Here is a 57,671-nt window from a genome sequence, read left to right on the forward strand (position 1 = left end):
TGTCGAGGCAGGTTTCAGTACCCGGAATGTAGAAATAACCCTTGCCGAAAGCGTCGCAAACTTCGACATAGTTGGTAGCAACCGGCTCTACAACAACGACCGGATCGGCAGCGTAAGCGCCGGAAGCTGCTGCAACAGCGGCAGCGGAGCCAAGAAGAAGGCTCTTAACGTTCATAATGACCTCCAAAAAAGGTTTTAAGCGGGTCTGGGATTTTCGCCGAGGCGTTCCCTGCCCCATCCCCTGGTTGAAAGAAGATTGGGCATATCCGCCCTCGCTTCCGAAGATGAACATACAAGACAGGATCATGTTCGCAATCACGAAACGCGTTTGTGGCGGCCAACCAAAGCACCTTCCTGCCCCCCTGTTGCCAATCGGCAACAAAATCACGCATGGACCGGCCAAATCTTTACAAAAGGTAAACAATTCCGGGCCTATGGCGTCACATCCCGCGTGTCAGAAACACCTCAAATTCCGGAATTTTGCCTGATTTCGCGCCCCTGCACCGTCATGACACTGGCACCGATGGTGAAATCTTGCCGCTCGAAATGCTGTGAAACCACGAATCTGCACAGCAAAAAACTGGCCATGATTCGGTAATAAAGTGGAAACAAACGGCAGATCGGCAAACAGCTGACCTGCCGTAGAAGTGACATACAGGCCCTCACACTGTGACCGCCCCCGGATGCTCACATACAAAGTCCGGAAAGCGCATCACAAGCCACTGCTGCGCAACTTACGTGAATGAAACATCCCAAACGATATCCTGAAGGGAAGCAGCCCCTAGAATCGCTACAACAACGTCCAGATCCGCTTCTGCTGCCGAAACGACGCACACAGCCACCGTCTGTGCGCAGTCACCTTTAGTAAAGGCCGCCGCGCGGACATCAAGTCTGAAAAAGGAGCCAGGCATCTCGCCTGCAGCTCTGCTAAGGCAATGCTAGACCAACTCAACATCGACAACGCCGTTCACGGTGCGCATAGCCGATGCGACCTCGGGCGAAAGACGATAGGTACCCGGTAGCTCGATCTCGATCTCACGCCGTCCTTCGGCCTGGATGAGAACGAAAGAAACAAGCCCATCGCCATTGTCATTAAGATAACGCGCGAATGAAGCGATCGGGGAGTCCCCCCGGATAAAGACACGCATGGCCTTTTGTTGACGAACAGATTCTTCCTCGAGCGATTGAACAGTCTGAATGCGCAGACCAATACCCTCAGGCCTCATCTCAGCGGCCACTGTTATGACAACAGACACGCCAGGCTCAAGAAGATCGCGATACTGATAAAGCGCCTCGGAAAAGAGCACCCCCTCGAACTGGCCCGTGGAATCGGAAAAGGCCACGATACCCATCCGGTTGCCTGTCTTGGTCTTACGCTCCTGACGCCCGACAACGGTACCGGCAAGCCTCCCCCTGTCAGCTCCATTTTTTACAGACTGCGAAAAATCCGAAAAACTCTGAACACGCATTTTCGCCAACAGGTCCTTATAGGCATCAAGCGGATGTGCTGTCTGATAATAGCCCAGAACCTGAAATTCCCGCATCAAACGTTCAGAATCCGGCAGCGGTGTGAACTCCGGCAATATGATCTGCTCATCAGCAACCAGATTGCCGAAGATATCGGCCTGTCCGCTGCGCTTGTCATCCTGGCTACGCTGCGCGAAACCAAGCAACCGGTCCATCCCCGCCAGCAAGGCAGCGCGCGGCTGTCCAAAACAATCGAGCGCACCAGCACAGATCAGACTTTCGAGAACCCTGCGATTGACCATTTTCGGATCAATACGTCGGCAGAAATCCTCAAGAGAAGCAAAAGGTCGGTCGCCGCGCATCTCAACGATATGCTCAACCGCAGCATCGCCCACCCCCTTAATGGCCGCCAGAGCATAAAAAATGCAGTTACCACCGGTCTCGAAGCGACGAAAGCTGGTTTGCACCGATGGCGCCACCACCTCTATGCCCAACCGTCGGGCGTCATGGCGGAAATCGTTCAGCTTCTCACTGTTCGCCATATCGAATGTCATGGTTGCAGCAAGGAATTCACAAGGATAATGCGCTTTCAGAAATGCCGTGTGATAGGAAACAATGGCATAGGCGGCGGCGTGCGATTTGTTGAAGCCATAATTGGCGAATTTGGCCAGCAGGTCGAAGATTTCATCAGCCCGTTTCTTCTGGACACCGCGTTCCACCGCTCCCTCGACAAAACGAACACGCTGCTTGTCCATCTGCTCCTTGATCTTCTTGCCCATCGCGCGGCGCAGAAGGTCAGCTTCGCCCAGCGAATAGCCGGATAGCACCTGCGCGACCTGCATCACCTGCTCCTGGTAGATGATAACGCCTTGCGTTTCTGCCAGGAGGTGGTCGATCAGAGGGTGAATGGACTCAATCTCTTCCTCACCATGCTTACGCGCATTATAGACAGGAATATTCTCCATTGGCCCTGGGCGATAGAGTGCCACCAGCGCGATCAGGTCCTCAATCCGGTCCGGCTGCATGCCGATCAGAGCCTTGCGCATACCCGCGCTTTCAACCTGAAACACACCAACCGTTTCACCACGCGCAAGCATCTCATAGGTTTCGCGGTCGTCGAGCGGAACGGTTGCAAGATCGATCCGCGTCCCACTTTTGGCGATATAATCCACGGCCGTTTTCAAAACGGTCAGCGTTTTCAAGCCGAGAAAGTCGAACTTCACCAGCCCCGCCTGCTCAACCCACTTCATATTAAACTGAGTGACCGGCATGTCAGAGCGCGGATCGCGATACATCGGAACAAGACGGGAAAGCGGCCGATCACCAATCACGATACCTGCAGCATGGGTGGAAGCATGTCGATAAAGCCCTTCGATCTTCTGGGCAATAGCGAGCAGACGAGCCACAACTGGCTCCTCCTCAGCGGCCTCCTGCAACTTGGGTTCATCTTCAATTGCCTTGGAGAGCGGCACGGGCGCTGCGGGATTGTTCGGCACCAATTTACAGATACGATCCACCTGCCCATAAGGCATTTCCAGCACGCGACCGACATCGCGCAAGGCCGCACGCGCCTGCAGCGAACCGAAAGTGATGATCTGCGCAACCTGCTCGCGGCCATATTTGCGCTGAACATAATGAATAACCTCTTCCCGACGCTCTTGGCAGAAGTCGATATCAAAGTCCGGCATCGAGACACGCTCAGGATTGAGGAAGCGCTCGAACAGAAGTGAAAAGCGCAGCGGATCGACATCCGTAATGGTCAGCGCATAGGCAACCAGCGAGCCAGCACCGGATCCGCGCCCCGGACCGACCGGAATATCGTGCTCCTTTGCCCATTTGATAAAGTCAGAAACGATCAGGAAGTACCCTGGAAACTTCATCCCCTCGATGATGTCGAGTTCATATTCCAGTCGCTCAAGATAATCTTCGTGACTATGCCCCTTCGACAAGCCGATATGCGCAATCCGGTTCTCAAGCCCCTCACGCGCCTGTCGCCGCAATTCAGCCGCTTCGGCCTTTTCCGCCTCATCAGGATGTTCGGAAGCGCCGGTAAATCGCGGAAGGATCGGGCCGCGCGTATCGAGAACGAAGCTGCAGCGCCTGGCGATCTCAACAGTATTGTCCACCGCCTCGGGCAGATCTTCGAAGAGCGCCACCATCTCCTTCTGGCTCTTCACATAATGATCCGGCGTCAGGCGGAAACGTGTATCGTCAGAGACAATGGCGTTATGAGCCACCGCCATCAGTGCGTCATGCGCTTCGAAATCATCCCGCGTTGGAAAAAACGCCTCATTGGTTGCCACCACCGGCAATTCATAACGATAAGCCAGTTCCAGCATATGCCGCTCATGAGCGCGATCATAATTCCCATGGCGCTGTAATTCGACATAAAGCCGATCGCCGAAAATCCGCTTCAACCGCAAAAGGCGCTCTTCCGCCCGATCGGCAGCCCCCCCTGCTATCGCCTCATCGACCGGACCACCTGAAGCACCGGTCAAAACGATCAGCCCCTCGCAGAATTCCTCAACCCAGCTGATTTTCACCGACAGGGCTTCATGTCCAGATCCCGTCAGATAAGCCCGGCTGACAAGCGCCATCAAATTGGCGTAGCCGGCGTCATTGCTGACCAGAAGCACTATCGACGGCAGCTTGGCGACGATATGGGGTGCCTTGCGTTCGCCTGCCTCCCCATCCTCCATATCAATCGAAAGCTGGCAACCAAGGATCGGCTGCAGCCCTTCACCGATTGCCTTTTGCGAAAATTCGAGCGCAGAAAACAGATTATTCGTATCAGTGATGGCAATAGCCGGCTGCTCATCCTTAAGCGCAAGTTTAAGAACAGACTTAAGAGGCAGCGCCCCCTCTAGCAGCGAATAGGCTGAATGCGTCCGAAGATGGATGAACTGAACCTTGCCGGGTCTTTCAGATTTACTCACCAGCTCACTCGTCATTTCCGCCACCATTCATCGCCCGACCAATCCACACCAGATTCCTTGCTCGTTATTTAGCCCAGTCGACAAACGGCCCGCAATGACGCCGCTGAAAAATCCAGAACAAATTTAGAACGATGCCAGGACAATAGAGACACTCGCAACGAGCAGGGCGATTGAAGTGAAAGCGGCGACATCACGTAGTAAATCGGTCATCGGACCCTCCTGTTTTGGCTATGTATTATTTATGTTCCCTTTATGTTCTACCGTCAATATATTTTTTGGCGATTCCATCCCGGAGAATGACAGGATTCTCGATAATGCCGCCGCGTTTCGGATGCAGCTTGCGGGAGAAAAAATATTATCTAACTGTTTTTGTTCCATAATATCAATTCAATCCCAACATGAGCACACGCCGGACAGAGGCTAAGAAAATTCGAACGGCGGCAAACGTCACCGCGACATAGGCGGGCGGCACGCGGACGGACGCAACACATCGAAGCCCGTATCTCTCGCCCTGGCACGCACTTGGGCACACTGCCCGCCCCGGAGCAGCTTGCGACATGAAAAGGCAGTTCATGGTGTATGGATGAGTAGCTGCCGCCTCATGCGCACCACCGGAACGGCACCAAAGGGCGCGCCGTCGACAACGGCATTGAATAGGCTCTTATGCACCTCCTAAGCGCGCCAGCCATTCCCTCACCGGCCCAGCGAACCCATACAACACCACTGTCCTTCCCTGCAGCTTTCCAGGCTGAAACCTTTATGCGCTCTAAAACGCCACGGCAGCACCGTTAGCCAACCCGCAGTCATGCCGATATGATAAGGTTACAACCCGGATCTGACATGAAACAGGTCAAGTATTCAACTAGAAAGCCGAACAAGCCGCCACGCCAGCACACCCTCCGTCTGGCGGCTACATTACTGCTCTGACCAGCTTAGTACACCCCGCTCAACCAATCGAAATCAATGCTAGGAATAATCACCCCACAACCTTGGAGAGGCGGTCGGCACTGAAGCCGTGCAGCATCTTTTTGTCATCATACGCGCGGAAACTTCGTCAAAATATTACAAGTTTATATCCAATATATATTATCAGCCAACACTCCAGACGGAAAAACCTGCCCCGGACACGCGGAGCAGGCTTCTTAAAACAGGAGTCTATACCTCAGACATGCTTTTTGGCCCCGTCCTGCCCCTCATACTGATCGCGAAAACGATCAATGATGGTCATCAGGGCCTCACGCTTGGATTGGCATGCTGTCTCACGCCCGTATTTCTCGATAAAATCGGCCTGATCGGTCGTAATGACCGTCGAAAGACTGGTCAGCCCACGTTCCTTGAAAGACCTTCTGAAGTTCCGCATGTAGCGGTTCCATGCGGCACGCTCTTCATCAGAACGCTCGATTTTTCTCGATCTGCTATCCAGTTCACTATGGCTCATTCGATACCCCCTATCTAGTTTGAGCGAAATTTCGTCGTTCAACACAGTCCTGTTGCCCGCGACGCCTCAACTATATTACAATATTCTACAATTTAAAGCAAAAATGGTGACTTTTTTGGGGCGATGTTTACATCATAAACCCAAAATTAACTTATTTATGCTGAGTAATTACAAGCAAATATAGCTTAGACTATAAATAATACAAAAAAACATTACCTATCGACCGGCAAGCTATCAGCATGCCTCCCCCCGTTTAATCGTAAGTAAATATTCCTATAAGACGTGTCTTCACTACCAGAAAAACAATTTTGGGTTGATTTCAGCTTGCGCGTCGAGAGACCACACCTTTTCCGTGCTTCATTTAGAACAATAACACCTATGGTCGTCTAAACTCTAGCTTTGAGCTTGGGAATTGTTTCCGATCTGGAGAGCCGTACACCAAGGTAGGGTTGCAAAATATGGGGGCATAAAGCGGTCAGATTGCATCCTGTCGACAGTCAGACGTCGGCGAGCACAGCACCTCGACCGTCTTGACGACGGACTAACACTCGGATGCAAGTAAATTAGGTCAACAGTCGGTGATTGGCCTGCTCAAGCGGCGGCGACAGTGCCATCCTGTAACGTGACGCGTCGGTCCATACGCGCGGCAAGGTCCAGATTGTGGGTCGCAATCAAGGCGGCAAGACCCGACTGCCGCACCAATGCTTCCAATGCCTCGAACACATATCCGGCCGTACCAGGGTCAAGATTCCCGGTTGGCTCATCTGCAAGAAGCAGACTCGGTGCATTGGCGACGGCACGCGCAATAGCAACCCGCTGCTGCTCACCGCCTGAAAGTTCCGCCGGACGATGATCGGCGCGATGACTGATTTTTAGATAATCGAGCATCTGTTCAGCCCGTTCGCTTGCGTCTTTACGTGAAAGACCGGCAATCAACTGAGGCAGCATGATATTCTCAAGTGCGGAGAATTCCGGCAGCAGATGATGAAACTGATAAACAAAGCCAATGTCATTGCGCCGAAGCGCAGTTCGGCTGTCATCAGAAAGGTCCGCCGCATTGCGCCCGTTGATGATCACTTCGCCCGCCGTTGGCTGCTCCAACAGCCCGGCGATCTGCAACAAGGTCGACTTGCCTGTACCAGACGGCGCCACCAGCGCCACCATTTCGCCAGGCTGCAGGGTAAAATCAGCGCCCTTGAGCACATGAAGCAGGGATTCCCCCTGCCCGTAATCCTGCCGAATGCCCTTCAGGACAAGTGCCGGTCTGGCCATCACGCCTACCTCTTTTTGGTTATTCATAACGCAGCGCCTGTACCGGATCGAGGCGCGAGGCCCGCCATGCCGGGAAGATCGTCGCAATGAAGGACAGGGTCAGCGCCATGACAACCACGGTCACGGTTTCGCCCCAGCTCATTTCAGCCGGCAGCGTGCTCAGGAAATAGAGCTGCGGATCAAACAGCACGGTTCCGGAAATCCAGGAGAAAAACTCGCGGATCGATTCGATATTCAGGCAGACCACCACGCCAAGGATCACACCGGCAAACGTGCCGACCACACCGATTGCCGCGCCAGTCATAAAGAAGATCCGCATAATAGCCCCGGACGTCGCCCCCATGGTGCGCAAAATGGCGATGTCTGGCCCTTTATCCTTCACCAGCATGATCAGACCGGAAATGATGTTGAGCGCGGCCACGATCACGATGAGCGTCAGGATCATGAACATCACATTCCGCTCGACCTCAAGCGCAGTGAAGAAGGTCCTGTTGTTCTGACGCCAGTCCGACATCAAAACCTCTTCTCCGGCAGCACTGCGGAGATCGGGAATGACCTGATCGACCTCATCAGGATTTGTCAGAAAAACCTCGATACTCTGCACTGTGTCGCCAGCGTTGAAATAGGCCTGCGCCTGCTCCAGCGGCATGAACACGATGGAAGCATCATATTCCGACATGCCGATTTCGAAAATACCGGAGATCGTATAGGCCTTGACCCGCGGATTGACCCCCATGGGCGTCACATCGCCTTCCGGCGAGATCAGCGTGATCTTGTCCCCGACATAAAGGCCGAGGCTTGCCGCCATGCGCGAGCCGATCAGAACGCCGCTGCCGGCGGCGTAACCGACCATATCGCCTTCAATGATGTGATCGGAAACCGTGGTGAGCTTGGTCAGATCCTCCGGCCGGACACCGCGCACCAGCGCGCCCGAACCGGCACCCTGTCTGCCGGAAACCAGCGCCTGCCCTTCGACCAGCGGAAAGGCAAGCTTCACCCCCTTCACAGCCTCAAGCCGTTTCGACAGGGCATCATAGTCCTTGAAGGGATCACCCGCCGGCAGCACAACCACATGGCCATTGATCCCGAGAATACGGGTCACAAGCTCGGAGCGGAACCCGTTCATCACCGCCATGACGATGATAAGCGTGGCAACACCCAACATGATGCCGATGAAGGAAAAGCCTGCAATCACCGAAATGAACGCTTCCTTGCGGCGCGAACGCAGATAGCGCCAGGCCACCATGCGCTCGAACACGGAGAAGGGCCGCGCGGTCGGCGGAAGGTCAGGCATTGCCTCTTGCGTCTCGGTCGCGGCCATTCAGTATGTCTCCCTGTCAGCTCTGGGTCAGCTTGGCAATCGCCGCCTCAAGCGTCATTGTCTCACGTTCGCCGGTCTTGCGGTCCTTGATCTCGACCTCACCATTGGCAACGCCACGCGGCCCGACGACCACCTGAACCGGCACGCCAATAAGATCGGCAGTGGCGAATTTTCCACCAGCCCGCTCGTCAGTGTCATCCAGGAGCACGTCCTTGCCGGCATTTCCAAGTGTTTCGTAAAGCCTGTCGGCCACACCGTCACAGGCGCCGTCACCAGCCTTCATGTTGATGATCACGACATCGAAAGGCGCGACCGACTGAGGCCAGATGATTCCGGCATCGTCATGTGATGCTTCGACAATGGCGGGAACAAGGCGGGTCGGCCCGATACCATATGACCCCATATGGACAGCATGTTCCTTGCCATCAGGCCCCTGAACCTTCGCCCCCATCGGCTCGGAATATTTCGTGCCGAAATAGAAGATGTGGCCAACTTCGATACCGCGCGCCGACAGGCGCTCAGCTTCGGGGATCGCATTGAAAGCGTCTGCATCATGCATTTCATCGGTCGCAGCATAAAGCGAAGTCCACTGGTCGAACACGCCCTGCAGCGTTTCAACGCTGTCGAAATCAATATCAGCCGACGGAATGTTGAAATTGACGAAATCGCGATGGCAGAACACTTCCGATTCACCGGTGTCGGCCAGGATAATGAATTCATGGCTGAGATTACCACCGATGGGGCCTGTATCAGCGCGCATCGGAATGGCACGCAGACCAAGCCGGTCAAAGGTGCGCAGATAGGCGGTGAACATCTTGCGATAGGAATGCTCGGCTCCCTCACGCGTCAGATCGAAGGAATAGGCATCCTTCATCATGAATTCGCGTGAGCGCATCGTGCCGAAACGCGGGCGGATCTCGTCACGGAACTTCCACTGGATATGGTAGAGGTTGAGCGGGATCTGCTTGTAGGACTTCACATAGGAGCGAAAGATCTCGGTGATCATTTCCTCATTGGTCGGTCCGTAGAGCATGGGGCGCTCCTGCCGGTCGACGATACGCAGCATTTCCTTGCCATAGGCCTCATAGCGGCCGCTTTCCATCCACAGATCGGCGGACTGCATGGTCGGCATCAACAACTCTACAGCGCCGGAGCGGTTCTGCTCCTCGCGGATGATGTTGTTGACCTTGTCCAGCACGCGCTTGCCCAGCGGCAGCCAGGAATAAATGCCCTGGGAATGCTGGCGGATCATGCCGGCCCTGAGCATGAAGCGATGAGAGACGATTTCGGCTTCCTTGGGCGTTTCCTTCAGGATCGGCAGGAAATAACGGGAAAGGCGCATGGATACTGCTTTCATTGGCTGACACCCGCCTCACGCGGGAATCGTTTGACACCGGTAAAATCCGGGCTTCCTTGTAGCGACTTCCACAGCAAAATTAAAGCAGAAGCGACGCTGATCGACAGATCGTTCAAGCCCTTTGACGCCCCGCTTGACAAAGCACGGTTTCAAGAAACGTTTCAGAAACACGCCCCCTGCTTGTCAATGAAAAAAACTTCTCGACTGTCGCATTTTTGCAAAAAAACCGGGTGACAAGGCTTAAATCGTAGGCTAGTTTAAGCCCATAAAACAGGCAGGGAGCTTAAATTCTTGCCTTTTATTCGCGGTCAAGTCTTGGGAGGATGGATCTAGGCGCGCTCGTTCGCAGCCCCGGTAACGGTACGGATCACGCGATACTTGTAAAACAAGGCCTTTAGGGCCTTGTTTTTTTTTGTACGACCGCAAAAGCCAGCCTGCAGGTTATGTGCCAGTTCCGTGACACGGCGATGACAGCCATCGGCTACCAGAACAGACCGGCAAATCTATCGAAGTCGTAGCCGAATTTGACAGTGACCATCCACCAAACAACAAAAATCACAAAAGCGATTGCCGAGGTCCAGCCAAGAACCCGCAGCGGCCGGAAGCGATGCGGCGCACTTTCGGCCGTTCCGGGCACCACCTCGCCGGCCTCATCCTGGGTTTTCAGGCCGAAAGGCAGAACCGCAAATAAAACCACCCACCAGATAATGAAATAGACGGCAAAGGCCGAAAACAGCGACATCTCTCCTCCCGGTTTGGTGAGGATTATGCCAGCCCGGCAAGCCCCTGTCACATCATGCTTTATCGTCCCGACAAATGGAAAAGCCCGACGCGGATGCGCCGGGCTCAGGTTACTGACAAACCTTACCGCTTTTTCTGACGTCATGCCTGTGCTTGGTCCACAGGCATCCAGCCGACGCGCGTCCGCGCGGCGAAAAGACTTGTCTACTCGATGCCTTTTGAAGCTGGATCCCCGTGGACCAAGCACGGGGATGACGACGGAGGGAGGGGCTGTGCCACCTCAAACATGCAAAATGAATGGCCTGGTCAGCAATCTGGGCCCGACGCGGATGCGCCGGGCTTGTCGATCTCACATAGAATGCGACTGCACGTCCGGGGATCAGACTTTGACCACAAAGACGGTCACCACCGGCTTCTTGCCCCAGCACTCATTGGCAGCGGCGCGGACCGACCGGCGCACGGCCTCCTTGACCATGGCAAGATCCTTGCGCCGCGAGCGTGGAATGCTTTCAACCGCACCAAGCACGGCATCAAACAGTACGTCTTCCATCTTCTCGTCTTCATCGTCGAAGGCAGGAAGGCCGATCGGCACGACCTCCGGGTCACCGCGAAACTCGAATTTCTGATCCAGCACGAGATTGACCGCGACATGACCGACAAAGGAGAGCTTGCGGCGATCACCGACGCCGATCGTGTCATAATCGGCAATCAGCTTGCCATCCTTGAAAATCCGGCCGGCCTCGACATGGTCGATCACCTCCGGGTCGCCGGGCGCGAGGCGTAACATATCTCCGTTACGCACACGCGGCACCTTGGCAATGCCGCACTGCGCAGCAAGCTCGGCCTGCGCACTCAGATGCGCAGCCTCACCATGCACCGGCACCAGAATTTCGGGCCGCACCCAGTCATACATCTGCTTCAGTTCACTGCGGCGCGGATGGCCCGACACATGAACGAGCGCTTCAGCATCGGTCAGAATATGCACGCCCTGCTCGATCAGGCCGTTCTTGATATCCTGAATGGCCTTTTCATTGCCGGGAATAGCGCGCGAGGAAAACACCACCAGATCACCGGCGGCAAGCGAGATATTGCGCATCTCATCACGGGAAAGCTTGGCAAGTGCAGCGCGGCTTTCGCCCTGCGAACCCGTCAGGATCGCAACCACTTTCTCACGCGGCATATAGCCGAACTCATCCTCATCAACGAAGGGCTTGATGCCCTCCATCAAACCGATATCACGCGCAACCTCGACAGCCCGCTTCAGCGAAGAGCCGAGCAGCAGAACCTCGCGTCCCGCCTCTTCGGCCGCACGTGCGATCGAGCGGATACGGCCGATATTGGAGGAAAATGTGGTCAGCGCCACCCGGCCCTCGGCATTTTCGATCACCTGACGCAGGCTTGCCGAAACTTCCATCTCCGTCGGCGAAACACCGTCACGCATGGCATTGGTGCTGTCGCACATCAGCGCCAGCACGCCTTCATCACCAAGCGCACGGAAACGCGCTTCATCCGTCATAGGCCCGAGCGAGGGCGCAAGATCAATCTTCCAGTCGCCGGTATGGATCACGGCGCCCAGCGGCGTTCGGATACACAGCGACATCGGCTCAGGGATCGAATGGTTGACGGCGACCGCCTCGACTTCGAACGGTCCGGCATTGATCGTGTCACCGGCCTTGAAGATCGTCACCGGCAATTCACCGCGTGTCCCTTCATAAGCGCGCTTGGATTCCAGCAGCCCGGCCGTAAACGGCGAAGCATAGATCGGAACATTGAGACCCGGCCAGAGATCATTGATCGCGCCGAAATGATCCTCATGCGCATGCGTAATGATCATGGCCTTCAGCCGGGAACGATTTTCGCGCACGAATTCGATATCCGGCAGCACCAGATCGACACCGGGCAGGTCGGGACCGGGGAAGGTCACACCGCAATCAACCATGATCCACTGGCGATCCTTCGCCGGGCCGTAGCCATAAAGCGCGAGGTTCATACCGATCTCGCCCAGGCCGCCCAGCGGCAGGAAAACCAGTTCTGCGTTATTGTCTGCCATCAGGCATTTATTCCAATTCAGGTTCCAAAGAAGACATCGCCGGCCGCGAAGACGCGCATACCTTCCTGTGTTTCGAGCATCAGCATGCCGCTGTCATCAATGCCGGCGAAGCGGCCGGACACGCGGTCATGCAATAAATTGACGGTGATTGCCTCACCAATGCCGCAGGCATGCCTGCGCCAGCTTTCGACCGTTTCCCTTATACCCTTTCCGCAATTCCAGACAGTCAATTCGATCGACATGGCGGCGAACAGGTGGGCAAACAGCATTTCCGGATCTGCGCCAGGCGCATAATCACGCAATCTTGCGGTGGGATAGGCACTCATTTCGGGAGCAAAACCGACATTGATGCCGATACCGATGACGATCGCATTGCGCCCATCCGGCAACTGCTCCGCTTCCAGCAGAATGCCCGCAATCTTGTTGCGGGCGATCAATACATCATTTGGCCACTTGATTTCAACTGGTCCGGAAATTCCCGTGGCGGCGGCCAGCACCGCCTGGCGCACGGCAAGCGCCACGGCAAGCGGCAGCGAAGCAATATCTTCAAAAGGTGCCGGATCAATTAAAAGAAGCGAGGCATAAAGATTGCCCCGCTCCGAAATCCATTGCCGTCCGCGCCGTCCGCGTCCGCCCGTCTGACGGGCAGCGGTAATCCACAAACCGCCCGGGTCTCCGGCCCGCGCCCGGCGCATGGCTTCGCTATTGGTCGAATCCACCTCGTCCAGCGCTTCGTGACGCATGGCCTCGAAGGCTGGCATTGCATGTTGCTGCATCTAGAACAGCGCCGCAGCAGCAGCCGAAGCAGCCGCATCAAGCGAACCACCGAAGACCAGATAACCAATCGCGAACAGACCGGACAGGCCGTAGACGAAGCGCAGTTCACCGGCAACGCGGGCAAACTCGACCGTCGGCTCATCGAACCACATGACCTTGACCACCCGAAGATAGTAAAAGGCTGCAACGACTGAAGCCAGAATACCGATGATGGCGAAGACGTAGAGCTGGGCTTCCATCGCCGCCAGGAAGACGAAATACTTGGCGAAGAAACCAGCCAGCGGCGGAATGCCCGCAAGCGAGAACATCAGCGTCGTCAGGACCACCGCCATGACTGGCTTGGTCGAGGCAAGACCGGCGAGATCATCGATATTCTCGACATTGCCGCCTTCCTTGAGCCGCATCGCCATGATGATGGCAAAGGTGCCGAGTGTCATGAAGATGTAGATCGCCATGTAAAGGACGACGCTGCGAACGCCCAGTTCCGAACCACCGGCAAGACCGAGAAGCGCGTAACCCATATGAGTGATCGAGGAATAGGCCATCATCCGCTTGATATTGCGCTGGCCAATGGCGGCAAAGGCGCCGAGCAGCATCGAGCAGAGCGAGATAAAGATGATGATCTGACGCCATTCGAAAAAGGCCGGTGCAAAGGCTTCCATCAAAATGCGGATGATGATCGCCATTGCGGCAACCTTCGGCGCGGAGGCAAAGAAGGCCGTGACCGGCGTCGGCGCACCTTCATAGACGTCAGGCGTCCACATGTGGAACGGAACGGCGGAAATCTTGAACGAGATACCCGCCAGCACAAAAACCATGCCGAAGATGAAGCCGAGATTCATCGCTCCATTGTCAAGCTGGCTGGCGATGCCGGAAAAGCCGATATTGCCGGTAAAGCCGTAGATCAGCGACATGCCGTAAAGCAGCATGCCCGAGGCCAGCGAACCGAGAACGAAATATTTCAGCCCTGCTTCCGTCGATCTGAGGCTGTCGCGATTGATCGCTGCAATGATGTAGAGCGGGAACGACATCAGCTCCAGCCCCATATAGAAGGCCAGAAGATCGTTTGCCGAGATCAGCAGCATCATGCCGACGCTGGAAAGCAGCATCAGCACCGGATATTCGAAACGGTCCTGATAATCCGGCTCTTCATGGCCCACCGACATGACGAGTGCCAGCGCCGTCGCGATCAGCGCCAGAACCTTCATGAACGAGGTGAAGGCCGAAAAGCTCAGCGATCCGCTGAAAGCTTCCACCGGCCCATCGCCAAGCATGACCTTGGTCTGGCCGATAACCCAGCCCGCCGCCACAATGATCAACGCCACAGACAGGGCGTTGATGGTTGGTCCACTTTTCCGGCCGGCAAAGACGCCGATCATCAACAGGACCATCGCCCCGATCGCCAGGATCAACTCCGGCATGATCAGTTTCAGACTTTGAATGAGAAGTTCCGAGGTCATGTCCAAAAGATCCTGTATCAGTATGTCGGCAGCGCGATCTGCTTGGTGGATTCCAGCACAGCATCATAATGCTGCACGATCTGCTGCACCGATCCGCGCATCATGTCGAAGATCGGCGACGGGAAGAAGCCGAAGAAGATGACAAGAGCCGCGAGCGGATAGAGCACCAGTTTTTCGCGTGTCGACAGATCCAGAAGGGCCTTGAGGCTCTCCTTCTCCAGCGCGCCGAAAATGACCCGGCGATAAAGCCACAGCGTATAGGCGGCCGACAGAACCACGCCCGTTGCCGCGAAAACCGCGACCCAGGTGTTGATCTGGAAGACGCCGATGACGGTGAGGAATTCGCCGACGAAGCCGGATGTTCCCGGCAGACCGACATTCGCCATGGCGAAGATCATGAAGATCACAGCGAATTTCGGCATGTTGTTCACGAGGCCGCCATAGGCCGCAATCTCACGCGTATGCATCCGGTCATATATGACACCGATACAGAAGAACAGCGCGCCCGAAACGATACCATGCGACAGCATCAGGAAGATCGAGCCCTCGATACCCTCGGTCGTTGCCGAGAACATGCCCATGGTGACGAAGCCCATATGCGCAATCGACGAATAGGCCACCATCTTTTTCATGTCCGTTTGCATCAGCGCCACGAGCGAGGCGTAGATGATGGCGATGATCGACATGGCGAAAATGATCGGCGCAAAAGCCCAGGAAGCATCCGGGAACATCGGCATCGAATAGCGCAGAACACCAAAGCCGCCGAGCTTCAACAGAACACCGGCCAGAACGCCGGATGCCGCGGTCGGCGCTTCCACGTGGGCATCCGGCAGCCAGGTATGGACCGGCCACATCGGCATCTTGACCGCGAAGGATGCGAAGAAACCGAGGAACAGCCAGTATTCCATGTTGATCGGGAAATTATACTGCAGCAGCACCGGCACGCTGGTCGTGCCCGTGACCCAGTACATCGCCATGATCGACAGCAGCATGAAAACCGAACCGGCCAGCGTGTAGAGGAAGAACTTCATCGACGCATAGACGCGGCGTTCATGCCCCCAGATACCGATCACCAGATACATCGGGATCAGACCGGCTTCGAAGAAGACATAGAACATCACGATATCGAGCGAGACGAATACGCCGATAATCAGCGTTTCCAGCACCAGGAAGGCAATCATATAGGCCTTCACGCGCTCATTGATCGCTTCCCAGGATGCCAGGATACAGAACGGCATCAAGATCGTCGTGAGCATGATGAACAGGATCGAAATCCCGTCAATGCCCATATGATAGCCGATCCCCGTGCCGAGCCAGGGGTGATCCTCGATCATCTGGAAGTTCGGGTTCGAAGAATCGAACTTGATCCAGATGATCACCGAAACGACGAAGGTGAACAGCGTCGTCAGAAGCGCAACATTGCGAATGTTTCGCAAGCCTGCCTCGTTGTCATCGCGCGTGAACAGGATCAGCGCTACACCAACCAGCGGCAGGAAGGTGACCGTGGAAAGAATTGGCCAATCGCTCATTACTGCGCTCCTCCGAGCATCATCCAGGTTACAAGTGCGGCAACGCCGATCAGCATCGCAAACGCGTAGTGATAGACATAGCCGGACTGCAGTTTCACGACGCGTTTTGTGACGCCGCTAACCCCGGCGGCAATACCATCAGGACCGAAGCGGTCGATGACGCCGATATCGCCCTTCTTCCAGAAGAAGTTGCCAAGCCGCTTGGCCGCGCGAACGAAGAGGAAGTCATACAATTCGTCGAAATACCACTTGTTGAGAAGGAAGGCGTAAAGCTTCGGGAAGGCTTCCGCCAGCGCCTTGGCCGAAGACGGCTTCAGCAGGTACATGTAAATCGCAACGACCGTGCCAGCCAGCATCGCCACAAACGGGCTCAGCTTGACCCATTCGGGAACCTCTTCGTGAAGTTCCAGAATTTCATTGTGCTGCGAGGTAAACAGGGCGCCCTTCCAGAAGGCGTCGTAATCATGCCCGTAGAAGAAGGGCAGGAAGAAGTAACCGGCAAACAGCGCACCGATCGACAGCAGCACCAGCGGCAGCAGCATCACCCAGGGTGATTCATGGGCGTGGTGCATGACATCCGCCGAGGCACGGGCCTTGCCGAAGAAGGTCATGAAGATCAGGCGCCAGGAATAAAAGGCGGTGAAGGCAGCGGCAATCACCAGCATCCAGAAGGAGAAGCTGGCCAGCGAGCTTGATGACACATAAGCCGATTCGATGATCGCATCCTTGGAGAAGAAGCCCGATGCGCCGATGACGGTTCCGGGAATACCGGCGCCGGTGATGGCCAGCGTGCCGATGATCATCGCCCAGAAGGTGACCGGGATGTGCTTTCTCAAGCCACCCATGCGGCGCATGTCCTGATCGCCGGAGACGGCGTGAATGACCGAGCCGGCCGCAAGGAACAGCAGCGCCTTGAAGAAGGCATGGGTGAACAGATGGAACACGGCAGCACCGTAGGCCCCTGCCCCGAGTGCGGCAAACATGTAGCCCAGCTGCGAACAGGTCGAATAGGCAATGACACGCTTGATATCATTCTGCACCAGACCGATCGTCGCCGCGAAAAAGGCGGTGATCGAGCCGATCAGCGTGATGAAGGTCAGCGCATCCGGCGACAGTTCATAAAGCGGTGACATGCGGGCGACGAGGAAGACGCCAGCCGTGACCATGGTCGCGGCATGGATAAGAGCCGAAACAGGCGTCGGGCCTTCCATCGCATCCGGCAGCCATGTGTGCAGCAGGAACTGCGCGGACTTACCCATGGCACCCATGAACAGAAGCAGGCAGATCACGGTAATGGCCTGCTGGACATCAAGATGGAACCAAAGGAAGTTCAGCACGGCCTGATGATCACCGCCCGCCTCACCATGAGAGGCAAGCTCGCGGGCACCGGCGAAGATCGGATCGAAATTGATCGTGTGCGAAAGGAAGAACAGACCCGCCATGCCGAGCAGGAAACCGAAGTCACCAACGCGGTTGACGATGAAGGCCTTGATGGCGGCCGCGCAGGCAGACGGCTTCTTGTACCAGAAGCCGATCAACAGATAGGAGGCGAGACCAACGCCCTCCCAGCCGAAGAACATCTGCAGCAGGTTGTCGGCGGTCACCAGCGACAGCATCGCAAAGGTGAACAGCGACAGATAGGCAAAGAAGCGCGGGCGATGCGGATCGTCATGCATATAGCCGACGGAATAAAGATGCACGAGGCAGGATACGGTGTTGACCACGACCAGCATGACTGCCGTCAGCGTATCGATCCTCAGTCCCCAGTCTGCCTGAACGCCGCCGGACGAGACCCAGTTCATGATCGGAACATGGATGACGAAGCCCGGTTCAGACGTCAGGAAGCCCACCGAAATGAACACCCACCAGGACAGGATGGCCGCGACCAGCATGAAGGCGATGGTGACCAGTTCCGAGGCCTTTGCGCCCATACGCGTACCGAAAAGCCCGGTGATCAGAAAGCCAAGAAGCGGCAGGAAAATGATGAGTTTGTAGATCATCGCGCGTTCAGCCCTTCATCATGTTGACGTCTTCGACGGCGATCGAACCGCGATTTCGATAGAAGACCACCAGAATTGCCAGACCGATGGCCGCTTCGGCTGCCGCGACCGTCAGAATGAAAAGGGCAAATACCTGTCCGACCATATCATGCAGAAACGCCGAGAAAGCGATCATGTTGAGGTTGACCGACAGCAGGATGAGCTCGATGGACATGAGTATGATGATGACGTTCTTTCGGTTCAGAAAGATCCCGAAAACGCCGATGGTAAAAAGAATGGCACTAACCGTAAGGTAGTGGGAAAGTCCGATTTCCATTGCCTTGTCCTTGGTCCCGTTTCCCTGCTCTTAAATTCTCAGAGGCCCTGCCCGGGCTTCACCTTGACTGCCTCATGCGCACTGTGACGCGTGCGGGCAACCTGCTTGGCGATGTCCTGGCGCTTGACGTCGGTCCGATGCTTCAGCGTCAGCACGATCGCTCCGATCATGGCAACGAGAAGGATAAGGCCGGCAACCTGGAAGAAGTAAGCATAGTGAGTATAAATGATGTCACCGAGTGCGGCGGCACTGGACTTGTCGGCCAGGTCCGGCATCGGCATCGTAATATTGCCGGAAAGCTCCGGCGAAATCATCGTGCCACCCACCACAATGATCAGTTCAGCCAGAAGCGCGACACCGATCAGCGCACCGATCGGCGCGTAGCGCAGGAGCCCTGACCTAAGCTCGGAAAAGTCGATATCCAGCATCATCACGACGAAGAGGAACAGCACCGCCACAGCGCCGACATAGACGACCAGCAGCAGCAGGCCGAGATATTCCGCACCGGCAATGATGAACAGTGCCGCAGCATTGACGAACACCGTGATCAGAAACAACACCGAATGAACGGGGTTTTTCGCCACGATCACCATCAGCGCCGAAGCCACCGCGATAAACGCGAAGATATAGAAAAAAAGAGCCTGGAGACCCATGGTGGTGCCTTTTCTTCGTGAGTATTCCCGGAAAGTCCGCACGGGCGAACCCTCCTCCCTCGATCTCAGTTTCCGGCCGGTGCTTCATTGCCACCGCCCGGCTTGTCATTTGCCTCAGCGGTAAGGCGCGTCCATCGCAATGTTGCGGGCAATTTCCCGCTCCCAGCGATCGCCATTGTTCAAAAGCCGCTGCTTGTCATAGTAAAGTTCTTCGCGCGTCTCGGTGGCGAACTCAAAATTCGGCCCCTCGACGATCGCCTCAACCGGGCATGCTTCCTGGCAGAAACCACAATAGATGCACTTCACCATGTCGATGTCGTAACGCACCGTGCGGCGGGTACCGTCATTGCGGCGCGGACCGGCTTCAATGGTGATCGCCTGAGCAGGACAGATCGCCTCGCACAGCTTGCAGGCAATGCAGCGCTCCTCACCGTTCGGATAACGGCGCAGCGCATGTTCGCCACGGAAGCGCGGGCTCACAGGTCCCTTTTCAAAGGGATAGTTCACCGTCGACTTCGGACTGAAAAAATACCGCATCGTCAGGAAGAAAGCCGAAACGAATTCCTTCAAAAACAGCGCGTTGAAAGCCTGAGTTACAGAACTCATTTAAAAATCTCCCATATGGCGCTTCTCATCCGCCATCATCATGCCCATCCCGTCAGCTTGACCACGAAGGCCACGATCACGACCATTGCCAGCGACAGCGGCAGGAACACCTTCCAGCCGAGACGCATCAGCTGGTCATAGCGGTAGCGCGGCACGAATGCCTTCACCATGCCGAACATGAAGAAGACCAGGCAAAGCTTCAGCACGAACCAGATCACGCCCGGGATCCAGTTCAGCACGGCGATATCGACGATCGGCAGCCAGCCACCGAGGAACAACGTCGTCGTCATGCCGCACATCAGCGTGATGGCAGCATATTCACCAAGCATGAACATCATGTACGGGGTCGAGCCATATTCGACCATGTAGCCGGCCACCAGTTCCGATTCCGCTTCCGGCAGATCGAAGGGAGGACGGTTGGTTTCAGCCAGCGCCGAGATGAAGAAGACGATGAACATCGGGAACAGCGCCAGCCAGTTCCAGTCGAGGAACGAATTGGGCAGGCCCAGCATCGTGCCAAGACCATCCTTCTGGGCATAGACGATATCCGTCAGGTTCAGCGAACCGACCGTCAGCAGCACGGTGATGATCACCAGACCGATCGAGACTTCGTAGGACACCATCTGGGCTGCCGAACGCAGCGCGCCAAGGAAGGCATATTTGGAGTTGGATGCCCAGCCGCCCATGATCACGCCGTAAACCTCAAGCGAGGAAATGGCGAAGATATAAAGGATGCCGAGATTGATGTTGGCAACCGCCCAGCCATCGGCCACCGGCACAACAGCCCAGGTGGCCAACGCCAGCGTAACGGACACAAGCGGCGCCAGAAGGAAGACGACCTTGTCGGCACTGGCCGGAATGATCGGTTCCTTGAACACGAATTTCAACAGGTCGGCGAAGGACTGCCACAGGCCGAACGGACCGACGACATTCGGGCCGCGGCGCATTTGCACCGCCGCCCAGATCTTCCGGTCAGCCAGAAGCAGGAAGGCGATGCCGACAAGCAGGATCACGAGCAGCAGCAGCGATTCGCCGATCATGATCAGCGCGGGCCAGAGATAGGTCGAAAGAAAAGATCCCATTGTTCAGTCCTTACTCCGCCGCAGCCTTGAAATTGTTGCGGGCCAGAGCCGAGCACTCGGCCATGACCTTTGACGCCCGGGCAATCGGGTTGGTGAGGTAGAAATCCTTCACCGGCGAGAAAAACGCCCCCTGCCCCAGCGAACCACCTTTGGCCGCAACAGCATCGATATCTCCGGCATCCCCTTCCGCAATCGTATCAAGTGCGGCCATATGGGGATAGTCCGCATAAAGTTTTGCCCTCAGCTGGTCCAGCGAATCAAAGGGCAGCGTCTTGCCGAGGATGGCAGAAAGCGCCCTGAGGATCGCCCAGTCTTCACGCGCATCGCCCGGCGCAAAGCCAGCACGGCTGTTCATCTGCACCCGGCCCTCGGTATTGACCCAGGTGCCTGACTTTTCCGTATATGCCGCGCCTGGCAGAATGACATCGGCCGCCATCGCGCCGGCATCGCCATGGCTGCCGATATAGACGGTGAAGCCAGCTTTCTTGGTTGAGAAATCCATCTCATCCGCACCAAGCAGGAACAGAACATCCATCGCATCGAGCATTTGAGCCGCCGTTGCACCACCCTCGCCCGGCACGAAGCCGAGATCCAGAGCACCGACGCGACCCGCCGCTGTATGCAGAACGGCAAAGCCGTTCCAGTTCGTCTCAACGGCACCAACCGCCTTCGCCAGTTCGGCAGCCTTGGCGAGAACCGCCATGCCGTCCGGTCCCATCAGCGCGCCCTGACCAATCATGATCATCGGGCGTTTTGCTTCCTTTAGCTTATCAAGGAAGGCCAATTCACCTGCGGCGAGCGCGGCGAGCGTATCAGCACCTGCGCCGAGATAATCATAGCCATAACGCAGATCGACATTCTCACCGATCACACCGACCGGGAAATTGCCACGACGCCAGTGCTTGCGGATCCGGGCATTGAGAACGGCAGCCTCATGACGCGGATCGGCTCCGATGATCAGCAATGCGTCGGCCTCTTCAATCCCGGCAATCGTCGGGTTGAAGATATAGCTTGCACGGCCGAGCGAGGGATCAAGCGCCGTTCCATCCTGGCGACAGTCGGTATTGACCGAGCCGAGCGAAGCCATCAGCTGCTTCAGCGCATAGACTTCCTCAACCGAGGCAAGATCACCCGCAATTGCGCCGATCTTGGCAGCATCGACACCATTCATCGCCGCCTTGATGGCGGCAAAGGCATCACCCCAGCTTGCTGGCTGCAACCGGCCCTGAACGCGCACATAGGGCGTATCAATGCGCTGGGTCTTCAGACCATCCCAGATGTAGCGGGTCTTGTCGGAGATCCACTCCTCGTTCACATCCTCATTGACGCGGGGCAGCACACGCATGACTTCACGGCCACGCGTATCGACGCGGATCGCCGAGCCAAGCGCGTCCATGACGTCGATCGATTCGGTCTTGTTCAGCTCCCACGGCCGGGCGGTAAACGCAAAAGGCTTGGAGGTCAGCGCGCCGACCGGGCAGAGATCAACAACATTGCCCTGAAGTTCCGAGGTCATGGCCTGTTCGAGATAGGTGGTAATCTCGGCATCCTCGCCGCGCCCGATCAGTCCCAGCTCGGAAATACCGGCCACTTCGGTGGTGAAGCGAACGCAGCGCGTGCAGTGAATGCAGCGGTTCATGACGGTCTTGACCAGCGGGCCGATATATTTGTTCTCAACCGCGCGCTTGTCTTCGCGGTAGCGCGATGCATCGATACCGAAGGCCATGGCCTGGTCCTGCAGATCGCACTCGCCGCCCTGGTCACAGATCGGGCAATCCAGCGGATGGTTGATGAGCAGGAACTCCATCACCCCTTCGCGTGCCTTCTTGACCATCGGCGTCTTGGTGTAGATTTCCGGCAGCGATCCGTCCGGCCCGCCGCGAATATCACGCACCCCCATGGCGCAGGAGGCTGCCGGCTTCGGCGGCCCGCCCTTCACCTGGATGAGGCACATGCGGCAATTGCCCGCGATCGACAGCCGCTCGTGAAAGCAGAAGCGCGGAATCTCGGCGCCGGCCGCTTCCGCTGCCTGCATCAGCGTAAAGTGGTCGGGAACCTCGATTTCCTTGCCGTCAACAATCAGTTTAGCCATTTTATCTTTCCCGCTTTGCCAGCTTTCACACCGGCTCGAATCCTGTTTCCACCGCCCGCGCCCGACCGGGGCAGCAGATATCTTTATTCAGCCGCTTCCATCACCGCGCCTTCGGACGTGGCATTGGCGGTATACTGATCGATCCGCGCCTCGATTTCCGGACGGAAATTGCGGATCAGGCCCTGAACCGGCCAGGCCGCTGCATCGCCCAGAGCACAGATCGTGTGCCCTTCCACCTGCTTGGTGACCTCGAACAGCATGTCGATCTCGCGCTTTTGCGCATTGCCGGTGACCATGCGCTCCATCACCCGCCACATCCAGCCGGTGCCTTCGCGGCACGGCGTGCACTGGCCGCAGCTTTCATGCTTGAAGAATTCCGACAACCGCGCGATCGCCTTGATGATGTCGGTCGACTTATCCATGACAATCGCACCGCCCGTACCGAAAGAGGACTTGACCGCGCGCAGACCGTCAAAATCCATCTGCACGTCCATCATATCCTCGGCCTTCACCACCGGGCAGGACGCGCCGCCGGGAATAACGGCCAGAAGATTATCCCAACCGCCGCGAATACCGCCCGCATGCTTCTCAATCAGCTCGCGGAAGGTGATGCCCATGCTTTCCTCGACGACACAGGGCCGGTTTACATGGCCCGAGACCATGAACAGCTTGGTGCCGACATTGTTGGGGCGGCCGAAGGACGAAAACCAGCTCGCGCCGCGCCGCAGAATGGTCGGCGCAACGGAAATCGATTCGACGTTGTTGACCGTTGTCGGCATGCCATAAAGGCCCATATTGGCCGGGAATGGCGGTTTCATGCGCGGCTGGCCCTTCTTGCCTTCAAGGCTTTCCAGAAGCGCCGTCTCTTCACCGCAAATATAAGCGCCGGCGCCGTGATGGACGATCACGTCCATATCCCAGCCGCATTTGTTGTTCTTGCCGAGAAGACCGGCATCATAGCATTCATCAATGGCACGCTGCAGCGCTTCACGCTCACGCATATATTCGCCGCGCACATAGATATAGGCCGTGTGCGCCCCCATGGCGACGCCGGCCAGAAGGCAGCCTTCGACCAGATGGTGCGGGTCATGGCGCAGGATCTCGCGGTCCTTGCAGGTGCCGGGCTCGGACTCGTCGGCATTCACGACGAGATAATGCGGCCGCCCGTCATCACCCTTCGGCATGAAGGACCATTTCAGACCCGTCGGGAAGCCAGCACCGCCGCGTCCGCGCAGGCCTGAATCCTTCATTTCCTGAATGATCCAGTCGCGCCCCTTGTCGACAAGCGCCTTGGTATTGTCCCAGCATCCGCGTGCCATGGCACCCTTCAGCGAAGTGTCCTTGGCGCCGTAGAGATTTGTGAAGATGCGATCCTTATCCTTTAACATGCTTCACTCCTATCGCGGCTTCTTGCCGAAGACTTTTTCATATTCATCCGGGCCGCCCTTGGCCAGAACACCGGCCTGACGCACCCATTCATCGCGGGTGATGCGCGCACCGAGCTTGAACGTGTCGCCAACCCAGGCAACTTCCGCCGGCGTCCAGGCGGCGATCTGCGCGAAGGTGTAAACCCCGATACCATTGAGCAGCGAGGCAGCCTTCGGGCCGACACCAGCGATCAATTCCAGATCATCAGGTGTTTCCGGAACAGTTTCGGCTGCCGGTGGACGGCTACCCGCAGCCGAAGCCATGGCTTCTTCCGATCCGGCATCCTCGTCAACTTCCTCGTCAGCTGCCTGATCTTCCGTGCCGTCATCAATCAATGCTGTAAAGCCGCCTTCCGGGGCGCTGTACCAGCGATCAATCTGCGGGCCGGGCTTGATCTCGCTCCCCTTGCCTGCCTCGAAGGCATCAATGATTTCTTCCAGCCGCTCCGGCGTCAGATCCTCGTAACTATCCTTGAAGATCATCACCATCGGCGCATTGGCACAGGCACCCTGACATTCGACTTCTTCCCAGGACAGCGTACCCTCGGCATTCGGTTCGAACGCGTGTTCATTGATCTTGCGCTTGCACACCGAAATCAGCTCACCGGCGCCACGCAGCATGCAGGGCGTCGTGCCGCAAACCTGGACATGGGCTTTGGTTCCAACCGGCTTCAGCTGGAACTGGGTGTAGAAGGTGGCGATCTCAAGCACGCGGATCTGCGCCATGGACAGCATTTCCGCGACCTTTTCGATCGCAGCCCGCGTCACCCATCCATCCTGCTCCTGCGCCCGCATCAAAAGCGGAATCACAGCGGATTGCTGGCGACCGGCAGGATATTTGTTGATCGTGGCCTCGGCCCAGACAGCATTTTCCGCGTTGAAGGAAAATTCCGGCGGCTGGACGGCTTCATCGGCTAGACGGCGAACAGACATGCTTTCTCACACCTCTTCAGAGGTTGGCATTGGTGCTTCCGGCAGGCATGCGATCCGGCCCCGGGCCGGACGGCGACAGCTGGAAACAATCATCGAAAACGAAACGCAACCACACATTACCGGTCAACCTCCCCGAACACGATGTCGAGCGTGCCGATAATGGCAGTCACGTCGGCAAGCAGATGTCCCTTGGACAGGAAATCCATGGCGGACAGATGGGCGAAACCCGGCGCGCGGATCTTGCAGCGATAGGGTTTGTTGGACCCGTCGGAAACGAGATAGACGCCGAATTCGCCCTTGGGCGCCTCAACGGCGGCATAAACCTCGCCTTCCGGCACGTGGTACCCTTCAGTGTAAAGCTTGAAGTGGTGGATCAGCGCTTCCATCGAACGCTTCATCTGGCCGCGCTTCGGCGGCACAATCTTGCCGTCCATCGACGAGAACGGACCGGACTTTTCAGCGCCAAGAAGGCGATCAACGCATTGCTGCATGATCTTGACGGACTGACGCATCTCTTCAATCCGCACGACCCAGCGATCATAGCAATCACCGTGTTTGCCAACGATGACATCGAAATCAAGATCCGAATAGCACTCGTAAGGCTGTGCACGACGCAGATCCCAGGCCGCACCGGAACCGCGCACCATGACGCCGGAAAAGCCCCAGCTAAAGGCATCTTCGGCCGAGATCACGCCAATATCGACATTACGCTGCTTGAAAATACGGTTTTCGGCCAGCAGCGCCTCAATATCGTTGAGCCTGGGCGGAAACTGCTCACACCATTTGCCGATATCCTCGACCAACTCATGCGGCAGATCCTGATGAACACCGCCGGGACGGAAATAGGCGGAATGCATGCGCGCACCGCAGGCACGCTCATAAAACACCATCAGCTTTTCGCGCTCTTCAAACCCCCAGAGCGGCGGCGTCAGTGCGCCGACATCCATCGCCGCCGTCGTGGCATTGAGGAGATGATTGAGAACACGGCCCATTTCGGAGTAGAGCACGCGAATCAGCTGTCCGCGCGGCGGAATATCGACGCCCAGCAGCTTTTCCACGGCAAGCGCGAAAGCATGCTCCTGATTCATCGGCGCCACATAATCGAGACGGTCGAAATAGGGAACGGCCTGCAGATAGGTCTTGGTCTCGATCAGCTTCTCGGTACCGCGATGCAGAAGCCCGATATGCGGGTCGACGCGTTCCACGATTTCGCCATCAAGTTCGAGTACCAAACGCAGAACGCCGTGCGCGGACGGGTGCTCTGGTCCGAAATTGATCGTGAAGTTGCGAACGTTATGTTCAGTCATGGTCAACGCGCTCCGCGTTCATTGAATTTCCATCCCAGTCGCTCCCGCGGGGGAGCATCTCATTCACTCAGCCGCTGGCCTTCTCGTCGCCGGGAAGGATATATTCAGGCCCCTCCCAGGGACTGAGGAAATCGAAACTGCGAAATTCCTGCTTCAGCTCAACAGGCTCATAAATCACACGCTTGGCTTCTTCATCATAGCGCAGTTCGACAAAGCCCGTCGTCGGGAAGTCCTTGCGCAGCGGGTGCCCCTCAAAACCGTAATCCGTCAGGATCCGGCGCAGATCCGGGTGACCGCTGAAGGGAACGCCGTACATGTCCCAAGTTTCGCGCTCATACCAATCAGCGCCGGGAAACACCGACGTGATTGACGGCACGACCTCATCTTCGGCGACCTGCAGCTTGATGCGGATACGAAGGTTCTGAGTCGGCGACAACAGATGGTAGACAACGTCGAAGCGCTTCTCACGCTGCGGCCAGTCGACCCCGCAAATATCCGTGATCGAAACAAAGGCGCACTGGCCGTCGTCACGCAGGAATTTGGCAACATCAACGATCGCACCCGGCGTGGTGAAGAGCGTCAGCTCCTCATACTCCACCTTGGCGTCGGTAACGCCATCACAGACTTCCCGGATATGGGTCGCCAGCTCGTTCAAGACTTCACTCATCGGCTCTCTCCCCGGCCTTACCGCTCAATTGTACCGGTGCGGCGAATCTTCTTCTGCAGCAGAAGCACGCCATAAAGCAGCGCCTCTGCCGTGGGGGGACAGCCGGGAACATAGATATCCACCGGCACGACACGGTCACAGCCGCGCACGACGGAATAGGAATAATGGTAATAGCCGCCGCCATTGGCGCAGGAACCCATCGAGATCACATAGCGCGGCTCGGGCATCTGGTCGTAGACCTTCCTGAGCGCGGGCGCCATCTTGTTGGTGAGGGTTCCGGCGACAATCATCACATCGGACTGTCGCGGTGAGGCACGCGGCGCAAAGCCGAAGCGCTCGCAGTCATAGCGCGGCATCGACATCTGCATCATCTCGACCGCGCAGCAGGCAAGACCGAACTGCATCCACATCAGTGAGCCGGTACGCGCCCAGGTGATCAGCTCATCCGTGGAGGTAACGAGGAAGCCCTTGTCGGCAAGCTCGTTGTTGATCTCGCCAAAATAGGGATCATTGGCGCCGACCGGCTTGCCGGTCGAGGGATCGATAACGCCCTTGGGCTGAGGGGCCACCAGTGTCTCGTTCTGGTTCACTCCCATTCCAGCGCTCCCTTCTTCCATTCGTAGACAAAGCCGATTGTCAGAACCAGCAGAAAGATCATCATCGACCAGAAGCCAAACCAGCCGATATCGCCGAAGGACACAGCCCACGGAAACAGGAAGGCAACTTCAAGATCGAAGATAATGAACAAGATCGCCACAAGATAGAATCGGATGTCGAACTTCATGCGGGCGTCATCGAATGCGTTGAAGCCGCATTCATACGCGGAAAGTTTTTCCGGATCCGGCGCTTTGAACGCCACCGCAAAAGGCGCAATCATCAGCGCAAGGCCAATAATCAGACAGATGGCGATAAAAATAACGATCGGAATATAGGAACTGAGCAACTCAGCCATTTCAATCCCCTTGCCGGTTCACAAACGTCCAAGGATGGTCCCATCCACGATAAACCGGGCGACCCAAAATTGATAGATGTTGAGCAGTGGTTAGCGCAGCCGTGGCCTCGGCGCAAGCCATCCTGACAGCGAATCGCGAATGGCCTGTCACCTTTATGGACACCCCGGCAGTCATCTTCGCGTGTTTTTTACCGACAGGTCAGTCGGTTTCGCGGCTTCACAGCGAATTGACGCATGGCATGTTGCGATGCCGGTGGAAAACATGAAAAACGACAGTTTCGTCCCCGGAGAGCTCAGAAGCGAGAGACTCACATCGAAGCGGGCAAGGCGAAAAACCGGAATGAATAGGAAGACTTGGAGGTTTGGGAAATGAAATGGCGCGAGTGACGGGGCTCGAACCCGCGACCTCCGGCGTGACAGGCCGGCACTCTAACCAGCTGAGCTACACCCGCGCATTTGTTCGCCTTTTCTTTTCGATCCGGCGTTGGCGAGTGGTTAGCCCAGCCGCGCGCAGGAAGCAAGCCACCCCAATTAAGTTTTCCAAAAAGAATGTGATTCCGACGACTTTTTTTTGATTTTTTTCGGCACGCCCAACCGCTGGTTCCGCACGCGATATCAAAGAACCTGCGGCACCCTGCCCGCCTTGACCGAAAGGCCTTGCAGTGAAACAGCAAAAAGCCAGCCTGGGATTTCCCATGCCAGCTTAAAAACAGACCATATATATAGAAAAGAAATGGCGCGAGTGACGGGGCTCGAACCCGCGACCTCCGGCGTGACAGGCCGGCACTCTAACCAGCTGAGCTACACCCGCGCATTTTGCCTTTTTCACTTTCGAACCGGTTCTTTCGAGCGGCTCACCGTGTGGCGTGAGCGGCTGATTAAGGGGTTCACGTGGGATAGTCAAGCGGCTTCTATCGGAATTTTGAAGTTTTTGTTTCAGTGCATCATGCCAGCTAGAAAAACCGGGAGAGCGCAAAAGACGGGTAGGTTAGCGCTTACATGACACCAAAGGCCCTCGGTTAAACGTTCCGTGCTTGCACACTGTCCTTTTTTACGTGAAGCATGGGCGCGAAAAACACGATGAAACATATTTCCGGAGAAGACACCCCATGAATGCGTGGCGCAAATCCGCCCTGCTTGGCATTGCCCTTTTGCTGTCGAATGCGATGACAGCGTCAGCCCAGACGGCGGGCAATGCTTTTGCGGACGAGGCCGCTGCAGCCCAGAGACAGGGGGAGCCGCTTGCCGGCCTCCTCTCCTCCAGTCCCGACGTGGCCGGGGCGCAATTGCGCAGTCTGGCCGAAGCGGCCCCTAATCGCTACGTGCTGCTGCTGCAGCAATTTCTGAGCGCTGAAGGCTTCTACAGTGGCACGGCCAGCACCATTCTTGACGTGCCGACGATTCGGGCGCTGTTCAGCTTCTGTGACCGCGCCGGCATAGGCGCTGCCTGCCTGAACGGTCCCCTCTTGCCCGCCACGGCTGAAGCACTCGGCAAGGCGATCGTCGCAGCACCGGGCCAGGCCGCATCCGCGTTGACAGGGATGACACCCGCTGCGCCAACGCGGAAAGAATCTGCCGAACCACCGCGCACCGAATCAATGTCGAGCCGCGCACCGGAAGATCCGGCGGCAGACTGGCTCGGCCAGTCGGGCAATCAGGATGGCATCACTTTCAAGGCCAGCCGACCGGACAAACAGGAAATCCGCTTTCATCTTAACGGCACAGCCAGTCGAAGCGGCGTCGGCACGCTCTACCTTGCAGGCCGAACCGATAATCCCGCCCAAAAAGGCGAGACCTGGCAATTGCAAGCGAGAATCACGCTTGATGACACCGATGGCCCGCAACGTTGGCTGATCACCCAGATGTCACTTTTCGACAAGAACGGACGCTTCATTGCACCGCTCGATCAGGACGCTTTCACCCTTTCACCCGGCAAACCATCTGCGGATATCGACCTCAAGGGCACAATCTCCCAGGAAAATGCCGCCTTCATCCGAACCATGATCGGCTTCTCCTATGGCGAGGGAGAAGCAATCAATCTTGATTTCTCCATTCAGACACCGGGCATCGAAAAGACCGATGCTGCGGGCAATTAGTGGGCGAACAGCTTCACTTGTGCAAAAAAACTGAAAAAAAGCGCAAGGACCCTCTTGCGGTTTGTCTCGGTTCCGCATATTTCACCTCCACCAACGCGGCGGGCGATTAGCTCAGTTGGTAGAGCGCCTCGTTTACACCGAGGATGTCGGGAGTTCGAGCCTCTCATCGCCCACCATTTTTCTTCCAAAAAAAATGGTTTTCATTCCCCGCCTTTTATCTGGGCCTTCAGTGGTTTTATGCTGAAAGCAGGCCTCCAGGGGTTTCCTCGCGTCAATTTAATCGATTTTATCTATTGGTGCAGCAAGCGCTGCCAGCAATTCAACATTGTGACAGCGCCGACATTGCCGTATTCTCGACAGAACATCGGGAGGAGGAAACTGATGTCACGCTACCAATGTGCAGACTGCAATATGCAGCAGGATACAGGTACCGTTTGCCGTCAATGTGGAAGCTACAACATGAAAGCGCTGGAACGGCATAACATTGCCGACAGTGATACACCGCCAGCTGCAGCAAACTCTTCACTGCAACAGAATCTGCCAATCTGGCTGTCACTGGCGGCCATTGTGAGCTTCACGACTTATATGCTGGTCTTTCATATGTAAAAGGCGAGAACCGCAGTCGCGGTCTCGCCTTACAAACATTCAGATTGGCCTGGCAGGGGTGCCCCATAGACCGGACACATATTCGGCAGCCACACTTCGTCGGCCGGATTGTACCGTCAGGCCGTGCGGTTTTTCTCGCCATCGGAAAACAGCGACCGGCCATTCTGCTCGACAATCTGCTTTCCCTTTTTCAGGCTCCATTCGATCGCCTCGTCCTGCGACGCGAACAGGTCAGCACGAATAAACGTGCGCACCAGCGTCTCGTCGCCGACTTCCTTTTCGATCCGCCCCTTCAGCCGATACTGCGTTCCCTCGCGCACCGGCTCGGCGAAGATAATGCAATCCTCGTGGACGATCGACTGTACCGCCTGATCATTTTCCTTGCCGCCGCTGCTGGCGCCACCGGAAAACATCGAGCCGAGTTTCGAGAAAAACGATGCCATGCCTTTACTCCTTTTATCTCTTACATATCCGATCACGTGCAGCCGCGCCAGCCCGGCAACGTCCAACAAAGCGCACGATCCCTTGTACGCTGCGTCGTTTCAAAGGACGCTCACATCTAGATGATCAGATTCGCCAGCACCTCATTTTCAGTAATATCCTGATAGCGCAGCCCCGCTGCATCGATCTTGTCAAACAGGGCCGCGAAATTTTCAGCTCGTGTTGATTCGATGCCAATCAGGATCGAACCGAAATTGCGAGCAGACTTCTTCAAATATTCGAACCGGGCAATATCATCCTCCGGCCCCAGCAGATTGAGGAAATCGCGCAAGGCACCGGGACGCTGCGGCAACCGGAGAATCAGATATTTCTTGAGCCCGGCATAGCGCATCGCCCGCTCCTTCACATCGGGCAGGCGTTCGAAATCAAAATTTCCGCCGGAGACAACGACCACAATCCGCCGTCCCGCCACCTGCCCCGCAGGCAGAAGCGACAATGCCGTCAGCGCGAGAGCACCGGCCGGTTCCAGCACCACGCCTTCGACATTCAGCATTTCGGTCATGGTGACGCAGATCGCATTTTCAGGCACGAGCATCACCTGATCCGGGGAAAACCGTTTCAGCGCAGCAAAATTGGCCTCACCGATACGGGCGACGGCCGCGCCATCAACGAAGTTGTCAACCTCCTCCAGCCCGACAATGGCACCGGCTTCCAGCGAACGCTTGAGGCTGGGCGCGCCCGAAGGCTCGCAGAACAGGAAATCCTCTTCTGGCATCGTTTCCGAGAAATAGCCGGTGATACCGGCTGCAAGCCCGCCGCCGCCAACAGGAATGACGACGAGATCGGGTTTGCCGCCCTGTTCCGGCCAGAAATCCTCGATCTCGGCAGCGACCGTTGCCTGTCCCTCGATAATGTCGGCATCATCAAAAGGCGGCACCATGATACCGTTATGTTCCGTGACGAATCGACGTGCAGCGGCATAACAGACATCGAAAATATCGCCGACCAGCTCGATGCGGATATTATCGCCGCCAAAAGTACGGGTTTTGTCGATTTTTTGCTGTGGCGTCGTCACCGGCATGAAGATGACACCCTTCACGCCGAAATGTCGGCAGCAATAGGCAAAGCCCTGGGCGTGATTCCCGGCAGACGCACATGCAAAAACTTTTGTTCCGCTCTCGCGCGTCATCGCCTTGCGCATAAAATTAAACGCGCCGCGAATCTTATAGGAACGAACCGGCGTCAGGTCCTCACGTTTCAGGTATATCTCGGCACCAAAATGGTTGCTGAGGTGGGCGTTCAGCTGCAGTGGCGTCGGTTCCAAGATCGCCCTGAGCGCGTCCCTGGCGGCAATAACCTCGTTGCGCATTGTCGTCGTTCCCATTGAGTTTGTCGTCCCCTCCCGCTATGGCATAGCTTGGAGTAGCAACAAAGCCCGTTTGTCACGCCAGACTGGCCAGGGAAACGTCCACTTGAACGCCACACTCTTCAGATCCGCCCTTTATATTGCGGCGATATGCGGCCTTTATCTGGCTGCAGCCATGTTCGTGCCGGCCATGGCCGACCTTTATTACGCGAGCCCGGACTGGCAGGTTTTTGCCATGTGCGGCTTCATGGTCGGCGGCATCAGTGCAGTGACCGCCGTTGCCATGCGCGGCAAGCCGCCGCCGTTTTCGCGGCGGCTCGGCTTTTTTCTGGTTAATCTGCTCTGGTGCGTATTCGCACTGGTCGGAGCCATCCCGCTCTATGTGGCGCATAAGGAACTGACCTTCGCCCAGGCGATCTTCGAATCGGTTTCGGCGATCACCACCACCGGCTCAACCGTGTTATCGGGGCTCGATCACACGCCGCCGGGTCTGTTGATCTGGCGTTCGCTGCTGCAATGGATGGGCGGCATCGGCATTGTCGCGCTCGGTCTTTTCATCCTGCCATTCCTCCGCATTGGCGGCATGGCCTTCTTCAAGATGGAATCATCGGATACGGGCGACAAGCCTTTCGCCCGCATGGCAAGTTTCACCCGCGCCTTCCTCGGCATTTATATCGGAATCACGGTTTTATGCGCGATCGCCTATGACATTGCCGGCATGTCGCATTTTGATGCGATAAACCACGCTTTCACCACTGTTGCGACGGGCGGATTTTCCACCCATGACGCATCATTCGGCTATTTCCATTCGCAAACGATCGACTGGATCGGCACGTTTTTCATGACGATCTGCAGCCTGCCCTTCTCGATCCTGATCCTGTTTGTCGTCCGTGGCCGGCTTGATTCGCTGCGCGATCCGCAGATCATGCTGTTCCTGCTCTATCTCGCAGGCGCCGCCATGCTGATCGCCATCTTCGTCACGCTTGAGGGGAAGATGCCATTCGGTGAGGCGCTGACGCAGAGCTTCTTCAGCGTCGCCTCGATCGTGTCGACGACAGGTTTCGCCGCTTCCGACTACACGGCATGGGGCAATTTCGTCATCATCGTCGTGCTTTTCCTCACATTCATGGGCGGCTGTTCAGGATCGACGGCCGGCGGCATCAAGTCCTATCGCTTTCTGATCATCTTCAACATGCTGCAGACCGGCATGAAACGGCTGATCTATCCCAATGCGGTCTATTCGGTGCGCTATGGCAAGCTGACCGTCGATGCGGAAACCCAGCGCGCCGTGGCCATGTTCTTCTGCGCCTATATGCTGCTATGGGCCTTCGGCAGCATGATCATGGGCGCCATGGGCTATGATCTGGTCACGGCCACATCATCAGTGCTCACAGCGCTTTCAAATGTCGGCCCGGGGCTGGGCAATATCGTTGGCCCATCCGGCAATTTTTCGAGCTTCCACGATCCCGAGCTTTATCTCCTGTCACTTATGATGCTGCTTGGCCGTCTGGAAATCCTCACTGTCATGGTGATCCTGATGCCAATGTACTGGCGCGGCTGAGAACTGTGGATTGAGACCATTTGCTGGCCCTAAAGGCCCGTCCGGGCGGGAATTTCCGTTCGCGTCCCGGGCGATCTTGGGCTATTGAAACGACAAACGAAGTGTAAACAAAGCGGGACCGCGGAACCTGATGACCCTTTCCAACAGCCAGGCCATAACCCCGGAGCTCATTGCCGCCCACGGACTGAAGCCGGAAGAGTATGAACGCATTCTCGAACTGATCGGCCGTGAGCCAAGCTTTACCGAGCTCGGCATTTTTTCGGCCATGTGGAACGAGCACTGCTCCTACAAGTCATCAAAGCGCTGGCTGAGGACCCTGCCGACCACCGGCCGCCGGGTCATCCAGGGCCCTGGCGAAAACGCCGGTGTCGTCGACATCAATGACGGTGACTGCGTCGTCTTCAAGATGGAGAGCCACAACCACCCCTCCTATATCGAGCCCTATCAGGGCGCCGCGACTGGCGTTGGCGGTATTCTGCGTGACATCTTCACCATGGGTGCGCGCCCCGTTGCCGCCATGAACGCGCTGCGCTTTGGCGAGCCGGACCACCCCAAGACCCGTCGTCTTGTTTCCGGCGTCGTTGCCGGTGTCGGCGGCTATGGCAATTCCTTCGGCGTACCGACTGTCGGCGGCGAGGTTGAATTCGACGCCCGCTATAACGGCAATATCCTGGTCAACGCCTTTGCCGCAGGGCTTGCCAAGAGCGATGCAATCTTCCTGTCGGAAGCCAAGGGCGTTGGCCTTCCGGTTGTCTATCTCGGGGCCAAGACCGGGCGCGACGGCGTCGGCGGCGCCACAATGGCTTCGGCTGAGTTTGACGAACAGATCGAGGAAAAACGCCCCACCGTTCAGGTTGGTGACCCCTTCACCGAAAAATGCCTGCTGGAAGCCTGCATGGAGCTGATGCAGACCGGCGCGGTGATCGCGATCCAGGATATGGGCGCTGCCGGACTGACATGTTCAGCCGTTGAAATGGGCGCCAAGGGCAATCTCGGCATTGAGCTTGATCTCGACAAGGTGCCGGTGCGCGAAGAGCGCATGACCGCCTATGAAATGATGCTTTCGGAAAGCCAGGAGCGCATGCTCATGGTGCTGTCGCCGGAAAAGGAAGACGAGGCCAAGGCGATCTTCGTCAAATGGGGTCTGGATTTCGCCATCGTCGGCAAGACCACCGATGACCTGCGCTTCCGCGTCCTGCATCAGGGCGACGAGGTTGCCGATCTGCCAATCAAGGATCTCGGCGATCAGGCCCCCGAATATGACCGCCCCTGGCGCGAACCCGATAGCCGCGGCCCCCTGCCCTCGCATCTGGTCGAGGTACCGGAAGACTATAATGCCGCGCTGCTCAAGCTGATCGGCGGCCCCAATCATTCCAGCCGCCGCTGGGTCTATGAGCAATATGACACGCTGATCCAGGGCAACTCACTCCAGCTGCCCGGTGGCGATGCAGGCGTCGTCCGCGTTGACGGCCACCCGACCAAGGCACTTGCCTTCACCTGCGATGTGACGCCGCATTATGTCGAGGCTGATCCATTCGAGGGCGGCAAGCAGGCGGTTGCCGAATGCTGGCGCAATCTGACCGCGACAGGCGCCGAACCGCTTGCCGTGACCGACAACCTCAATTTCGGCAATCCGGAAAAGCCCGAAATCATGGGCACTTTCGTCAAGGCGATCCAGGGCATTGGCGCTGCCTGCGAGGCGCTTTCCTTCCCGATCGTCTCGGGCAATGTCTCGCTATACAACGAGACCAATGGTGAAGCGATCCTGCCGACGCCGACCATCGGAGCTGTCGGTCTGCTGTCGGACTGGCGCAACATGGCCCGCATCGGCTCCTATGAGGAAGGCGACCATCTGATCATGATCGGCACGGATGGTGATCACCTCGGGGCGTCCGCTTATCTGCGCGACGTTCTAGGCCGTCTCGATGGCCCGCCGCCGGCGGTTGACCTTCACGCCGAACGCCGCAATGGCGATTTCGTCCGCTCGATCATCGCCAATGGCCAGGTTAAGGCCTGCCATGATATTTCGGCGGGCGGTCTTGCAGTCGCACTTGCTGAAATGGCCATGGCAAGCGGCACCGGGTTGAAGATCAATTTCAATGAAAGTCGCGGCCTGCCGCATGCACTGCTCTTCGGAGAAGATCAGGCCCGCTACGTGATCGCCGTTCCGGCCGAATTAGGCAATTTCATCTGCGCCTCGGCCGAAGGCGTTGGTGTTCCGTTCCGCCGTCTCGGTACGGCTGGCGGCAAAACGCTTGAAATCGAGGATCTGATTTCACTTGAAATCGAGACATTGCAGACCGCCCATGAATCGTGGTTTCCTCACTTCATGGATGACGCGCCCGAAAAGGCTGAGCCGGCCTGAAACCGACCTGGTCTGAAAAGGCACGATATAACAAGGAGACTGAACCATGGCGATGACGGCTGGCGACATTGAAGACATGATCAAGGCGGGGATTCCCGGTGCAAAGGTCACCATCCGCGACCTTGCCGGCGACGGCGATCATTTCGCCGCAGAAGTCGTGGCCGAGGCTTTTCGCGGCAAGACCCGCGTGCAGCAGCATCAGATGGTCTATGATGCGCTTCAGGGCAATATGGGCGATGTGCTGCACGCCCTTGCGCTCCAGACCTCCGCTCCGGCGTGAACTGCCGGCGTGAACTGATGGTGCAGCGGAAACTGTGTCCAATCGCAGCCTCCGCTGCCCTTCTCGCGGCGTTTTTCGTACAACCGGCTTCGGCAGAAACCATCTGTCACGCCAATGATCGCTTTCGCGTCGCCGTTCAACCCAATCATGATACGCCTGGCGAACACTTTTCGGTCACGCCAGTCAGCCCAGAAACAAGGGGCTCACCCTGTCGATTTGCAGACGGCCGGAATGCCGTCATGATCGGATCGGACGATGAGCCTTTATGGTTCGCCCAGCTTGCTGGTGGCTTTCTCATCACAACACGTTCGACCGGGCCTCAGGCGGATCTGGTGGTGTTTCAACTGACCGACGGACAAAAGATTCTCGACCGACCCGCCGACGATTTTTCGCTGGATGGCGACATGCTCACCTTCTGGCAGCGCATGCGGCCGGCAAAACCGGATGAATGTCAGGCTCTGGAAGAGGAAGAAAAGGCGGGGCTTTCGATTGTCATCGAGACACAAATCCGCTTTGATCTCGGCACGCTGGCCACTCTGGAGACCGGTGAACACCGCTGCGAAGCAGTGCAGTAACATGACGAAAGCCACCATCATGCCCGCACCTTCTTGCCCAAAAGACGGATGCGCCATATATAGTATTTAACAAATCTCAGGCCGGCGGGCCTTGAACCCGCTGTGAAAGGATCATTTTCATGAGTGATATTCTTGACGCCATCAAGAGCGAAGTCGACAGCAATGACGTCGTGCTGTTCATGAAGGGAACGCCGCAGTTCCCGCAATGCGGCTTCTCCGGTCAGGTCGTTCAGATCCTCGACTATCTTGGCGTCGACTATAAAGGCATCAATGTGCTTGCCGATGGCGACCTGCGTCAGGGTATCAAGGATTTTTCCAACTGGCCGACCATTCCGCAGCTCTATGTGAAGGGTGAATTCATCGGCGGTTGCGACATCGTGCGCGAAATGTTCCAGGCTGGCGAATTGCAGGAATTCATGGGATCCAAAGGCATCACGGTCAGCGGCGCTGCCTGAGACCTGACCCCTTCTCAAACTGCAAGACCATGACCTGACTGCCGCCTCGTTTTTCAACCTGGCGGCAGAACGTTATTTCCGTTCCGGGAACGGCATGGCTGATAAAGCCCTGTCACAAAAAGACGGCCATAAGGGCCGCAACAAGAAAATATCGGCCCCGGCATCCTCAGACATCAGCCGGACGCCCGAGACTATTGAATGGCGTATCGGATGGATGCGCCGGGATGCGGTTCCTGGGGGGAGCCACCGGATCTATTGCAAAGAGATCAACAAAGGGCGCTGTGCCAAACAGCGCCTTGTTTTGCCTTGGGATATTTCAGTGACTGACACGACACAAAGAATCTCGCCTGCTGCCCATCTGGCGCCCGGAAAATGGGAACTGGTCGCCATGATGGCCATGCTGATGGCGCTCAATGCACTGGCCATCGACATCATGCTGCCCGGCCTGCAGCAGATCGGTGCCTCAATGGGGGTCGAGGATGAAAACAGCCGCCAGTTCATCGTCACCGCCTATGTTTTCGGCTTCGGCGTTGCACAGATCGCCTATGGACCGATTTCGGACCGCTTCGGCCGCAAGAAGCCGCTTCTTGTCGGCCTTGCCATCTATTTCATCGGCGCCGTGCTCTGCGTCTTCTCGCCAAGCTTCGGCATGCTGCTGGCCGTGCGCTTCTTCCAGGGCCTGGGCGCTGCGGCAACCCGCGTCATCTCGGTTTCGGTTGTCCGCGATCTGCATGGCGGCCGCGCCATGGCCGAAATCATGTCGCTGATCATGATGGTCTTCATGATCGTGCCGATCATCGCCCCCTCGCTCGGCCAGGTCATCATGATTTTCGGCGAATGGCACCTGATCTTCTTCTTCCTTGGCGCAGCCGCCCTTATCAACATTGTCTGGATATCCCTTCGCCTGCCGGAAACGCAGCACCCGGAAGATGTGACCCCGCTGACGCCCAAGGCTGTCGGCCACAGCTTCTATCTGGTTCTGTCAAACCGTACGGCGCTGTTCTACACGCTGGCGACCACTTTCATCATGGGCTGCATCTTCGGTTTCGTCACCTCGGCCCAGCAGGTCTTTGTCGAGGTCTTCGGTCTTGGCACGCTGTTCCCGCTGGCCTTTGCCGGCGTCGGCGTGGTCATGGCAACCTCTTCGCTGCTGAACTCCCGCATCGTCGGCAAGCTCGGCATGCGCCGTCTCTCCCACGCGGCGATGATCGGCTTTGCCGTCACCAACGGCATCTGGCTGGTACTCGATCTGATCTTCGGCGGAACCATGCCCTTCGCCCTGTTCTACATCATCTTCCTTGCCGCATGGTTCCAGTTCGGCTGGATCGGGGCGAACTTCAACTCGCTGGCAATGGAACCGCTCGGCCACGTCGCCGGTGCTGCCTCCTCCATTCTCGGCTTTGCCTCGACGGCGGGTTCGGCACTGCTGGGAAGCTTTATCGGCCTGTCTTACAACGGCACCACCACGCCGATGATCACCGGCTTTTTCATCTTTGCCGTGATCGCGCTGGTGATGACGCTGATCGCCGAGAAGGGCAAACTGTTCCAACCGCATAACCAGCCGGTCTGAGACCGGTTCCGGCCGGCTGGCGGCGATAGTTGAACTCCGTCAATTCCGCTGCCGATGGCGAGGCTTCAGAGATATAAAACAACCCGCTACCGGCCGCTATCACAACGGCCGGTAGCTTTTTCAGCGGATATAATATGCTATGAAGAGGCACCGGATGCGCGGCACTGCCCCATTTACCGGTCCCCCTTCACCCCGGAGGCGCGATTGCGTGCCTTCTCCAGGAATGAGCCATGACTGAAAACACAGCCGCCGCTGCAAGGCCAACCATGTCCAAATGGGAGGTCGTGGTGATGATGGCATTCCTGATGGCGCTCAACGCGCTCGCCATCGACATCATGCTGCCCGGCCTTCAGCAGATCGGCGCCTCGCTCGGCGTTGAGGATGAAAACAGCCGGCAGTTCATCGTTACCGCCTATGTGCTTGGCATGGGCTTCGCCCAGCTGTTTTTCGGTCCGCTTTCCGACCGTTTCGGCCGCAAGCTGCCGCTTCTGGCCGGCATTATTATCTATCTGGCCGGATCACTAACGGCGGCGATTGTGCCGAGCTTCACGATGATGCTGGTGATCCGCTTTATTCAGGGCGTCGGCTCCGCCTCCACCCGCGTCATCTCCATCTCCATCGTCCGTGACCTCTATGGCGGCCGCAAGATGGCCGAGGTCATGTCGCTGGTGATGATGGTCTTCATGATCATTCCGATCCTGGCGCCGACCATCGGCCAGTCGATCCTGTTCGTCGGCGAATGGCATCTCATCTTTCTGTTTCTGGCGCTTTTTTCGGCGGCGATGTTCCTGTGGGTTCTGATCCGGCTGCCCGAGACGCTCAATCCGAGAGATGTGCGTGAATTCAGTGTTGCCTCGGTGGCGCGCGGTTTCATCATGGTTCTGTCAAACCGCACCGCAGCGCTCTACATTCTGGCGGCAACCCTCATTCAGGGCTGCATGTTCGGCTATATCACCTCCGCCCAGCAGATCTACATCGAGGTGTTCGGCATCGGCACGCTGTTCCCGATCGCCTTTGCCGGGATTGGCGTCGTCATGTCCGCATCGGCGCTTGCCAATTCGCGCATGGTTGGCAAATTCGGCATGCGCCGCCTGTCACAGACAGCCTTGATCGGTTTCGTCGCCACGATGGCGCTCTGGCTGGTCCTCGATCTCGCCTTTGACGGGCACATGCCGTTCGTTCTGTTCTACGCGCTGTTTGCGATCGGCTGGTTCCAGTATGGCTGGCTCGGCGCCAACATCAACACCATGGCAATGGAACCGCTCGGTCACATCGCCGGCATCGGCTCTTCAGTCCTCGGCTTTACCGGCACGGCGGGATCCGCCCTGCTTGGGTCGCTGGTCGGCCTGTCCTTCAACGGCACGACAACACCGCTGATCACCGGCTTTTTCTGCTTTGGCCTGGCCACGCTTGTGGTGGTGGTGATCGCCGAGCGCGGCAAGCTGTTCCAGCCGCATAACCCGGCGGCAGAATAAAAAATCGCTGCCATCGCGGCGGCGGCCCAGACTGTTGGCAAACCTCTCCTCTTCTTCGGGCGTCATGCCTGTGCTTGGTCCACAGGCATCCAGCCGACGCGCGTCTGCGCGGCGAAAGAACTTCTCGATTGAATGCCTTATAAATCTGGATCCCCGTGACAAGCACGGGGATGACGACGGAGGGAGGCGCTACTCCACCTCCAACATGCAATCTGAATGACTTTGTCAGCAGCCTGAAGCCGCCGCCGCCATGGCCGCGGCCTTTTCGTCTCTGAACCGCAGTTTCGCCCGACGCATTGGCCGCCAGGGTGCATGCCTGGGGGCTAAAGCGTAAAGACCTTCTGGCGCAGTTCCTGCCAGCTTTCCCTGTCCGGCGCCCCAAGCAGACCGCCTTCGATATGCGATGGCAAATAGGGCGAACCATCATAGCGGGCGATATAGGCACCGGCCTCCTGCCCCATCAAAACACCCGCCAGGTGGTCCCAGGGCATGATCTTGAAATAGGTGAAGAAGTGCAGCCCGCCCGAGGCAAAGGCGCGATACTCAACGGCAGCGCAGCGATAGCTCGCGGCGAAGCGCACCTTGGCAAGATTGGCCAGCAGGCCGGCGCGCTCATCGCCCGGCATGAAGGCGATGGATGCGGCACCAAGCATCTGCTCAAGCGGCACGGGGTCAGCGACCTTCATGCGCTGGGCTGTACCGTCGGCGCGCTTCAGCCAGGTACCGCTCCCCTTTTCGGCCATCATGAAATCATCGCCCATCGGGTCATAGATCAGGCCCGCAACGGTCTCGCCCTTTTCGACGATCGCCATCATGACGCCATAGGCGGAAATGCCATTGGCGAAATTGAACGTGCCGTCGATCGGATCGACGACAACGGCAAGTTCGGCATCCTGCAGCTTTTCGAGCAGTGACGGATCGGCGGCAACACCTTCTTCGCCGACGAAACTGGCACCGGGCAGGATCTTAGCGACACCCGCCTTGATCACCCGTTCAGCGCCGGTATCGGCCACGGTGACCAGATCGCTCGGCTCAGACTTTTCGGCGACCTCGTCCGTTGCAAGTCTGCGGAAACGCGGCAGGATCTCTTCTCTGGCCGCACGGCGCATCAGCGCCGAAAGCTGATCGAGTGTGTCGGATGTGATCGTCATCGGAAAAACCCTTTGCTTGAAATTGATGGAAGCTTTATGCCTCCCGGCGCAGCGTCCGTCCACGCTTAAGCGGCAGAAATGGCGCGCAATCGCGGATTAACCCCGTCTGTCGCCCCGGGCGAGTTGACAATTCGGCCGATCCCGACTATGTCCGCCCGAACGCTGGCTGTAGCTGGCGTCTTAACTGACATGTCCCGTGGTTTTCCGGGCGCTTTCGATCCGTGAAAACCTGTCAGGCCTATTCCGAAAGGACAGGCCAGAGGAGGGCGTGTTTCCTTCCATGCCGGTTCGATACGGGCCGGCTGAACACTTTTGATAAGGAAATACGATGAGCAAGCGCGAATCGTCCAAGCATAAAATTGACCGCCGTATGGGCGAAAACATCTGGGGCCGTCCGAAGTCCCCGGTGAACCGCCGCGAATATGGCCCCGGCCAGCATGGCCAGCGCCGCAAGGGCAAGCTGTCGGACTTCGGTGTGCAGCTGCGCGCCAAGCAGAAGCTGAAGGGCTATTACGGCGAGCTGCGTGAAAAGCAGTTCCACGCAATCTTCGTTGAAGCCAACCGCCGCAAGGGTGACACCGGTGAAAACCTGGTCGGCCTGCTGGAAAGCCGCCTCGACGCCATCGTTTACCGCGCCAAGTTCGTGCCGACGGTCTTTGCAGCCCGTCAGTTCGTCAACCACGGCCACGTTACCGTCAACGGTACCCGCGTCAACATCGGTTCCTACCGCTGCAAGCCGGGCGACGTTATCGAAATCCGTGAGCGCTCCAAGCAGCTTGCTTCCGTTCTTGAAGCCACCCAGCTCGCAGAACGCGATGTTCCGGATTACGTTGAAGTTGACCACAACAAGATGGTTGCGACCTTCGTACGGGTTCCGGCTCTTGCCGACATCCCCTACGCGGTCATCATGGAACCGAATCTGGTCGTCGAATTCTATTCGCGCTGATTTCTTCAGCAACCGATTTGTGGAAAGCCGCCCCTCCGGGCGGCTTTTTCAGTTTCCAGCTCTGCGCTCCTGCGCAATGATCGGCCGGACGCGAACCCCGGGAGCATCGCATGGATCTTCAACATCTGGTCGATGATATCGTTGGCGAATTGTCGCCACGCCTCGGTGAAGGTGCGGTCGCCAACTACATTCCAGAACTCGCCAAGGTCGACCCGATGCAGCTCGGGATCGCCATCACCACGGTTGACGGAACCACCTATCGCGCCGGCGATGCAGATATCTCCTTCTCGATCCAGAGTATTTCCAAGGTCTTCATGCTGACGCTGGCTCTCGGCAAGACTGGCGAAGCGATCTGGAAACGGGTTGGACGCGAACCTTCGGGCTCGGCCTTCAATTCGATTGTCCAGCTGGAACATGAACACGGCATTCCGCGCAATCCCTTCATCAATGCCGGCGCCATCGTTGTCACCGACATTGTGCTTGCCGGTCACAAGCCGCGCGAAGCCATTGGCGAATTCCTGCATTTCATGCGGTTCCTGGCCGATGACGAAACCATCGTCATCGATGAGAAAGTGGCCCGCTCGGAGCAGCATACCGGCTTTCGCAATTTCGCGCTCGGCGACTTCATGCGTTCCTTCGGCAATCTCGTCCACCCGACCGAGCTGACCCTCGGCGTCTATTTTCATCAATGCGCACTGGCGATGAACTGCGTTCAGCTCTCCCATGCCGGGCTATTCCTCGCCAATCGCGGCACCAATCCGATCACCGGCCTATCGGTTGTCTCGCCGCGCAGGGCACGCCGCATCAATGCGCTGATGCTGACCTGTGGCCATTATGACGGATCGGGTGATTTCGCCTATCGTGTCGGTCTGCCAGGCAAGTCGGGCGTCGGCGGCGGCATTCTCGCAATTGCGCCTGGCAAGGCCTCGATTGCGGTCTGGTCACCCGGCCTCAACGAAGTCGGCAATTCCGCCCTTGGTGCCGATGCGCTGGAAATGCTGGCCGCGCGCACCGGCTGGTCGGTATTCGGCACTTGATCTTGACGCTCTGACAGGGCATTTGCCTCGATGAGAAAAGCGACGGCGGAGTGAAGCATGGACCTGATGACGCAAATCGATGGAAGCGGCGAGAGTGAAGACGGCAGTTCACCGGCCATCTTTGCCGATGCGCCCTCTTCCGTCTCTTTCAACAAGCTGCGCAAGCGGCTGATCCGCCAGGTTCGTCAGGCAATTGCTGATTTCGACATGCTTAAAGGCCAGAAGCGCTGGCTGGTAGCGCTTTCCGGCGGCAAGGACAGCTACGGGCTGCTTGCCGTGCTGATGGATCTGAAATGGCGTGGCCTCTTGCCGGTCGAGCTTGTTGCCTGCAATCTCGATCAGGGCCAGCCGAATTATCCAAAGCATATTCTGCCGGACTATCTGGAAAAGATCGGTGTGCGCTACCGGATCGAATATCAGGATACCTATTCGATCGTCACCGACAAGCTCGCCCCCGGCTCGACCTATTGCTCGCTTTGCTCAAGGCTGAGGCGCGGCCATCTCTATCGCGTCGCCCGCGAAGAAGGCTGCGATGCGCTGGTGCTCGGCCATCACCGTGAAGACATTCTCGAAACCTTCTTCATGAACCTGTTTCATGGCGGCAAGCTTGCCACCATGCCGGCCAAGCTCCTGAACGACGAAGGCGATCTGATGGTATTGCGTCCGCTCGCCTATGCGGCGGAAGACGATCTCGCCAAATTCGCCGAAGCCATGACATTCCCGATCATTCCCTGCGACCTCTGCGGCTCGCAGGACGGTTTGCAGCGCAATGCGATGAAGGCAATGCTCGCCGATATGGAAGCCCGCATGCCCGGCCGCAAGGAGGTCATGCTGCGCGCACTCGGCCACGCCAATCCCTCGCATCTGCTCGATCCGAAAATCTTCGATTTTTCAGCGCTGACAACTGAAAAGGCCGCTGGAAGCCCCCTTTCCGACCGCGAGTGATCTGCGCGGCTATCGCGCCTGATATGAGCCGCCAAGGTCCGGCAAGGCATCAAAGAGCGAACGATATTCCCGCGGGGTGATTTCGCGATCCACCAGGTTCACGAACATCTGGCGAAATGCCGCACTGTTGCTTTTGAAATTTTCGCTTTCAAAATGAATCCCGTTTCGGTCGAGTATGACCGCACGGCGAATCTGGTCTGCCAGTTTCAGCGCGTGAAGCTCGGAAATGCAGTTGCGATACAGCGCAAACCGCTCTCGATTGCCGGCATCGGTCTGCTTTCGCGGCCCATCCTGATGCGTATTCTTGAACCCATCCGGCGCTGCCGCCAGCGCGGCGCGCTGTTTCTCGTAGCGCACGTAAGTCGATAGCCGGCTGATTGTACCCGGTGTAGCAAGCACCCAGAGATCGACAGTCTTGAACCGTTCGCCCAGCATTTTCGGAAGCTGCCGTTCAGCACTGTCTCGTGGCAGCGTATGTTCGAACACGACATTGCGTCCCTCCGCGACTGCGGCGTCAAGCACGGCCACGCGCATTGCACTGGCAAAGCCGTATACCTCCATCATCGCTGGATGGGAGAAAGGCGCATCATAGCCTTTGGTGGTCAGCTCATAATAATTCGGGTGATACGTCATCAGTGCGTCATTGCTGACATTGACACACCCCTCAGTCCCGAAGCGTTGCCGGGCCAGATCCAAAGCAGACGATTTCCCGGCTCCGGGTTGCCCGGCAAGCAGCACGAAAGACGGCTTCTCAACGCGGCTGCTGCCGGCAAACAGATCCGGCTTGATACTATTTTCAAAAATGCCCTGCGCCTCATCCGGCGTGAGCTGGGTGAAGTTTCCGCCTTCCCCCGCTTTGACATTACCTGTTTCGAAGAAAGTCGGCTGTGAATGACAGCGTCTGATCCGCCGCGCAGCGCCACCACAATCCTGCGCAGACAACTGGCGTTCGCCGATCTGGCCACATGGCGGCCGATTTTGACCGTTCGGGATTGAAAACATTGAGGGCCTCTGTCAATTTTCGCAGCTTGTTTCAGGCCAGATGGATGGCAACAACGCCAAAATACCTGACGGAGGACAGATAACATCCGGTTCAGTTAAGATCTTATCGAAAATTATTTGCCGCACCGCATCACCGGCTGCAGCTAAGCCCCGTAGCCGCTTTTGAAACCAGATAGCCGGCGCATTTTTCGATGAGAAAACATTGCGTCTTGGGTCTGCTTTCGATCATTCCATTGTGACAGAACAATTATTTATTTCGCCCGGCGTTAACAAAACAAACCGATTTGGACGCTTGAGCCTTGCCGTTTCCAATTTGCAATGCGAAAAAGCCGTAACCATCAAGCATTGGAGGTGACGACGTGGAAAAGGCTGAAATCGGATTGATCGGGCTCGGTGTCATGGGCTCGAATCTCGCCCTTAACATCGCCGAAAAAGGCAACAAGATTGCCGTTTACAATCGCACCGTCGACAAGACACGCGCTTTTTATAACAATGCAGGCGCGCTTGCCGACCAGATCATCCCGACAGAGACCCTTTCGGATTTCGTGGCAGCCATTCGTCCGCCGCGTCCGATCATCATCATGATCAAGGCCGGTGAGGCCGTGGATCAGGAAATCGAAAAGCTGCGCCCCTATCTTGGTAACGGTGACATCCTCATCGATGCCGGCAACGCCAATTTCCACGATACGCGCCGCCGTTTCCAGGAGCTGGACGGCACCGGCCTGACCTTTATCGGGATGGGCGTATCCGGTGGTGAAGAAGGTGCGCGCCACGGCCCCTCCATCATGGTTGGCGGTACAGAAGATTCCTACAAGCGTGTCGAGAAGGTCCTGACCTCGATCTCGGCCAAATATGCCGAAGATCCCTGCTGCGCATGGCTGGGTCCGGATGGTGCGGGCCATTTCGTCAAAACCGTCCATAACGGCATCGAATATGCCGACATGCAGATGATTGCCGAGATCTACGGCGTCCTGCGTGACGGCCTGAAGATGAGCGCGCCTGAAATCGCCCATATCTTCGGCGAGTGGAACCACGGTCGCCTCAATTCCTTCCTGATCGAGATCACCGAGAAGGTGCTGCTGGCAACCGATCCGCATACCGGCGCACATATGCCGGATGTCATTGTTGATGCAGCAGGCCAGAAAGGCACCGGCCGCTGGTCGGTCATCGAGGCCCAGCAGCTTGCCATCCCGGCAACCGCCATTGAAGCCGCCGTTGCCGCGCGGTGCCTGTCTTCCATGCGTGACGAACGCAAGGATGCAGAACATCTGTTCGGCAAGAACAATCTCGAATTTGCCATCGCCCCTGGCCCCTGGCTGAACAAGGATCTGGAACTGGCTTTGTTTGCCGCCAAGATCGCTGCATATGCACAGGGCTTTGCAGTCATGGCCGGCGCTTCGAAGGAATTCGGCTGGAACCTGCCAATGCCGGAAATTGCCCGCATCTGGCGCGCGGGCTGCATCATCCGCTCGCAGTTCCTCGATGAAATCACCAAGGCCTTCACCGAGACGCCGGATGTGCCGAACCTGATCGTCACGCCTGCCTTCTCGGCCATGGTCAAGGAAAGCCTGCCGTCGCTGCGCCGCATTGTTTCGGCTTCCACGGCCGCAGGAATTCCGGTTCCGGGCCTCGCCTCGGCGCTCACCTATTTCGACGCCTATCGTCAGGGCCGCGGCACTGCCAACCTGATCCAGGCCCAGCGCGACTTCTTCGGCGCGCATGGCTTCGATCGCCTCGATGGTCTCGACGTGCATCACGGCCCCTGGGGCTCGGGTGCCAGCGCCGAACGCGGCTGAGCATTTCCCTATCAAAAGACATTGGCGGCGGCTGTTTCAGCCGCCGCTTTTTTATGCTTGCAGGTTTTTCGTTGACCATGACAGGTCATTTTCCGAAATTCGGTTCGTGAGACCTGCCGCATCGCCCGATTGCGGCAATCAACCCGTCGCGGCCCCTTACCCGCACTGACAGGAGATCCGGATGCGGCACAGCCTGCCCCTCATCCTTATTGCAACCTCACTTGCCGGATGCACCCAGCGACCGGACAGGCTGGAGCCGATAGCCATCCCGCCATCGCAGTATCAGGACTTGAGCTGCGACGAGCTGACAAAGCTTTACACCGAGACACACGACAGGCTTGATCAGCTCGTCGCATCGCAAAACCAGGCGATTGTTGGGGATGTGCGGATTTTCGGCGCCAATATCGGCACAGTCACCAATCCGGAGAAACAAAATCTTTCCAGTGACATCCGCCTATCCATGGGGCGCGTGAACGCCATCGACTACACGATGCGCCGGAAAACCTGCACCCTGCCCAAGGGCGAAAGCTGATCGGCCTGCAGAGAGAGCGGGCAAATGTCACAATCAAGCCGCTAGAGGCCGGGCGTGAAAAGAATGACCCGGTTCCGCCCCGCGCCCTTGGCCTCATAAAGCGCCCGGTCAGCGCGTTTCAGCACATCATAGATGGACTCATGGCCATCAACCGAGCCCGCAACACCGGCGCTGGCTGCGACGGAAACCACGCCCGAATCCAGCATGAACGGCTCCTCGCAGATGCGCTCGCGGATATTTTCCGCCACGCGCTGCGCCTGATCACTGGAGGTCGCGGGCATCACCACGGCGATTTCCTCGCCACCATAACGCACGACAAAGTCACTGCGGCGCATTCTGGTTTCGATAATCGATGCCACCCGCGACAGCACCAGATCGCCGGCAGCATGGCCATGGGTATCATTCAGCCGCTTGAAGTGGTCAATGTCGAAGAGAATAACGGCAAAGCGCTCCCCTGCTAGAGACGGCTCTGCCCGCCACCGGGCCGAGATTGCCTCCAGATAGCGCCGATTGTGCAGCCGCGTCAGCGGATCAAGCGAGGCCTCACGTTTGAAATCGGCAAATTCCTGCTCAAGCCGATCCTCTGATGCAAGTGCATAGCCAATCAGCACGGTTCCGAGCAGATTGCGCAGCACCATGGCCACCCCCGCCTCATGCAGAAAAGGTAGAATGACCGCTCTGGGCAGAAACAGCAGACTGACCATGCTGAACGAAAGCATAAGACCGAGGAGCGCCAGTCCCGGAAGGTCTCGCCTGCGGTCGGAAAGATGCGCATAGACAAGGGCAATGAGGGCTGAAAGAACAATACCGACAACGCCGGACAGCGCACCGGCGCCGCCTGAATAAACGCGGTAGATGATCGTCGCCGCTGCACAGATGACAGCAGCCGAGACCCCGCCGAAAAGCGCAGCAAGTGCGACCATGACGCCGCGCAGATCGACAACCACGCCCGGCGCCAGAACCACGGGATCAATCATGACAATCAACGCACCGATGGCAAAGACAAAACCAATGGCTGGTCCGGTCCAGAAAATCGGCAGCGCAGAACGGCGGATCACGCGGTAGATCAAAATGACCAGGGCGGCGATACCAACCTTCTCCAACAGCAGGATCATCAGATCGAGATTGGCAATCATCGCTGCATTATGCTCCATTAAGCGGATCAAACTCCTGAAGCGTCAGCTTGCAAGAAACATCTCCGCACCATATTCCGCTTACGCATAGAATGACATGGACGGCCACCCTTTGTCAGCAATGTTGTCATAGCCGACTGCAGAGCGGAAATCCAAGGGTGACCGAATGCAGTCGATTGATTACATTGCTGGTCTGCCCCTTGGCTCTAGTCAAAACGTCATTTTTGTCGCAACGATTGACCGACGCAACTCATGCCCACTGCTCCAGGAGCCATACCCTCATGAATGAGACTGTTTTCGCCCGCCCGTTCTGCCCGGAATTGCCGGTTCTGGGGCTTGATGCTGTCTTTCCGGTACGGCGGATCTACTGCGTCGGCCGCAATTACGCCGCGCACGCCGTTGAAATGGGCCATGATCCCAACCGTGAGGCACCGTTTTTCTTCCAGAAAAACCCGGATAATCTGGTCCTTCCGGGCGATAATTTCCCCTATCCGCCCCTGTCCAGCGATGTCCATCATGAGATCGAGTCCTATGTCGCGCTTTCTTCAGGCGGCCGCGATATTCCCGTCGATCAGGCCCTTGAATGCGTCTACGGTTACGGCATTGCGGTGGATTTCACCCGCCGCGACCTGCAGCAGATCGCCAAGGACAAGGGGCGCCCCTGGGAAATGGGCAAGGCGTTTGAGCATTCTGCGCCCGCTTCGCCAATCACCCGCGCCAGCGTCATCGGCCATCCCGCTTCCGGCGACATCTGGCTGGAGGTGAACGGCAAGCGGGTTCAGACTGGCAATCTCGATCAGATGATCTGGAAAGTCCCGGAAATCATCGCCGAACTCTCACGCTATATTGAGCTTGCCGCCGGAGACGTTATCCTGACAGGCACGCCGTCCGGTGTCGGCCCTGTCCAGCGGGGTGACCGCCTCGTCGGACATATTGAAGGTATCGCCGATCTCAGCTTCAGCGTGATCTGACACGAAAGCCACGGGAGGAAAGAGATGACACTTTATGCGCTTGGAGATCGACGCCCGAAACTCCCTGCAACGGGGCGGTACTGGATCGCGCCTGATGCGGATGTTATCGGCGATGTGATTATCGGCGAAGATGTCGGGATCTGGTTTTCTGCCGTGCTGCGTGGCGATAATGAACCGATCACCATTGGCACGGGCAGCAATATTCAAGACGGCGTCATGATCCATACGGATATGGGATCACCGGCGGTAATCGGCAAAAACTGCACGATTGGCCATCACGCTATCATCCATGGCTGCAGCATCGGCGACACGTCGTTGATCGGCATGGGGGCGACGATCCTCAACGGTGCGAAGATCGGCAATAATTGCCTCGTGGGCGCCAACGCGCTCGTTACCGAGGGCAAGGTTTTCCCTGATCGGAGCCTGATCGTCGGCACCCCCGCCAAGGCTGTTCGGCTCCTGGATGACGAAGCCGTGGCGGCATTGGCCCGCTCTGCGGAAAATTACATTGCCAACTGGCAGCGCTTTGCGCGCGATCTGACACCAATCACGGAAGTCTGAGGCATGCCAACCACTTTGGGCCAGCGACTGTCCCCCAAGGACCGTGAACGCGACCGCATGATCGAGGAAAGCCTGACAGCGGGCTATTGCATGTTCGGCTTTCCCAAACCGCTTGAAACGCTCTACACCCAGCGTCGCCATGTGGAAAACCGTCGGCAATTCATCGCTGCGGCACTGTTTTCGGTTCTGCTTTACTGCTGCTTCGGCGCGGTCGACATCATTTTTCGGCCTGAACTCATGACCCAGTTGCTGGAAATCCGCCTGGTCTTTGTGAGCTATTGTGCTGCCGGAATCGCCACGATCATGCTGCGCCCGGCAAATATGCTGCTCCCCGGCCTGTTTTCCTTTTTTGGCATTACCCTCGCAAGCCTTTGCGCCGGGATGATGATGTGGCTACCCGGCAATCCAATCGCGGTCTATGAAGCCTACGTCTTCATCCTGATGGCCGTTATCGCCAATATCGCCCTGCCTTTGAGTGCCCCTGTCGCAGCGCTGTCAACCCTGTGCAATTTCCTTATTGCCTGCCTTTTCGTGCTCGGTGATCATGATCTGGTGCCGCATGAACAGGTGTCTCCACTGATCTATCTGGCGGCGACCAGCGCGCTCACGGTGTTTGCCAATAACAGGCTCAATAATGCCGATCGCCGGGCCTTTCTGTTCTATCTGCGTGAGAAAACCTATGCCGAATATCTGTCGACCGAAAATGAGGCGCTGAGCCAGATCTCGCGCACCGACACGTTGACCGGTATCGCCAACCGGCGCAGCTTCAATGGCTTCCTGCAGAAAAGCTGGCAGACAGCTCTGGAACGCAATCAGTCACTTGCATTGCTGATGATCGATATCGACCGGTTCAAGCAGTTCAACGACAATTACGGCCATCCTGCCGGCGATGAATGCCTGCAGCTGGTCGCAGGCGCCATTGCCGAGGCCACCAATAGCCGGGATGAACTGGCCGCACGCCTCGGCGGCGAGGAATTCGCCATCATTCTGTCTGGCGGCAATGCGGTGACTGCGAAAATCACGGCAGAGCGTATTCATGCCCGAATTGCGGCCCTCTCGATCGCCAATCACGAAGGCGTAGACGGAAGGTTGACCGTCAGTGTCGGCATCGCGGTCATGATCCCTCGAGGAGAGGCCGCAGATAGCGCCTCACTCATTGCAGAGGCCGACAGGGCGCTTTATGCAGCCAAACAGGCTGGCCGCAACAGAACTGAATTCGGCGCGCAGACACAAGATGGCGAGCAGGAGACACAGGCCATCACGACAGCCATTTAGCTGTCGTCCCGGCATTTCTCGCACAAGCCGCGAATCTCGATTGTCATCTTTTCCGGCTTGAAGCCCTTTTTCCGGGCCACACCAACAAGCGCGTCCTCCACCTCATGAGCGTGAAATTCGATCACCGTCTTGCAGCTCTCGCAGATGGCAAAGGCCGTCATGCCGTGCCGGCAGCAATCCTCTTCGGGATGGGCACAGGCAACGAAGGCATTCATGCTTTCAAGCCGATGGACAAGTCCGAATTCCGTCAGCTTGTCGAGCGCGCGATAGACCTGAAGCGGCGCCTTGAAGCCGTCATTGCGCAGCTGATCAAGAATCGTGTAGGCGCTCATCGGCTCATGCCGGTGCGAAAGACAATCGAGGACCAGCGACTGATTCCGTGTCAGTTTTGCCATTGTCATCTCAATCCCCTTCCCTTGTCTTCATTTTCACCAACCCGCCGACCGGCAGCAATGTCACCATGAACAGGACAACGGCTGCAACCACGATGGATGGTCCCGACGGTGTATCATAATAGAGCGAGGCATAAAGCCCGCCAATGACCGCGATCACGCCAATCAGCGCTGCGGCAACCGCCATGGCCTCCGGTGTGCGTGTCAGCCGTCTTGCGCTGGCCGCTGGAATGATCAGCAGCGAGGTGATCAACATGATACCGACGATTTTCATGGCAATTGCAATCACCAGCGCCATCAGCAGCATGAAGACGAATCGCGTTGTCTCCGGCCGCAATCCCTCGGCTTGGGCGATCTCGGTGGAAACCGTGGCCGCCAGAAGCGGCCGCCACAAAAGCGCAATGCCCAAAAGCACAACGGCTCCGCCGATCCACACAACCGTGATGTCAGCCCGCGTGACCGAAAGAATATCGCCAAAGAGAAAGCTGATCAGATCGACACGCACCCAGGTCAGGAAGGAGACAATCACCAGACCGATGGCCAGTGTCGAATGGGCCAGAATGCCAAGCAGACTGTCGGCGGAAAGCGCCCGCCGCCGTTCCAGCACGATCAACAGAACGGAAACAAGTGTGGCGACCACAAAGACGCTTGCCGTCAGATTGGTGGCGAAAAGCAATGAAAGCGCCACACCAAGAAGCGCGGAATGGGCCATGGTGTCGCCGAAATAGGCCATTTTGCGCCAGACGATAAAGCAACCGAGCGGCCCCGCCATCAGCGCCACGCCAATGCCCGCCAGCAGTGCGCGGGTGAAAAAATCATCGAGCATTGGACTGCCCCCTAGACTGAAGATCACCATGATCATGATGATGGTGACCATCTTCAGGATGACAGTGCGACGTGATGGTGCCATCGGCGTGGCGCACGCGCCCATCGGGCAGATGCGTATGGTCGTGGTGATGATTGTAAAAGGCAAGCGTGCCTTCGGCGCGGCCACCAAACAGCGCCCGGTAAGCCTCGCTTTCGCCGACGGCCTCCGGCGTACCCGTGCAGCAGACATGGCCATTCAGACAGACGACCATATCGGTCGACGCCATGACGACGTGAAGATCATGCGAAATCAACAAGATACCGCAACCCTCCTCGCGACGGATCCTGGCAATCAGTTCATAAAGGGCAATCTCACCGCTGTAATCAACGCCCTGGACCGGTTCGTCGAGAACCAGCAGATCCGGTTTCCGGGCAAGTGCGCGCGCCAGCATGGCACGCTGGAATTCACCGCCGGACAGGTTCTGCACTTCCGCAGATCCCATATGAGCCATGCCCACCTGTTCGAGCGCATGTTCGCCAGCCCCAGGCGGCAGGCGCCCGGTGAGCGTCATCATGCGCTTCACCGTCAGCGGCAGCGAGCGATCGATCGCAAGCTTCTGTGGCACATAGCCGATCTTTAGCCCTGGCTGACGCTCCACACGCCCCTCGTCCGGTGCCATCACGCCGATCGCCATCTTGGCGCTGGTCGATTTGCCCGCACCATTGGGACCAATCAGCGACACAATCTCGCCGCGCGAGACCGAGAAGCTAACCCCGCGCACGAGAAAACGACCTGCGCGCCTGACGCCGGCATCGTGCAAAGCCACAAGTGGGGAACCCTTATTTTCCAAATACGCCAATTTCCAAGATCTCCGTCTTGCGACCTTCTATGTCATACGTTATAGCATTACGCAATTTATGTAATAACATTACAATGCGAGACAAGAATGAGACTTTCGATTTCCCTGGCTCTGGCCTCATCAATGCTTCTCGGTGCAGGTTCCGCATATGCCGACGGGCCAATTAAGATTGTCGCCACGATCAAGCCCGTCTATTCCCTGCTCACCGCTGTGACCGAGGGTACCGATGCTCAGACCACGCTTCTGGTGAAGGGCTCATCCTCGCCGCATACCTACAGCATGACGCCGTCAGACGCCCAGGCGCTGCAAGATGCCAATGTAATCTTCTGGGTTGGCCCGGCGCTCGAGCATTTTCTGACCAAGCCGCTCGAGGCCCTTGGTGGCAATGCTGAAATCATCACGCTCGAACAGGCACCAAATGCCGCCCTGCTGCCGACCCGAGAAGGCGGAGCTTTCGAAGCGGATGAGCATGATCATCACGACGAAGCCGATCATGATCATGACCACGATCATGACGAAGCTGCGTCAGAGGATGACCATGACCATCTGGCCGATGACCTAGACGATGATGGTATTGACCCGCATATGTGGCTTGATCCGCAAAATGCCCGGGCCTTTGTTGAGGACATGGCATCGACGCTTTCGGCCGCAGATCCTGCCAATGCCGCGCGTTACCAGGAGAATGCCACCGCTGTGGACAAGAAACTGGGCGAGCTTGGTGAAGCGGTCAAGGCGCAGCTTTCTGCCGAAACCAGCAAGCCCTACATCGTGTTCCACGATGCCTACCAATATTTCGGCGACCGTTTCGGCGTTGATGCCGCCGGTTCAGTCACCGTCAATCCTGAGACGCCGCCAAGCGCTCTGCGTATCCGCGAAATTCAGGACAAGATCAAATCACTTGGAGCAGTCTGCGTCTTCTCCGAGCCACAATTCCCTCCGAAGGTTATCCAGACGGTTACCGAGGGTTCCAATGCCTATATCGGCACGCTGGACCCGCTTGGTGCCGATCTGAAGGACGGTCCCGACCTCTACTTCACCCTGATCCAGAACATGGCCGATGGCATCTCCAAGTGCTTCGAAGCCAAATAAGACAGGGGTGCGCATGTTGTTCCGGTTGCGCATGATGCCGGAATGACTGAGCCCGCGGATAGCTGGCTGCCATCCGCGGGCTCTCTCTTTGTCAAAATGACGTCAAAGAGCCGATCAGACAGGGTCGGATCAGCTCTTTGAAACTTTTTTGATCCTGCTCAGTTGCCGCTGAGGATCGACATGACCAGCCCCGTCGCAACGGTCATCAGCACAAATGTTCCATCCACCTGATACCATTGCTGGCCGGGCGGCGGCGGCGGAAGATGATTGCGGTTATAGGCCGAAGGCGGGATCGGCTGGCCACGCTGATCGGGCGGCAGTTTCTGCCCCTTTTGTGGCCCCTGATGCGCCTGCGGGCCGCCGGGCTTGCCGGGGCCTCCGGGCTGACCAGGGCCTCCGGGCTGCCCCTGAGGGCCGCCGGGTTGTCCGGGTTTCCCAGGCTGTCCGGGTTGCCCCTGGGGACCGCCCTTGCCGTGGCTCGGACCGCAATTAGCCGGCTGACCTGGTTTTTGCGGCCCGCAATTATCCGGTCCGGGACCGGCAGCATAGGCCATCGGGCTGATGGCAAGCGCCATGGCGGCAACCGAGGTGATGAGGATCTTCTTCATCACGATCTCCTTACTTTTTAACAGGCTGTGCAGGCTGGACGGGGACCGGTTTTCCCGGCGTTTTGGCTGCGGGAATAACCTTCTGAGGTGCCTTTTCCGGCGTTTTTGCCGCCTGTTGCTTGCCGTTCTTGTCGACACAGTTCGCGGGCTGTCCCGGCTTTTGCGGCCCGCAGATTTTCTCGGGCGCAGCCGCAGGCGAAGCGGCATAGGCCATGGGGCTGAAGGTAAGCGTGATGGCGGTGACAGCCGCTGTGAGGATCTTTTTCACGGCAAAGTCCTTTCTAAACTTTCGTAACGCATGGATAACGCTCGAAAGCTGAAAGTTGTTTGAACGGAAACATTAAATCTATGTAATCTTGGAAAAAGCGCGTTGCGGGCAAGATGGCGTCTGCCGTCCCTCGCCCGCAGCGATTGCTTACTTTTTGATGCGTTCCGGGCCGGAACGCTCGGCAGATTTTGCCCAGATATTGATATTCGCATCATGGGCAAAGCGATCAATCTCGGAAAGCTCCTCTGCGGAAAATTCGAGATTGCCGAGTGCCGCGACGCAATCCGTTACCTGTTCCGGACGGCTGGCGCCAATCAGCGCCGTCGTCACCCGACCGCCACGCAGAACCCAGGCAAGCGCCATCTGCGCCAGCGTCTGGCCGCGTCTTTCGGCAATCGCGTTCAACGATCGGATATGCCTGATCGTCTCCTCGTTGAGGAAGCTTTCACGCAGCGATTTGCCCTGCGAGGCACGGCTGCCTTCGGGAATGCCGTTCAGATATTTGGATGTCAACATGCCCTGCGCCAGCGGCGAGAACACGATCGAGCCGATGCCCAGTTCTTCAAGCGTATCAAGCAGTCCGTCTTCCTCGACCCAGCGGTTGATCATCGAATAGCTTGGCTGGTGGATGACGAAGGGGGTCTTCAATTCCTTCAGGATTGCATAGGCCTCACGGGTACGCTGGGAATTATAGGACGAAATGCCGACATAGAGCGCGCGCCCGGAACGGACGATATGGTCCAGCGCCATGCAGGTTTCTTCCAGCGGCGTATCGGGATCGAAACGGTGCGAATAGAAGATATCGACATAGTCGAGCCCCAGCCGTTTCAGGCTCTGATCGCAGGACGCGATCATATATTTACGGCTGCCCCATTCGCCATAGGGGCCTTCCCACATGTTGTAGCCAGCCTTGGATGAGATGATCATCTCATCGCGCAGCCCGGCAAATTCATTTTTCAGGATTGAGCCGAAGGCAATTTCAGCAGAACCGGGCGGCGGGCCGTAATTATTAGCCAAATCGAAATGGGTGATGCCCGCATCAAAGGCGGTTTCGCAGATAGCAACCTTGCGGGCGCGCTCGGTATCATCACCGAAATTGTGCCACAGCCCCAGCGAAATAGCAGG

Annotated in this window: 52 protein-coding genes and 3 tRNA genes (2 of these 55 cut by a window edge); 19 read left to right on the forward strand and 36 right to left on the reverse strand. The window is 57.3% G+C overall.

Annotation, left to right across the window (positions count from 1 at the left end; translation table 11 throughout):
• The 25 genes from FJU08_RS02850 to FJU08_RS02970 all read right to left on the reverse strand — a co-directional run.
• Window positions 1-175, reverse strand: the start of a protein-coding gene (locus tag FJU08_RS02850) for a porin (protein WP_141147451.1). Its footprint begins 881 nt before the window's first position; only the first 175 of its 1,056 coding nucleotides appear in the window; it begins with the start codon at window positions 173-175; its stop codon lies beyond the left edge, outside the window.
• Between the two features lie 763 nt (window positions 176-938).
• The gene (dnaE, locus tag FJU08_RS02855; RefSeq protein ID WP_141147452.1) at window positions 939-4,418 is read right to left on the reverse strand and encodes a DNA polymerase III subunit alpha; all 3,480 of its coding nucleotides are present in this window, start codon (window positions 4,416-4,418) and stop codon (window positions 939-941) included.
• A gap of 1,147 nt (window positions 4,419-5,565) precedes the next feature.
• Window positions 5,566-5,883, reverse strand: coding sequence for a hypothetical protein (locus FJU08_RS02860; RefSeq protein ID WP_141147453.1), 318 nt, complete (start codon window positions 5,881-5,883; stop codon window positions 5,566-5,568).
• Between the two features lie 549 nt (window positions 5,884-6,432).
• The gene (locus tag FJU08_RS02865; RefSeq protein ID WP_181409724.1) at window positions 6,433-7,113 is read right to left on the reverse strand and encodes an ABC transporter ATP-binding protein; all 681 of its coding nucleotides are present in this window, start codon (window positions 7,111-7,113) and stop codon (window positions 6,433-6,435) included.
• Window positions 7,114-7,132: 19 nt separating this feature from the next.
• Window positions 7,133-8,434 (reverse strand): lipoprotein-releasing ABC transporter permease subunit, encoded by a 1,302-nt coding sequence (locus FJU08_RS02870; RefSeq protein ID WP_141147454.1) that lies wholly within the window; start codon window positions 8,432-8,434, stop codon window positions 7,133-7,135.
• A gap of 16 nt (window positions 8,435-8,450) precedes the next feature.
• Window positions 8,451-9,776 (reverse strand): proline--tRNA ligase, encoded by a 1,326-nt coding sequence (gene proS / locus FJU08_RS02875; RefSeq protein WP_141147598.1) that lies wholly within the window; start codon window positions 9,774-9,776, stop codon window positions 8,451-8,453.
• Between the two features lie 496 nt (window positions 9,777-10,272).
• A complete protein-coding gene (locus FJU08_RS02880; protein WP_141147455.1) occupies window positions 10,273-10,533 on the reverse strand; it encodes a DUF1467 family protein in 261 nt (86 codons plus the stop codon).
• A gap of 378 nt (window positions 10,534-10,911) precedes the next feature.
• Window positions 10,912-12,582 carry a ribonuclease J gene (locus FJU08_RS02885; RefSeq protein WP_141147456.1) on the reverse strand — a complete coding sequence of 557 codons (1,671 nt, stop codon included), beginning with the start codon at window positions 12,580-12,582 and terminating at the stop codon, window positions 10,912-10,914.
• Between the two features lie 17 nt (window positions 12,583-12,599).
• Entirely contained in the window at window positions 12,600-13,358 is a 759-nt protein-coding gene (locus tag FJU08_RS02890; RefSeq protein ID WP_141147457.1) for a biotin--[acetyl-CoA-carboxylase] ligase, read from the reverse strand.
• Window positions 13,359-14,819 (reverse strand): NADH-quinone oxidoreductase subunit NuoN, encoded by a 1,461-nt coding sequence (gene nuoN / locus FJU08_RS02895; protein ID WP_141147458.1) that lies wholly within the window; start codon window positions 14,817-14,819, stop codon window positions 13,359-13,361. It lies immediately after the preceding gene.
• A 17-nt stretch (window positions 14,820-14,836) separates the two neighbouring features.
• Window positions 14,837-16,348, reverse strand: a complete 1,512-nt coding sequence (locus FJU08_RS02900) for an NADH-quinone oxidoreductase subunit M (RefSeq protein WP_141147459.1) — start codon at window positions 16,346-16,348, stop codon at window positions 14,837-14,839.
• Window positions 16,348-18,348 carry an NADH-quinone oxidoreductase subunit L gene (gene nuoL / locus FJU08_RS02905; RefSeq protein WP_141147460.1) on the reverse strand — a complete coding sequence of 667 codons (2,001 nt, stop codon included), beginning with the start codon at window positions 18,346-18,348 and terminating at the stop codon, window positions 16,348-16,350. The genes FJU08_RS02900 and nuoL overlap by 1 nt, the downstream gene beginning before the upstream one ends.
• A gap of 7 nt (window positions 18,349-18,355) precedes the next feature.
• Window positions 18,356-18,664: an NADH-quinone oxidoreductase subunit NuoK gene (nuoK, locus tag FJU08_RS02910; RefSeq protein ID WP_141147461.1), complete on the reverse strand. Its 309-nt coding sequence runs from the start codon at window positions 18,662-18,664 to the stop codon at window positions 18,356-18,358.
• A gap of 38 nt (window positions 18,665-18,702) precedes the next feature.
• Complete coding sequence (locus tag FJU08_RS02915; protein WP_141147462.1) at window positions 18,703-19,317, reverse strand: NADH-quinone oxidoreductase subunit J; 615 nt, start codon at window positions 19,315-19,317, stop codon at window positions 18,703-18,705.
• Window positions 19,318-19,431: 114 nt separating this feature from the next.
• Window positions 19,432-19,923, reverse strand: a complete 492-nt coding sequence (gene nuoI / locus FJU08_RS02920) for an NADH-quinone oxidoreductase subunit NuoI (protein WP_141147463.1) — start codon at window positions 19,921-19,923, stop codon at window positions 19,432-19,434.
• A 38-nt stretch (window positions 19,924-19,961) separates the two neighbouring features.
• On the reverse strand, window positions 19,962-21,005 hold the full coding sequence (nuoH, locus tag FJU08_RS02925; RefSeq protein ID WP_141147464.1) for an NADH-quinone oxidoreductase subunit NuoH: 1,044 nt from the start codon (window positions 21,003-21,005) through the stop codon (window positions 19,962-19,964).
• Window positions 21,006-21,015: 10 nt separating this feature from the next.
• Complete coding sequence (nuoG, locus tag FJU08_RS02930) at window positions 21,016-23,097, reverse strand: NADH-quinone oxidoreductase subunit NuoG (protein WP_141147465.1); 2,082 nt, start codon at window positions 23,095-23,097, stop codon at window positions 21,016-21,018.
• Window positions 23,098-23,180: 83 nt separating this feature from the next.
• The gene (gene nuoF, locus FJU08_RS02935) at window positions 23,181-24,485 is read right to left on the reverse strand and encodes an NADH-quinone oxidoreductase subunit NuoF (RefSeq protein ID WP_141147466.1); all 1,305 of its coding nucleotides are present in this window, start codon (window positions 24,483-24,485) and stop codon (window positions 23,181-23,183) included.
• A 9-nt stretch (window positions 24,486-24,494) separates the two neighbouring features.
• Entirely contained in the window at window positions 24,495-25,457 is a 963-nt protein-coding gene (nuoE, locus tag FJU08_RS02940) for an NADH-quinone oxidoreductase subunit NuoE (protein WP_141147467.1), read from the reverse strand.
• Window positions 25,458-25,573: 116 nt separating this feature from the next.
• The gene (locus FJU08_RS02945; protein ID WP_141147468.1) at window positions 25,574-26,764 is read right to left on the reverse strand and encodes an NADH-quinone oxidoreductase subunit D; all 1,191 of its coding nucleotides are present in this window, start codon (window positions 26,762-26,764) and stop codon (window positions 25,574-25,576) included.
• 67 nt (window positions 26,765-26,831) lie between these two features.
• Window positions 26,832-27,431 carry an NADH-quinone oxidoreductase subunit C gene (locus FJU08_RS02950; RefSeq protein ID WP_141147469.1) on the reverse strand — a complete coding sequence of 200 codons (600 nt, stop codon included), beginning with the start codon at window positions 27,429-27,431 and terminating at the stop codon, window positions 26,832-26,834.
• A gap of 17 nt (window positions 27,432-27,448) precedes the next feature.
• Complete coding sequence (locus FJU08_RS02955) at window positions 27,449-28,027, reverse strand: NuoB/complex I 20 kDa subunit family protein (protein WP_141147470.1); 579 nt, start codon at window positions 28,025-28,027, stop codon at window positions 27,449-27,451.
• Window positions 28,018-28,383, reverse strand: coding sequence for an NADH-quinone oxidoreductase subunit A (locus FJU08_RS02960; protein ID WP_141147471.1), 366 nt, complete (start codon window positions 28,381-28,383; stop codon window positions 28,018-28,020). The genes FJU08_RS02955 and FJU08_RS02960 overlap by 10 nt, the downstream gene beginning before the upstream one ends.
• Window positions 28,384-28,758: 375 nt before the next feature.
• A tRNA-Asp gene (locus FJU08_RS02965) sits at window positions 28,759-28,835 on the reverse strand.
• Between the two features lie 282 nt (window positions 28,836-29,117).
• Window positions 29,118-29,194: transfer RNA gene (locus tag FJU08_RS02970), tRNA-Asp, on the reverse strand.
• Between the two features lie 298 nt (window positions 29,195-29,492).
• On the opposite strand from FJU08_RS02970, the gene FJU08_RS02975 reads away from it, so the two are divergent.
• The 3 genes from FJU08_RS02975 to FJU08_RS02985 all read left to right on the forward strand — a co-directional run bounded on the left by FJU08_RS02975 (window position 29,493) and on the right by FJU08_RS02985 (window position 31,085).
• Window positions 29,493-30,479, forward strand: coding sequence for a hypothetical protein (locus tag FJU08_RS02975; protein WP_141147472.1), 987 nt, complete (start codon window positions 29,493-29,495; stop codon window positions 30,477-30,479).
• A 100-nt stretch (window positions 30,480-30,579) separates the two neighbouring features.
• Window positions 30,580-30,655, forward strand: a tRNA-Val gene (locus tag FJU08_RS02980).
• A gap of 205 nt (window positions 30,656-30,860) precedes the next feature.
• Complete coding sequence (locus FJU08_RS02985; RefSeq protein WP_141147473.1) at window positions 30,861-31,085, forward strand: hypothetical protein; 225 nt, start codon at window positions 30,861-30,863, stop codon at window positions 31,083-31,085.
• Window positions 31,086-31,201: 116 nt separating this feature from the next.
• Here FJU08_RS02985 and FJU08_RS02990 read toward each other — a convergent pair whose 3' ends face one another.
• Complete coding sequence (locus tag FJU08_RS02990) at window positions 31,202-31,528, reverse strand: HlyU family transcriptional regulator (protein ID WP_141147474.1); 327 nt, start codon at window positions 31,526-31,528, stop codon at window positions 31,202-31,204.
• Between the two features lie 116 nt (window positions 31,529-31,644).
• Entirely contained in the window at window positions 31,645-32,895 is a 1,251-nt protein-coding gene (gene ilvA / locus FJU08_RS02995) for a threonine ammonia-lyase (protein WP_141147599.1), read from the reverse strand.
• Between the two features lie 103 nt (window positions 32,896-32,998).
• Here ilvA and FJU08_RS03000 point away from each other — a divergent pair, with 103 nt between their 5' ends.
• The 7 genes from FJU08_RS03000 to FJU08_RS03030 all read left to right on the forward strand — a co-directional run bounded on the left by FJU08_RS03000 (window position 32,999) and on the right by FJU08_RS03030 (window position 41,173).
• Entirely contained in the window at window positions 32,999-34,453 is a 1,455-nt protein-coding gene (locus FJU08_RS03000; protein WP_141147475.1) for a TrkH family potassium uptake protein, read from the forward strand.
• Between the two features lie 130 nt (window positions 34,454-34,583).
• Window positions 34,584-36,818: a phosphoribosylformylglycinamidine synthase subunit PurL gene (purL, locus tag FJU08_RS03005; RefSeq protein ID WP_141147476.1), complete on the forward strand. Its 2,235-nt coding sequence runs from the start codon at window positions 34,584-34,586 to the stop codon at window positions 36,816-36,818.
• Between the two features lie 46 nt (window positions 36,819-36,864).
• Window positions 36,865-37,098, forward strand: a complete 234-nt coding sequence (locus FJU08_RS03010) for a BolA/IbaG family iron-sulfur metabolism protein (protein ID WP_141147477.1) — start codon at window positions 36,865-36,867, stop codon at window positions 37,096-37,098.
• A gap of 239 nt (window positions 37,099-37,337) precedes the next feature.
• Window positions 37,338-37,673, forward strand: coding sequence for a hypothetical protein (locus FJU08_RS03015; RefSeq protein WP_141147478.1), 336 nt, complete (start codon window positions 37,338-37,340; stop codon window positions 37,671-37,673).
• 119 nt (window positions 37,674-37,792) lie between these two features.
• Window positions 37,793-38,128 carry a Grx4 family monothiol glutaredoxin gene (grxD, locus tag FJU08_RS03020; protein ID WP_141147479.1) on the forward strand — a complete coding sequence of 112 codons (336 nt, stop codon included), beginning with the start codon at window positions 37,793-37,795 and terminating at the stop codon, window positions 38,126-38,128.
• A gap of 319 nt (window positions 38,129-38,447) precedes the next feature.
• Window positions 38,448-39,698 carry a multidrug effflux MFS transporter gene (locus FJU08_RS03025; RefSeq protein WP_181409725.1) on the forward strand — a complete coding sequence of 417 codons (1,251 nt, stop codon included), beginning with the start codon at window positions 38,448-38,450 and terminating at the stop codon, window positions 39,696-39,698.
• 230 nt (window positions 39,699-39,928) lie between these two features.
• Window positions 39,929-41,173 carry a multidrug effflux MFS transporter gene (locus FJU08_RS03030; RefSeq protein WP_235890556.1) on the forward strand — a complete coding sequence of 415 codons (1,245 nt, stop codon included), beginning with the start codon at window positions 39,929-39,931 and terminating at the stop codon, window positions 41,171-41,173.
• A 323-nt stretch (window positions 41,174-41,496) separates the two neighbouring features.
• Here the strand turns inward: FJU08_RS03030 and FJU08_RS03035 are convergent, their stop codons facing one another.
• The gene (locus FJU08_RS03035; protein WP_141147480.1) at window positions 41,497-42,324 is read right to left on the reverse strand and encodes an inositol monophosphatase family protein; all 828 of its coding nucleotides are present in this window, start codon (window positions 42,322-42,324) and stop codon (window positions 41,497-41,499) included.
• A 328-nt stretch (window positions 42,325-42,652) separates the two neighbouring features.
• On the opposite strand from FJU08_RS03035, the gene rpsD reads away from it, so the two are divergent.
• The 3 genes from rpsD to ttcA all read left to right on the forward strand — a co-directional run bounded on the left by rpsD (window position 42,653) and on the right by ttcA (window position 45,252).
• Window positions 42,653-43,270, forward strand: a complete 618-nt coding sequence (gene rpsD / locus FJU08_RS03040) for a 30S ribosomal protein S4 (protein WP_141147481.1) — start codon at window positions 42,653-42,655, stop codon at window positions 43,268-43,270.
• Window positions 43,271-43,380: 110 nt separating this feature from the next.
• Window positions 43,381-44,307: a glutaminase gene (locus tag FJU08_RS03045; protein WP_141147482.1), complete on the forward strand. Its 927-nt coding sequence runs from the start codon at window positions 43,381-43,383 to the stop codon at window positions 44,305-44,307.
• Window positions 44,308-44,373: 66 nt separating this feature from the next.
• Complete coding sequence (gene ttcA / locus FJU08_RS03050; protein WP_407943673.1) at window positions 44,374-45,252, forward strand: tRNA 2-thiocytidine(32) synthetase TtcA; 879 nt, start codon at window positions 44,374-44,376, stop codon at window positions 45,250-45,252.
• A 9-nt stretch (window positions 45,253-45,261) separates the two neighbouring features.
• On the opposite strand, the gene FJU08_RS03055 is transcribed toward ttcA, so the two are convergent.
• Window positions 45,262-46,194, reverse strand: a complete 933-nt coding sequence (locus tag FJU08_RS03055) for a zeta toxin family protein (RefSeq protein ID WP_181409726.1) — start codon at window positions 46,192-46,194, stop codon at window positions 45,262-45,264.
• Window positions 46,195-46,613: 419 nt separating this feature from the next.
• Here FJU08_RS03055 and gndA point away from each other — a divergent pair, with 419 nt between their 5' ends.
• Window positions 46,614-48,050: an NADP-dependent phosphogluconate dehydrogenase gene (gene gndA / locus FJU08_RS03060; RefSeq protein ID WP_141147485.1), complete on the forward strand. Its 1,437-nt coding sequence runs from the start codon at window positions 46,614-46,616 to the stop codon at window positions 48,048-48,050.
• A 181-nt stretch (window positions 48,051-48,231) separates the two neighbouring features.
• Window positions 48,232-48,582, forward strand: a complete 351-nt coding sequence (locus FJU08_RS03065) for a hypothetical protein (protein WP_141147486.1) — start codon at window positions 48,232-48,234, stop codon at window positions 48,580-48,582.
• Between the two features lie 41 nt (window positions 48,583-48,623).
• Here the strand turns inward: FJU08_RS03065 and FJU08_RS03070 are convergent, their stop codons facing one another.
• Window positions 48,624-49,736, reverse strand: coding sequence for a GGDEF domain-containing protein (locus tag FJU08_RS03070; protein ID WP_141147487.1), 1,113 nt, complete (start codon window positions 49,734-49,736; stop codon window positions 48,624-48,626).
• Between the two features lie 260 nt (window positions 49,737-49,996).
• On the opposite strand from FJU08_RS03070, the gene FJU08_RS03075 reads away from it, so the two are divergent.
• The 3 genes from FJU08_RS03075 to FJU08_RS03085 are packed head-to-tail and all read left to right on the forward strand — an operon-like array spanning window position 49,997 to window position 52,522.
• Entirely contained in the window at window positions 49,997-50,686 is a 690-nt protein-coding gene (locus tag FJU08_RS03075; protein ID WP_141147488.1) for a fumarylacetoacetate hydrolase family protein, read from the forward strand.
• A 24-nt stretch (window positions 50,687-50,710) separates the two neighbouring features.
• Entirely contained in the window at window positions 50,711-51,247 is a 537-nt protein-coding gene (locus FJU08_RS03080; RefSeq protein WP_141147489.1) for a gamma carbonic anhydrase family protein, read from the forward strand.
• Between the two features lie 3 nt (window positions 51,248-51,250).
• Window positions 51,251-52,522, forward strand: coding sequence for a GGDEF domain-containing protein (locus FJU08_RS03085; RefSeq protein ID WP_141147490.1), 1,272 nt, complete (start codon window positions 51,251-51,253; stop codon window positions 52,520-52,522).
• On the opposite strand, the gene FJU08_RS03090 is transcribed toward FJU08_RS03085, so the two are convergent.
• The 3 genes from FJU08_RS03090 to FJU08_RS03100 are packed head-to-tail and all read right to left on the reverse strand — an operon-like array spanning window position 52,519 to window position 54,581.
• Window positions 52,519-52,923 carry a Fur family transcriptional regulator gene (locus FJU08_RS03090; protein ID WP_141147491.1) on the reverse strand — a complete coding sequence of 135 codons (405 nt, stop codon included), beginning with the start codon at window positions 52,921-52,923 and terminating at the stop codon, window positions 52,519-52,521. The two genes, FJU08_RS03085 and FJU08_RS03090, sit on opposite strands and share 4 nt — an antisense overlap.
• A 1-nt stretch (window position 52,924) precedes the next feature.
• Window positions 52,925-53,740: a metal ABC transporter permease gene (locus FJU08_RS03095; protein WP_141147492.1), complete on the reverse strand. Its 816-nt coding sequence runs from the start codon at window positions 53,738-53,740 to the stop codon at window positions 52,925-52,927.
• Entirely contained in the window at window positions 53,730-54,581 is an 852-nt protein-coding gene (locus FJU08_RS03100) for an ATP-binding cassette domain-containing protein (RefSeq protein WP_141147493.1), read from the reverse strand. Before FJU08_RS03100 ends, FJU08_RS03095 begins: the two co-directional genes overlap by 11 nt.
• Window positions 54,582-54,668: 87 nt before the next feature.
• Between FJU08_RS03100 and FJU08_RS03105 the strand changes: the two genes are divergently transcribed.
• Window positions 54,669-55,670, forward strand: coding sequence for a zinc ABC transporter substrate-binding protein (locus FJU08_RS03105; protein ID WP_141147494.1), 1,002 nt, complete (start codon window positions 54,669-54,671; stop codon window positions 55,668-55,670).
• Window positions 55,671-55,828: 158 nt separating this feature from the next.
• On the opposite strand, the gene FJU08_RS03110 is transcribed toward FJU08_RS03105, so the two are convergent.
• From FJU08_RS03110 to mgrA, 3 genes are all read right to left on the reverse strand, one after another.
• Window positions 55,829-56,278, reverse strand: coding sequence for an RcnB family protein (locus tag FJU08_RS03110; RefSeq protein WP_181409727.1), 450 nt, complete (start codon window positions 56,276-56,278; stop codon window positions 55,829-55,831).
• A 10-nt stretch (window positions 56,279-56,288) separates the two neighbouring features.
• On the reverse strand, window positions 56,289-56,546 hold the full coding sequence (locus FJU08_RS03115) for a hypothetical protein (protein ID WP_141147495.1): 258 nt from the start codon (window positions 56,544-56,546) through the stop codon (window positions 56,289-56,291).
• 147 nt (window positions 56,547-56,693) lie between these two features.
• On the reverse strand, window positions 56,694-57,671 hold the 3' portion of the coding sequence (mgrA, locus tag FJU08_RS03120) for an L-glyceraldehyde 3-phosphate reductase (RefSeq protein ID WP_141147496.1). 75 nt of this gene lie beyond the right edge of the window; 978 of the gene's 1,053 nt are visible here — the last part of the coding sequence; its start codon lies off the right edge, out of view; it ends in the stop codon at window positions 56,694-56,696.

The organism is Martelella alba (assembly GCF_006516955.1).
Classification (GTDB): Bacteria; Pseudomonadota; Alphaproteobacteria; order Rhizobiales; family Rhizobiaceae; genus Martelella; species Martelella alba.

What these genes read in the sequence shown, in the direction of transcription:
- dnaE (WP_141147452.1), bottom strand. Translation starts at nt 4,418, where the DNA reads ATGACGAGTGAGCTGGTGAGTAAATCTGAAAGACCCGGCAAGGTTCAG.
- FJU08_RS02865 (WP_181409724.1), bottom strand. Translation starts at nt 7,113, where the DNA reads ATGGCCAGACCGGCACTTGTCCTGAAGGGCATTCGGCAGGATTACGGG.
- FJU08_RS02870 (WP_141147454.1), bottom strand. Translation starts at nt 8,434, where the DNA reads ATGGCCGCGACCGAGACGCAAGAGGCAATGCCTGACCTTCCGCCGACC.
- proS (WP_141147598.1), bottom strand. Translation starts at nt 9,776, where the DNA reads ATGCGCCTTTCCCGTTATTTCCTGCCGATCCTGAAGGAAACGCCCAAG.
- FJU08_RS02880 (WP_141147455.1), bottom strand. Translation starts at nt 10,533, where the DNA reads ATGTCGCTGTTTTCGGCCTTTGCCGTCTATTTCATTATCTGGTGGGTG.
- FJU08_RS02885 (WP_141147456.1), bottom strand. Translation starts at nt 12,582, where the DNA reads ATGGCAGACAATAACGCAGAACTGGTTTTCCTGCCGCTGGGCGGCCTG.
- FJU08_RS02890 (WP_141147457.1), bottom strand. Translation starts at nt 13,358, where the DNA reads ATGCAGCAACATGCAATGCCAGCCTTCGAGGCCATGCGTCACGAAGCG.
- nuoN (WP_141147458.1), bottom strand. Translation starts at nt 14,819, where the DNA reads ATGACCTCGGAACTTCTCATTCAAAGTCTGAAACTGATCATGCCGGAG.
- FJU08_RS02900 (WP_141147459.1), bottom strand. Translation starts at nt 16,348, where the DNA reads ATGAGCGATTGGCCAATTCTTTCCACGGTCACCTTCCTGCCGCTGGTT.
- nuoL (WP_141147460.1), bottom strand. Translation starts at nt 18,348, where the DNA reads ATGATCTACAAACTCATCATTTTCCTGCCGCTTCTTGGCTTTCTGATC.
- nuoK (WP_141147461.1), bottom strand. Translation starts at nt 18,664, where the DNA reads ATGGAAATCGGACTTTCCCACTACCTTACGGTTAGTGCCATTCTTTTT.
- FJU08_RS02915 (WP_141147462.1), bottom strand. Translation starts at nt 19,317, where the DNA reads ATGGGTCTCCAGGCTCTTTTTTTCTATATCTTCGCGTTTATCGCGGTG.
- nuoI (WP_141147463.1), bottom strand. Translation starts at nt 19,923, where the DNA reads ATGAGTTCTGTAACTCAGGCTTTCAACGCGCTGTTTTTGAAGGAATTC.
- nuoH (WP_141147464.1), bottom strand. Translation starts at nt 21,005, where the DNA reads ATGGGATCTTTTCTTTCGACCTATCTCTGGCCCGCGCTGATCATGATC.
- nuoG (WP_141147465.1), bottom strand. Translation starts at nt 23,097, where the DNA reads ATGGCTAAACTGATTGTTGACGGCAAGGAAATCGAGGTTCCCGACCAC.
- nuoF (WP_141147466.1), bottom strand. Translation starts at nt 24,485, where the DNA reads ATGTTAAAGGATAAGGATCGCATCTTCACAAATCTCTACGGCGCCAAG.
- nuoE (WP_141147467.1), bottom strand. Translation starts at nt 25,457, where the DNA reads ATGTCTGTTCGCCGTCTAGCCGATGAAGCCGTCCAGCCGCCGGAATTT.
- FJU08_RS02945 (WP_141147468.1), bottom strand. Translation starts at nt 26,764, where the DNA reads ATGACTGAACATAACGTTCGCAACTTCACGATCAATTTCGGACCAGAG.
- FJU08_RS02950 (WP_141147469.1), bottom strand. Translation starts at nt 27,431, where the DNA reads ATGAGTGAAGTCTTGAACGAGCTGGCGACCCATATCCGGGAAGTCTGT.
- FJU08_RS02955 (WP_141147470.1), bottom strand. Translation starts at nt 28,027, where the DNA reads ATGGGAGTGAACCAGAACGAGACACTGGTGGCCCCTCAGCCCAAGGGC.
- FJU08_RS02960 (WP_141147471.1), bottom strand. Translation starts at nt 28,383, where the DNA reads ATGGCTGAGTTGCTCAGTTCCTATATTCCGATCGTTATTTTTATCGCC.
- FJU08_RS02975 (WP_141147472.1), top strand. Translation starts at nt 29,493, where the DNA reads ATGAATGCGTGGCGCAAATCCGCCCTGCTTGGCATTGCCCTTTTGCTG.
- FJU08_RS02985 (WP_141147473.1), top strand. Translation starts at nt 30,861, where the DNA reads ATGTCACGCTACCAATGTGCAGACTGCAATATGCAGCAGGATACAGGT.
- FJU08_RS02990 (WP_141147474.1), bottom strand. Translation starts at nt 31,528, where the DNA reads ATGGCATCGTTTTTCTCGAAACTCGGCTCGATGTTTTCCGGTGGCGCC.
- ilvA (WP_141147599.1), bottom strand. Translation starts at nt 32,895, where the DNA reads ATGCGCAACGAGGTTATTGCCGCCAGGGACGCGCTCAGGGCGATCTTG.
- purL (WP_141147476.1), top strand. Translation starts at nt 34,584, where the DNA reads ATGACCCTTTCCAACAGCCAGGCCATAACCCCGGAGCTCATTGCCGCC.
- FJU08_RS03010 (WP_141147477.1), top strand. Translation starts at nt 36,865, where the DNA reads ATGGCGATGACGGCTGGCGACATTGAAGACATGATCAAGGCGGGGATT.
- FJU08_RS03015 (WP_141147478.1), top strand. Translation starts at nt 37,338, where the DNA reads ATGATCGGATCGGACGATGAGCCTTTATGGTTCGCCCAGCTTGCTGGT.
- grxD (WP_141147479.1), top strand. Translation starts at nt 37,793, where the DNA reads ATGAGTGATATTCTTGACGCCATCAAGAGCGAAGTCGACAGCAATGAC.
- FJU08_RS03030 (WP_235890556.1), top strand. Translation starts at nt 39,929, where the DNA reads ATGACTGAAAACACAGCCGCCGCTGCAAGGCCAACCATGTCCAAATGG.
- FJU08_RS03035 (WP_141147480.1), bottom strand. Translation starts at nt 42,324, where the DNA reads ATGACGATCACATCCGACACACTCGATCAGCTTTCGGCGCTGATGCGC.
- rpsD (WP_141147481.1), top strand. Translation starts at nt 42,653, where the DNA reads ATGAGCAAGCGCGAATCGTCCAAGCATAAAATTGACCGCCGTATGGGC.
- FJU08_RS03045 (WP_141147482.1), top strand. Translation starts at nt 43,381, where the DNA reads ATGGATCTTCAACATCTGGTCGATGATATCGTTGGCGAATTGTCGCCA.
- ttcA (WP_407943673.1), top strand. Translation starts at nt 44,374, where the DNA reads ATGACGCAAATCGATGGAAGCGGCGAGAGTGAAGACGGCAGTTCACCG.
- FJU08_RS03065 (WP_141147486.1), top strand. Translation starts at nt 48,232, where the DNA reads ATGCGGCACAGCCTGCCCCTCATCCTTATTGCAACCTCACTTGCCGGA.
- FJU08_RS03070 (WP_141147487.1), bottom strand. Translation starts at nt 49,736, where the DNA reads ATGGAGCATAATGCAGCGATGATTGCCAATCTCGATCTGATGATCCTG.
- FJU08_RS03075 (WP_141147488.1), top strand. Translation starts at nt 49,997, where the DNA reads ATGAATGAGACTGTTTTCGCCCGCCCGTTCTGCCCGGAATTGCCGGTT.
- FJU08_RS03080 (WP_141147489.1), top strand. Translation starts at nt 50,711, where the DNA reads ATGACACTTTATGCGCTTGGAGATCGACGCCCGAAACTCCCTGCAACG.
- FJU08_RS03085 (WP_141147490.1), top strand. Translation starts at nt 51,251, where the DNA reads ATGCCAACCACTTTGGGCCAGCGACTGTCCCCCAAGGACCGTGAACGC.
- FJU08_RS03090 (WP_141147491.1), bottom strand. Translation starts at nt 52,923, where the DNA reads ATGACAATGGCAAAACTGACACGGAATCAGTCGCTGGTCCTCGATTGT.
- FJU08_RS03095 (WP_141147492.1), bottom strand. Translation starts at nt 53,740, where the DNA reads ATGCTCGATGATTTTTTCACCCGCGCACTGCTGGCGGGCATTGGCGTG.
- FJU08_RS03105 (WP_141147494.1), top strand. Translation starts at nt 54,669, where the DNA reads ATGAGACTTTCGATTTCCCTGGCTCTGGCCTCATCAATGCTTCTCGGT.
- FJU08_RS03110 (WP_181409727.1), bottom strand. Translation starts at nt 56,278, where the DNA reads ATGAAGAAGATCCTCATCACCTCGGTTGCCGCCATGGCGCTTGCCATC.